The 54,982-nt window shown below is 35.6% G+C and carries 70 protein-coding genes and 1 pseudogene (2 of these 71 only partly in view); 38 read left to right on the forward strand and 33 right to left on the reverse strand.

The genetic code is table 11. From position 1 onward, the window contains the following. The 5 genes in view from ABYK18_RS05205 to ABYK18_RS05225 are tightly spaced (at most 60 nt apart) and all read right to left on the reverse strand, a layout consistent with a single transcriptional unit that may run on beyond the window. A protein-coding gene (locus ABYK18_RS05205) for a TIGR00341 family protein (RefSeq protein WP_373035592.1) crosses the window boundary here: on the reverse strand, positions 1-349 show its beginning. It extends 635 nt beyond the left edge of the window; the window shows 349 of its 984 coding nt (coding positions 1-349); the start codon lies at positions 347-349; its stop codon lies off the left edge, out of view. A 60-nt stretch (positions 350-409) separates the two neighbouring features. Next, positions 410-661 carry a GlsB/YeaQ/YmgE family stress response membrane protein gene (locus ABYK18_RS05210; protein ID WP_373035593.1) on the reverse strand — a complete coding sequence of 84 codons (252 nt, stop codon included), beginning with the start codon at positions 659-661 and terminating at the stop codon, positions 410-412. Between the two features lie 13 nt (positions 662-674). Continuing rightward, complete coding sequence (locus ABYK18_RS05215) at positions 675-878, reverse strand: DUF3185 family protein (protein ID WP_373035594.1); 204 nt, start codon at positions 876-878, stop codon at positions 675-677. Between the two features lie 25 nt (positions 879-903). Further along, entirely contained in the window at positions 904-1,815 is a 912-nt protein-coding gene (locus ABYK18_RS05220; RefSeq protein WP_373035595.1) for a PA2778 family cysteine peptidase, read from the reverse strand. Between the two features lie 59 nt (positions 1,816-1,874). Then, complete coding sequence (locus tag ABYK18_RS05225; protein WP_373035596.1) at positions 1,875-2,264, reverse strand: PA2779 family protein; 390 nt, start codon at positions 2,262-2,264, stop codon at positions 1,875-1,877. 180 nt (positions 2,265-2,444) lie between these two features. Here ABYK18_RS05225 and ABYK18_RS05230 point away from each other — a divergent pair, with 180 nt between their 5' ends. Further along, positions 2,445-2,882 (forward strand): hemerythrin domain-containing protein, encoded by a 438-nt coding sequence (locus ABYK18_RS05230; protein WP_373035597.1) that lies wholly within the window; start codon positions 2,445-2,447, stop codon positions 2,880-2,882. Between the two features lie 4 nt (positions 2,883-2,886). Here ABYK18_RS05230 and ABYK18_RS05235 read toward each other — a convergent pair whose 3' ends face one another. Continuing rightward, the gene (locus tag ABYK18_RS05235; protein ID WP_373035598.1) at positions 2,887-3,036 is read right to left on the reverse strand and encodes a hypothetical protein; all 150 of its coding nucleotides are present in this window, start codon (positions 3,034-3,036) and stop codon (positions 2,887-2,889) included. A gap of 37 nt (positions 3,037-3,073) precedes the next feature. Next, a complete protein-coding gene (locus ABYK18_RS05240; RefSeq protein WP_373035599.1) occupies positions 3,074-4,036 on the reverse strand; it encodes a D-alanine--D-alanine ligase in 963 nt (320 codons plus the stop codon). A gap of 478 nt (positions 4,037-4,514) precedes the next feature. On the opposite strand from ABYK18_RS05240, the gene ABYK18_RS05245 reads away from it, so the two are divergent. Then, positions 4,515-4,931 (forward strand): hypothetical protein, encoded by a 417-nt coding sequence (locus ABYK18_RS05245; protein WP_373035600.1) that lies wholly within the window; start codon positions 4,515-4,517, stop codon positions 4,929-4,931. 3 nt (positions 4,932-4,934) lie between these two features. Here ABYK18_RS05245 and ABYK18_RS05250 read toward each other — a convergent pair whose 3' ends face one another. The 5 genes from ABYK18_RS05250 to ABYK18_RS05270 all read right to left on the reverse strand — a co-directional run bounded on the left by ABYK18_RS05250 (position 4,935) and on the right by ABYK18_RS05270 (position 8,252). Then, complete coding sequence (locus ABYK18_RS05250; RefSeq protein WP_373035601.1) at positions 4,935-5,189, reverse strand: hypothetical protein; 255 nt, start codon at positions 5,187-5,189, stop codon at positions 4,935-4,937. Between the two features lie 114 nt (positions 5,190-5,303). Further along, positions 5,304-5,894 carry a YeeE/YedE thiosulfate transporter family protein gene (locus tag ABYK18_RS05255; protein ID WP_373035602.1) on the reverse strand — a complete coding sequence of 197 codons (591 nt, stop codon included), beginning with the start codon at positions 5,892-5,894 and terminating at the stop codon, positions 5,304-5,306. After that, the gene (locus ABYK18_RS05260) at positions 5,884-6,399 is read right to left on the reverse strand and encodes a YeeE/YedE thiosulfate transporter family protein (RefSeq protein WP_373035603.1); all 516 of its coding nucleotides are present in this window, start codon (positions 6,397-6,399) and stop codon (positions 5,884-5,886) included. The genes ABYK18_RS05255 and ABYK18_RS05260 overlap by 11 nt, the downstream gene beginning before the upstream one ends. A 94-nt stretch (positions 6,400-6,493) precedes the next feature. Further along, on the reverse strand, positions 6,494-7,306 hold the full coding sequence (locus ABYK18_RS05265; protein WP_373035604.1) for a formate/nitrite transporter family protein: 813 nt from the start codon (positions 7,304-7,306) through the stop codon (positions 6,494-6,496). 52 nt (positions 7,307-7,358) lie between these two features. Further along, positions 7,359-8,252 carry a GGDEF domain-containing protein gene (locus tag ABYK18_RS05270; RefSeq protein WP_373035605.1) on the reverse strand — a complete coding sequence of 298 codons (894 nt, stop codon included), beginning with the start codon at positions 8,250-8,252 and terminating at the stop codon, positions 7,359-7,361. Between the two features lie 187 nt (positions 8,253-8,439). On the opposite strand from ABYK18_RS05270, the gene ABYK18_RS05275 reads away from it, so the two are divergent. Both ABYK18_RS05275 and ABYK18_RS05280 read left to right on the forward strand, forming a co-directional pair. Further along, entirely contained in the window at positions 8,440-10,296 is a 1,857-nt protein-coding gene (locus ABYK18_RS05275) for a flagellar assembly protein A (protein WP_373035606.1), read from the forward strand. An 11-nt stretch (positions 10,297-10,307) separates the two neighbouring features. Beyond that, positions 10,308-11,396 carry a GGDEF domain-containing protein gene (locus ABYK18_RS05280; RefSeq protein ID WP_373035607.1) on the forward strand — a complete coding sequence of 363 codons (1,089 nt, stop codon included), beginning with the start codon at positions 10,308-10,310 and terminating at the stop codon, positions 11,394-11,396. A 25-nt stretch (positions 11,397-11,421) separates the two neighbouring features. Here the strand turns inward: ABYK18_RS05280 and ABYK18_RS05285 are convergent, their stop codons facing one another. After that, the gene (locus ABYK18_RS05285) at positions 11,422-11,958 is read right to left on the reverse strand and encodes a YaeQ family protein (RefSeq protein ID WP_373035608.1); all 537 of its coding nucleotides are present in this window, start codon (positions 11,956-11,958) and stop codon (positions 11,422-11,424) included. Between the two features lie 111 nt (positions 11,959-12,069). Between ABYK18_RS05285 and ABYK18_RS05290 the strand changes: the two genes are divergently transcribed. Further along, on the forward strand, positions 12,070-12,264 hold the full coding sequence (locus tag ABYK18_RS05290) for a hypothetical protein (protein WP_373035609.1): 195 nt from the start codon (positions 12,070-12,072) through the stop codon (positions 12,262-12,264). On the opposite strand, the gene ABYK18_RS05295 is transcribed toward ABYK18_RS05290, so the two are convergent. From ABYK18_RS05295 to ABYK18_RS05315, 5 genes are read right to left on the reverse strand one after another with little or no spacing between them, the layout of a single operon-like run. Then, positions 12,261-12,956 (reverse strand): hypothetical protein, encoded by a 696-nt coding sequence (locus tag ABYK18_RS05295; protein ID WP_373035610.1) that lies wholly within the window; start codon positions 12,954-12,956, stop codon positions 12,261-12,263. The two genes, ABYK18_RS05290 and ABYK18_RS05295, sit on opposite strands and share 4 nt — an antisense overlap. After that, entirely contained in the window at positions 12,953-13,246 is a 294-nt protein-coding gene (locus ABYK18_RS05300; RefSeq protein ID WP_373035611.1) for a hypothetical protein, read from the reverse strand. Before ABYK18_RS05300 ends, ABYK18_RS05295 begins: the two co-directional genes overlap by 4 nt. Then, entirely contained in the window at positions 13,243-13,377 is a 135-nt protein-coding gene (locus tag ABYK18_RS05305) for a hypothetical protein (protein WP_373035612.1), read from the reverse strand. Before ABYK18_RS05305 ends, ABYK18_RS05300 begins: the two co-directional genes overlap by 4 nt. Positions 13,378-13,404: 27 nt before the next feature. Further along, a complete protein-coding gene (locus tag ABYK18_RS05310) occupies positions 13,405-13,788 on the reverse strand; it encodes a hypothetical protein (protein WP_373035613.1) in 384 nt (127 codons plus the stop codon). Next, complete coding sequence (locus tag ABYK18_RS05315; RefSeq protein ID WP_373035614.1) at positions 13,788-14,795, reverse strand: Lrp/AsnC family transcriptional regulator; 1,008 nt, start codon at positions 14,793-14,795, stop codon at positions 13,788-13,790. Before ABYK18_RS05315 ends, ABYK18_RS05310 begins: the two co-directional genes overlap by 1 nt. Before the next feature lie 102 nt (positions 14,796-14,897). Here ABYK18_RS05315 and ABYK18_RS05320 point away from each other — a divergent pair, with 102 nt between their 5' ends. Together ABYK18_RS05320 and ABYK18_RS05325 are read left to right on the forward strand one after the other, a co-directional pair. Continuing rightward, positions 14,898-15,494 (forward strand): bifunctional precorrin-2 dehydrogenase/sirohydrochlorin ferrochelatase, encoded by a 597-nt coding sequence (locus ABYK18_RS05320; RefSeq protein ID WP_373035615.1) that lies wholly within the window; start codon positions 14,898-14,900, stop codon positions 15,492-15,494. Then, a complete protein-coding gene (locus ABYK18_RS05325) occupies positions 15,491-15,871 on the forward strand; it encodes a hypothetical protein (RefSeq protein ID WP_373035616.1) in 381 nt (126 codons plus the stop codon). Before ABYK18_RS05320 ends, ABYK18_RS05325 begins: the two co-directional genes overlap by 4 nt. On the opposite strand, the gene ABYK18_RS05330 is transcribed toward ABYK18_RS05325, so the two are convergent. Together ABYK18_RS05330 and ABYK18_RS05335 are read right to left on the reverse strand one after the other, a co-directional pair. Next, the gene (locus tag ABYK18_RS05330) at positions 15,868-17,073 is read right to left on the reverse strand and encodes an MFS transporter (RefSeq protein ID WP_373035617.1); all 1,206 of its coding nucleotides are present in this window, start codon (positions 17,071-17,073) and stop codon (positions 15,868-15,870) included. The genes ABYK18_RS05325 and ABYK18_RS05330 overlap by 4 nt on opposite strands. Next, complete coding sequence (locus ABYK18_RS05335) at positions 17,074-17,988, reverse strand: glycosyl transferase (protein ID WP_373035618.1); 915 nt, start codon at positions 17,986-17,988, stop codon at positions 17,074-17,076. Positions 17,989-18,077: 89 nt separating this feature from the next. Between ABYK18_RS05335 and ABYK18_RS05340 the strand changes: the two genes are divergently transcribed. From ABYK18_RS05340 to ABYK18_RS05365, 6 genes are all read left to right on the forward strand, one after another. Next, on the forward strand, positions 18,078-18,878 hold the full coding sequence (locus ABYK18_RS05340) for an SDR family oxidoreductase (RefSeq protein ID WP_373035795.1): 801 nt from the start codon (positions 18,078-18,080) through the stop codon (positions 18,876-18,878). Then, positions 18,878-19,798: a helix-turn-helix transcriptional regulator gene (locus ABYK18_RS05345; protein ID WP_373035619.1), complete on the forward strand. Its 921-nt coding sequence runs from the start codon at positions 18,878-18,880 to the stop codon at positions 19,796-19,798. Before ABYK18_RS05340 ends, ABYK18_RS05345 begins: the two co-directional genes overlap by 1 nt. 101 nt (positions 19,799-19,899) lie before the next feature. Beyond that, the gene (locus ABYK18_RS05350) at positions 19,900-20,712 is read left to right on the forward strand and encodes an SDR family oxidoreductase (protein WP_373035620.1); all 813 of its coding nucleotides are present in this window, start codon (positions 19,900-19,902) and stop codon (positions 20,710-20,712) included. 147 nt (positions 20,713-20,859) lie between these two features. Continuing rightward, a complete protein-coding gene (locus tag ABYK18_RS05355) occupies positions 20,860-22,071 on the forward strand; it encodes a cytochrome-c peroxidase (RefSeq protein ID WP_373035621.1) in 1,212 nt (403 codons plus the stop codon). Beyond that, the gene (locus ABYK18_RS05360) at positions 22,068-23,897 is read left to right on the forward strand and encodes a multiheme c-type cytochrome (protein WP_373035622.1); all 1,830 of its coding nucleotides are present in this window, start codon (positions 22,068-22,070) and stop codon (positions 23,895-23,897) included. The genes ABYK18_RS05355 and ABYK18_RS05360 overlap by 4 nt, the downstream gene beginning before the upstream one ends. Positions 23,898-23,901: 4 nt before the next feature. Beyond that, positions 23,902-24,291, forward strand: a complete 390-nt coding sequence (locus ABYK18_RS05365; protein WP_373035623.1) for a thioredoxin family protein — start codon at positions 23,902-23,904, stop codon at positions 24,289-24,291. On the opposite strand, the gene ABYK18_RS05370 is transcribed toward ABYK18_RS05365, so the two are convergent. Next, positions 24,292-24,660, reverse strand: coding sequence for a hypothetical protein (locus ABYK18_RS05370; RefSeq protein ID WP_373035624.1), 369 nt, complete (start codon positions 24,658-24,660; stop codon positions 24,292-24,294). Positions 24,661-24,797: 137 nt separating this feature from the next. Here ABYK18_RS05370 and ABYK18_RS05375 point away from each other — a divergent pair, with 137 nt between their 5' ends. The 12 genes from ABYK18_RS05375 (at position 24,798) to ABYK18_RS05430 (ending at position 35,173) form a co-directional block, all read left to right on the forward strand. Continuing rightward, positions 24,798-24,989, forward strand: coding sequence for a hypothetical protein (locus ABYK18_RS05375; RefSeq protein WP_373035625.1), 192 nt, complete (start codon positions 24,798-24,800; stop codon positions 24,987-24,989). Positions 24,990-25,163: 174 nt separating this feature from the next. Beyond that, positions 25,164-25,490, forward strand: a complete 327-nt coding sequence (locus tag ABYK18_RS05380; RefSeq protein WP_373035626.1) for a hypothetical protein — start codon at positions 25,164-25,166, stop codon at positions 25,488-25,490. A gap of 41 nt (positions 25,491-25,531) precedes the next feature. Further along, entirely contained in the window at positions 25,532-26,185 is a 654-nt protein-coding gene (locus ABYK18_RS05385; protein WP_373035627.1) for a cytochrome c, read from the forward strand. Continuing rightward, on the forward strand, positions 26,175-27,608 hold the full coding sequence (locus ABYK18_RS05390) for a cbb3-type cytochrome c oxidase subunit I (RefSeq protein WP_373035628.1): 1,434 nt from the start codon (positions 26,175-26,177) through the stop codon (positions 27,606-27,608). The genes ABYK18_RS05385 and ABYK18_RS05390 overlap by 11 nt, the downstream gene beginning before the upstream one ends. A gap of 11 nt (positions 27,609-27,619) precedes the next feature. After that, positions 27,620-27,772 carry a hypothetical protein gene (locus tag ABYK18_RS05395; RefSeq protein WP_373035629.1) on the forward strand — a complete coding sequence of 51 codons (153 nt, stop codon included), beginning with the start codon at positions 27,620-27,622 and terminating at the stop codon, positions 27,770-27,772. A gap of 64 nt (positions 27,773-27,836) precedes the next feature. Continuing rightward, the gene (locus ABYK18_RS05400) at positions 27,837-29,477 is read left to right on the forward strand and encodes a cytochrome D1 domain-containing protein (protein WP_373035630.1); all 1,641 of its coding nucleotides are present in this window, start codon (positions 27,837-27,839) and stop codon (positions 29,475-29,477) included. Between the two features lie 214 nt (positions 29,478-29,691). Beyond that, complete coding sequence (locus ABYK18_RS05405; protein ID WP_373035631.1) at positions 29,692-29,997, forward strand: cytochrome c; 306 nt, start codon at positions 29,692-29,694, stop codon at positions 29,995-29,997. After that, complete coding sequence (locus tag ABYK18_RS05410) at positions 29,997-31,124, forward strand: radical SAM protein (RefSeq protein ID WP_373035632.1); 1,128 nt, start codon at positions 29,997-29,999, stop codon at positions 31,122-31,124. Before ABYK18_RS05405 ends, ABYK18_RS05410 begins: the two co-directional genes overlap by 1 nt. Next, complete coding sequence (locus ABYK18_RS05415) at positions 31,111-32,247, forward strand: cytochrome D1 domain-containing protein (protein WP_373035633.1); 1,137 nt, start codon at positions 31,111-31,113, stop codon at positions 32,245-32,247. The genes ABYK18_RS05410 and ABYK18_RS05415 overlap by 14 nt, the downstream gene beginning before the upstream one ends. Continuing rightward, a complete protein-coding gene (cobA, locus tag ABYK18_RS05420; RefSeq protein WP_373035634.1) occupies positions 32,247-32,987 on the forward strand; it encodes a uroporphyrinogen-III C-methyltransferase in 741 nt (246 codons plus the stop codon). The genes ABYK18_RS05415 and cobA overlap by 1 nt, the downstream gene beginning before the upstream one ends. Next, a complete protein-coding gene (locus ABYK18_RS05425; RefSeq protein WP_373035635.1) occupies positions 32,980-34,491 on the forward strand; it encodes an ATP-binding protein in 1,512 nt (503 codons plus the stop codon). The genes cobA and ABYK18_RS05425 overlap by 8 nt, the downstream gene beginning before the upstream one ends. Beyond that, positions 34,481-35,173, forward strand: a complete 693-nt coding sequence (locus tag ABYK18_RS05430; protein ID WP_373035636.1) for a response regulator transcription factor — start codon at positions 34,481-34,483, stop codon at positions 35,171-35,173. The genes ABYK18_RS05425 and ABYK18_RS05430 overlap by 11 nt, the downstream gene beginning before the upstream one ends. 132 nt (positions 35,174-35,305) lie before the next feature. Here ABYK18_RS05430 and ABYK18_RS05435 read toward each other — a convergent pair whose 3' ends face one another. Continuing rightward, positions 35,306-35,977, reverse strand: coding sequence for a tetratricopeptide repeat protein (locus ABYK18_RS05435; protein ID WP_373035637.1), 672 nt, complete (start codon positions 35,975-35,977; stop codon positions 35,306-35,308). 41 nt (positions 35,978-36,018) lie between these two features. Further along, positions 36,019-36,441: a hypothetical protein gene (locus tag ABYK18_RS05440; RefSeq protein ID WP_373035638.1), complete on the reverse strand. Its 423-nt coding sequence runs from the start codon at positions 36,439-36,441 to the stop codon at positions 36,019-36,021. 78 nt (positions 36,442-36,519) lie between these two features. On the opposite strand from ABYK18_RS05440, the gene ABYK18_RS05445 reads away from it, so the two are divergent. The 5 genes and pseudogenes from ABYK18_RS05445 (at position 36,520) to ABYK18_RS05465 (ending at position 40,765) form a co-directional block, all read left to right on the forward strand. Continuing rightward, positions 36,520-37,383 carry a DMT family transporter gene (locus ABYK18_RS05445; RefSeq protein WP_373035639.1) on the forward strand — a complete coding sequence of 288 codons (864 nt, stop codon included), beginning with the start codon at positions 36,520-36,522 and terminating at the stop codon, positions 37,381-37,383. A gap of 61 nt (positions 37,384-37,444) precedes the next feature. Further along, positions 37,445-38,629 carry an NAD(P)/FAD-dependent oxidoreductase gene (locus tag ABYK18_RS05450; protein WP_373035640.1) on the forward strand — a complete coding sequence of 395 codons (1,185 nt, stop codon included), beginning with the start codon at positions 37,445-37,447 and terminating at the stop codon, positions 38,627-38,629. Positions 38,630-38,764: 135 nt separating this feature from the next. Next, positions 38,765-39,307 carry a PAS domain-containing protein gene (locus tag ABYK18_RS05455; RefSeq protein ID WP_373035641.1) on the forward strand — a complete coding sequence of 181 codons (543 nt, stop codon included), beginning with the start codon at positions 38,765-38,767 and terminating at the stop codon, positions 39,305-39,307. Positions 39,308-39,874: 567 nt separating this feature from the next. Then, positions 39,875-40,273: pseudogene (locus ABYK18_RS05460) on the forward strand (methyl-accepting chemotaxis protein); the annotation flags it as partial. A gap of 39 nt (positions 40,274-40,312) precedes the next feature. Continuing rightward, complete coding sequence (locus tag ABYK18_RS05465; RefSeq protein WP_373035796.1) at positions 40,313-40,765, forward strand: CZB domain-containing protein; 453 nt, start codon at positions 40,313-40,315, stop codon at positions 40,763-40,765. 166 nt (positions 40,766-40,931) lie between these two features. On the opposite strand, the gene ABYK18_RS05470 is transcribed toward ABYK18_RS05465, so the two are convergent. Both ABYK18_RS05470 and mgtE read right to left on the reverse strand, forming a co-directional pair. After that, on the reverse strand, positions 40,932-41,981 hold the full coding sequence (locus ABYK18_RS05470; RefSeq protein WP_373035642.1) for a CNNM domain-containing protein: 1,050 nt from the start codon (positions 41,979-41,981) through the stop codon (positions 40,932-40,934). A 17-nt stretch (positions 41,982-41,998) separates the two neighbouring features. Further along, positions 41,999-43,327 (reverse strand): magnesium transporter, encoded by a 1,329-nt coding sequence (mgtE, locus tag ABYK18_RS05475; protein WP_373035643.1) that lies wholly within the window; start codon positions 43,325-43,327, stop codon positions 41,999-42,001. 134 nt (positions 43,328-43,461) lie between these two features. Between mgtE and ABYK18_RS05480 the strand changes: the two genes are divergently transcribed. The 3 genes from ABYK18_RS05480 (at position 43,462) to ABYK18_RS05490 (ending at position 46,465) form a co-directional block, all read left to right on the forward strand. After that, the gene (locus ABYK18_RS05480; protein WP_373035644.1) at positions 43,462-44,046 is read left to right on the forward strand and encodes a hypothetical protein; all 585 of its coding nucleotides are present in this window, start codon (positions 43,462-43,464) and stop codon (positions 44,044-44,046) included. A gap of 70 nt (positions 44,047-44,116) precedes the next feature. After that, complete coding sequence (locus ABYK18_RS05485) at positions 44,117-44,563, forward strand: DUF3015 family protein (RefSeq protein ID WP_373035645.1); 447 nt, start codon at positions 44,117-44,119, stop codon at positions 44,561-44,563. Positions 44,564-44,767: 204 nt separating this feature from the next. Next, positions 44,768-46,465 carry a DUF4105 domain-containing protein gene (locus ABYK18_RS05490; RefSeq protein ID WP_373035646.1) on the forward strand — a complete coding sequence of 566 codons (1,698 nt, stop codon included), beginning with the start codon at positions 44,768-44,770 and terminating at the stop codon, positions 46,463-46,465. Here the strand turns inward: ABYK18_RS05490 and ABYK18_RS05495 are convergent. The 5 genes from ABYK18_RS05495 to recA are packed head-to-tail and all read right to left on the reverse strand — an operon-like array spanning position 46,462 to position 49,922. Then, on the reverse strand, positions 46,462-46,605 hold the full coding sequence (locus ABYK18_RS05495; protein WP_373035647.1) for a hypothetical protein: 144 nt from the start codon (positions 46,603-46,605) through the stop codon (positions 46,462-46,464). The genes ABYK18_RS05490 and ABYK18_RS05495 overlap by 4 nt on opposite strands. 9 nt (positions 46,606-46,614) lie before the next feature. Continuing rightward, positions 46,615-47,259 carry an AMIN domain-containing protein gene (locus ABYK18_RS05500; RefSeq protein WP_373035648.1) on the reverse strand — a complete coding sequence of 215 codons (645 nt, stop codon included), beginning with the start codon at positions 47,257-47,259 and terminating at the stop codon, positions 46,615-46,617. Positions 47,260-47,298: 39 nt separating this feature from the next. Continuing rightward, entirely contained in the window at positions 47,299-47,595 is a 297-nt protein-coding gene (locus ABYK18_RS05505; RefSeq protein ID WP_373035649.1) for a hypothetical protein, read from the reverse strand. 9 nt (positions 47,596-47,604) lie between these two features. Then, complete coding sequence (eno, locus tag ABYK18_RS05510) at positions 47,605-48,870, reverse strand: phosphopyruvate hydratase (protein ID WP_373035650.1); 1,266 nt, start codon at positions 48,868-48,870, stop codon at positions 47,605-47,607. A gap of 14 nt (positions 48,871-48,884) precedes the next feature. Then, positions 48,885-49,922 carry a recombinase RecA gene (gene recA, locus ABYK18_RS05515; RefSeq protein WP_373035651.1) on the reverse strand — a complete coding sequence of 346 codons (1,038 nt, stop codon included), beginning with the start codon at positions 49,920-49,922 and terminating at the stop codon, positions 48,885-48,887. A gap of 159 nt (positions 49,923-50,081) precedes the next feature. Between recA and ABYK18_RS05520 the strand changes: the two genes are divergently transcribed. The 5 genes from ABYK18_RS05520 to ABYK18_RS05540 are packed head-to-tail and all read left to right on the forward strand — an operon-like array spanning position 50,082 to position 53,241. After that, positions 50,082-50,945 (forward strand): menaquinone biosynthesis family protein, encoded by an 864-nt coding sequence (locus ABYK18_RS05520; protein ID WP_373035652.1) that lies wholly within the window; start codon positions 50,082-50,084, stop codon positions 50,943-50,945. 4 nt (positions 50,946-50,949) lie between these two features. Continuing rightward, on the forward strand, positions 50,950-51,216 hold the full coding sequence (gene fliQ / locus ABYK18_RS05525; RefSeq protein WP_373035653.1) for a flagellar biosynthesis protein FliQ: 267 nt from the start codon (positions 50,950-50,952) through the stop codon (positions 51,214-51,216). Beyond that, positions 51,216-52,043, forward strand: a complete 828-nt coding sequence (locus ABYK18_RS05530; protein ID WP_373035654.1) for a UDP-N-acetylmuramate dehydrogenase — start codon at positions 51,216-51,218, stop codon at positions 52,041-52,043. The genes fliQ and ABYK18_RS05530 overlap by 1 nt, the downstream gene beginning before the upstream one ends. A 57-nt stretch (positions 52,044-52,100) precedes the next feature. After that, positions 52,101-52,433, forward strand: coding sequence for a hypothetical protein (locus tag ABYK18_RS05535; RefSeq protein ID WP_373035655.1), 333 nt, complete (start codon positions 52,101-52,103; stop codon positions 52,431-52,433). Between the two features lies 1 nt (position 52,434). Continuing rightward, positions 52,435-53,241 (forward strand): DUF4405 domain-containing protein, encoded by an 807-nt coding sequence (locus ABYK18_RS05540; protein ID WP_373035656.1) that lies wholly within the window; start codon positions 52,435-52,437, stop codon positions 53,239-53,241. Positions 53,242-53,285: 44 nt separating this feature from the next. Here ABYK18_RS05540 and ABYK18_RS05545 read toward each other — a convergent pair whose 3' ends face one another. The 3 genes from ABYK18_RS05545 to tsaD form a co-directional block, all read right to left on the reverse strand. Then, positions 53,286-54,044, reverse strand: a complete 759-nt coding sequence (locus tag ABYK18_RS05545) for a TIGR04219 family outer membrane beta-barrel protein (protein ID WP_373035657.1) — start codon at positions 54,042-54,044, stop codon at positions 53,286-53,288. A 221-nt stretch (positions 54,045-54,265) separates the two neighbouring features. Beyond that, complete coding sequence (tpx, locus tag ABYK18_RS05550; protein ID WP_373035658.1) at positions 54,266-54,769, reverse strand: thiol peroxidase; 504 nt, start codon at positions 54,767-54,769, stop codon at positions 54,266-54,268. A gap of 171 nt (positions 54,770-54,940) precedes the next feature. Beyond that, a protein-coding gene (tsaD, locus tag ABYK18_RS05555) for a tRNA (adenosine(37)-N6)-threonylcarbamoyltransferase complex transferase subunit TsaD (protein WP_373035659.1) crosses the window boundary here: on the reverse strand, positions 54,941-54,982 show its 3' end. Its footprint extends 936 nt past the window's final position; 42 of the gene's 978 nt are visible here — the last part of the coding sequence; its start codon lies beyond the right edge, outside the window; its stop codon occupies positions 54,941-54,943.

Below are 54,982 nucleotides of genomic sequence, written 5' to 3' on the forward strand. Positions count from 1 at the left end.
CAAGCACGACAAAATTTAAATCAAGCCGTACCCCTTTTTCAACTTCTTCGTAAAGTGCTTCTCTGGCTTCGGTCGCAGCATCTTCTTGCTTGCGTTCTTCTTCTTCTGGTTTAGGCAACGACACATCCACTGGAAGTACTACGATGCGAGTACTTGGTTGTTTGGTCAAGAGATTTTGCAAGGCATCTAGTACCAACTGGAGTTTGTCATCACTTACCAGCATTCGCATCTTCTGCATGCCGTCTTCTTCTACTACGCTAAGGCGAATATCCTGTACTCCTTCCTTTTTAGCTATTGCCAAAACGGTATCTGAACTACCTGAGTCAGCGATTATTTCTACATACTTCATTATGATTATTTCCTAATACTAATGGCACTCTTATTGACTTGAGAGTTTGATAACAAATATTTATGCTTTCTTTACTATACTAATTATATATAACAAAAGAACAGCACCAATAGTAGCCATAACTATAGAGCCTAATAAACCGCCTGTTATGATGCCAAGCAAACTGAATACAAAACCGCCCAATATAGCGCCAACAATTCCCACAATGATATTGCCTACAAGTCCGAAGCCTCTTCCTTTCATTATATTACCTGCGAGCCAACCAGCCAAAGCACCAACTGCCAAAAATATTAATAAGCTAATAATATCCATGATTTCTCCAATTTTAATTTTTTCTAAAAAGATATATACCGACAAAAAAACTGACGGCACCGGCAATGTAAAAAGTCATGACCTTATCCGTATCTGAGCCTGTAACAGCTTGTGTGATTTGCGAACCGACAGAACCGGATAATTGATATCCCCAGATTGCAAGTCCAATTCCTAAAATTGCTAACACAATACCGATGATTTTCGAGCTTATTGCCATGTTAACCTCCTGTGGTTGAAGTAGATTATTCTTTTGTGAAAGTAGTACAGCCGTTGTTGATTTCTTTGCGTGTATTATTTATGAGAGCTTGCATTTCAACATCATCTGTAACAACTCGATCAAGTAATTTTAACGCCTCATCTGACCTGTTAGTATGACATAAAATATCCGCCAGATTGTTTAAAGCAAAGGGATACTTATAATCAATCAATAATATATATCTATAAATCTCCTCAGCTTTGTCTATCTGATGCAATTTATAATAAGCGTTTCCCAGCGCAAAAAGGGTGGGTATATCATCCTTCCAGCGAGTAAGAGCACTTTTATAAGCAATAATCGCTTCGTTAATCATTCCTATTTTTTCAAGATCATATGCTGATTGTAAAAACTTTTTTGCAGTGGCAGATGCAGGCAGTTGCCCTGGAGGTAAAAGTACAACTCCCCAATTACCACTTCTTTCCCATAATGCTCCAAATGTTCCTATTGGCACTGCTTCATTTGGTGTATTGCCAAAGTGCATTAAAATGGTTTGCTCTCTTGCATCATACCCCGTTATCGGAGCATAATGCCAAAGCGGATACCAAGAATAACTTCTATTTACCAGCACAATGACCGGGTGATGCTCTGAGAGTTCAGAAAAAAGTGCATCAAACGTCGGTTCAAGCGGATAGACAAGCATTCCATCAGCCCTTGCTGCAGCAATAAGTTCTATCTGCAGCGTACCGCCTTTTGCAGGAATCAATGTTCGCTTATCCAACTCAGTTAGTGACAAACGAGGATCATAAAGAGTACGTGATTGCCAATAAGCTGAGACCATCTCTATGGATGTTGAGGCACAAAGTTTTGAGCGAGGAGATACAAAAGGAACGTCTATCTTATATGAAGAGTAGTTGTTATCTGAAGGCAGAGGATTTTTAGGTGCGCAACCACTTGACATAATCAAAGTGGCTACTGCGAACAATAGATATAGAAGCTTAGCTGTTTTCAATTTACTAGTTAGTTTATAGGTTTTGTAAAGTTAAAAACTTTTGTCACTCCAAGAATATCTGTGATGAGTAAAACTATAAAAATTAAAACAATAGCACCGAGTATTGACGCGCCGGCATCTGCACCAGCTGGCAATGTATCAATCTGATGTGCAATTGTTGAAGCTTCTTCATCCGTCATAGAAGCAACTCTTGCCTCAATAGCTTTCGAATCTACGCCCAACTCTTGAAATCTTTTTGCTACATCCTCACGGGATATAATCTGAACCAGTTTTTCTTTAGACGACACCATAGTAGATTGCCCAAGAACTGCACCTGTGGAAGCTATCTGTGCCGATAGAACTTGAGTGAACAAAGTAACACTCAATACAAATGATAAAATAAGTTTCGAAACTTTCATGGCATTTCCTTTAGATAATTTTAGCAAAAACAAGAAACTATAATTTTCAAGTTGCATCCCATATAGTAGCTACATTAAGCTTTACTTAAACTTGGCAATCTCCTTTAATATATTGACAATCATCAATAAGCTTTTTTTACAAAGAAGTTATCATTTCATTAAAATATATCAGGATATGAAATGTCAAGCATTAAAGAGTTTATGACTCAAGACCACAGAGATTGTGATGAGATTTTTGCACAGATGGAAGATGCGGTTGCTTCCAAGAGCGCTGAGGCATTATCAAAATTTGAAGCATTTCAAGATGCTTTGACAAACCACTTTAAGATGGAAGAGACGGTTCTTTTTCCTATGTTTGAGCAAAAAACAGGGATGACTCAAGGTCCAACACAGGTTATGGTTATGGAACATGAACAGATGAGAGAACTTCTCTCTAAGATGCAAGATGCCATTGAGTCAAACGACAACGATAAATTTTTCGGCCTCTCTGAGACGCTTATGATTTTAATGCAACAACACAATATGAAAGAGGAGCAGATGCTATATACAATGGCTCAGCAACATTTAGGTGAGGATGCAGACCATATCATTTCACGTATGAGGACCATTGCCCAATAAGAAGCTAATTTTTAGGCGCATCTGAAGACACAGATTTATCTTCTTGTGTTGCGTCATCGTTTTGCGGTTGCTTTTTCTTACGCTTTTGTTCTTTTTTCTTCTGTTTTTCAATCTCACGTGCACGTTTTTCATAACTGTAATTTGTTTTAGCCATTAATAATCCTCTTTTTTTAATTTAATAAGTCACGGTTCTACAGAACCCTGCTTATACCCTCATCGACGATGAGACCAATTACTTCTTCGTAACTAAGACCGAGTTCCATCTCGAATGCTTTTGTAAAATAACTTGAACCGTTTGTCATTCCCGGGACCAGGTTTGCTTCCATAAAAAAGCACTGTCCACTTGCATTGCTCTTAATATCGATTCTTGCATAATCTCTTATTCCCAAATCCATATAAACATCAATAGCAAGTTTTTTTACTCTTTGCACCACAATATCATCTTCAATTATTTTGAGTCTTTCCGGTTTGCTCTCGACTACCTTCTGCCCTAAAATCCTAATCCCATTTTTTGCTTTAGGTGGAATAACTTCAACAGATGAGACTAACAAGTCTCCATTTTTTGTTTTTATCATGGCTACCGTGAACTCTTGTCCCTCCAAATACTCTTCGACCAAAACAGGAATCCCGTACAACTTATGCAGTGACGATACTTTACTCTCAAATTCTGCAAAATTGTTCACAAATGAAAACTCGTCAACTCCGTTTCCATTTGCTGCATCTGATGGTTTTAAAAACAGAGGATAGTTAATAGGTATGTCATAGTCTCGTGTATATTGCCCCGGAATTGCGGTGAAATACCTTGCAGTAGAGATACTCTTCTCTTTTAAGTACGATTTTGCAAGAACTTTATCAGAATCAAACATTAAAGTCTCTTTTAGAGACCCGGAAAAATTAATCCCCTCCTTCTCAAAAAATTCTGAGAGCCAAATAGTCTCTTCATTTGGAGTAACAATATATTTTACTGCCAATATGACTAAATCAGGTTTTCTTTTTACGACATCATTTAATTGTTCTCTTGTTTGACATACATTGAGTATAGTACCGTGACCCATTAAATTTATTGAGTCTAACACGCTGTTACACGCTTTAATCGCTCCAAATCCTGTCTCTTTTAAAGCTTCGTTCTTTGTTGTTATAATTTCTATTTTCATAGTTTCACTTTTATCAGTAGGTAAAGATGCCCTTAGTATGGAAATAATCCAATTATAAGTCATCATAAATATATATGAGATTTCCCGCTATCGGGAAAAGTAACATGTGGAGCTCGTTTTGAGTGTTTGCGCAACCTATGAAATATGGCTAAGCGCATAAAACAGAAGGACTCATTTCTTTAAAAAGAAACAACTTTAAGTAAAAATGATAAGTACGCCACATTTTAAGAATGGGTCTTACTTGCCTAAGAGAGTAAAATAACTTATAATCGCATTGTACTATATATTTGCTTACAAAGATGTTTAGGGGTATTTGTTCAGTAAAGTCAGAGTGAAAAAAAACTATATCCCTACTTCATTGTTTTCAACTCCTTATTTTGGTTATAAATTATTAATATATAGAACATAGTGTATCTAATTTATATTATATAGTGTAAAATACATTTGTTAGATTATGTATTACATCTTTGGAGCAGAAATGACGGATAATATTTTCAATAGAATAAAAGTACAAATCAAAAGGACATATTACGTTTACGAAAGGTACGATACGCTCGCAACTTTTGCACTTATCTATCATGAAAAAAAGTTGTCACCGGAGCAATTGGCTGGATTTCTCAGGGTATCAGACCAATTTATTATGCTAGATGATAATCACTATTTTATAAACTTTACTTACACTTCACAAAAAGATGCTTTTAAAGCTTCACAGAATCTTTTATTATATCTTGACCATTTTTTTAATGATTCAAAAACATACATTGCCTTGGACTCTTTTAATACCAATTACTCTCCTCAAGTCGTTTTAAGCAGGTTAAGACAGATTCTTGCAGAGACAAAGAAAAACTCATATTCTAGAATAGAAGATGAAAGTATTTTATCTGGTGTTTTTTAAAACCTACTCCATTTCTAAATCATCATCACCATCTGAATAGTCAACATTAATATCAGGTATAGCTTTTATGGCATCTGCATTAACTTCAAAGCTTTTCAAATCATAATCTTTTGCTTGATAAAAAGTTTGCTCTTTTGCATACTTTTTTTCTCTCTCCATCTGTTTATGGATTTCTTTTTCCATTTTTGTCTTTTGTTTTGCATCTACAGCGAATAAAAAAGAGTTAATTATAAGTATTAGCATAAAAATATTTTTCATTGTACATGCCCTTTAAATAATTTAGTTTAATAATTATAATATAATACTCTTATATATTTGCTGACTAAGCTCAAGATATATGTTTAATTGCTCTCTTGAAAATAATTATCTTATTTATCTATCATCAGCAGGATCTTTATAATCTATTGTTGGAAGTAGATATGCCGTAGTTAAAAGAGTTGCACTTAAAGCGAGTGTGATTACCAAACCGTAACCATCAAAATAATCCGTGATTCTTATCTTTCCCAGATCTTCTCCAAGGAGCTCTTTTATCCAAGGATACCCCAGTGTGAAGAATAGCCCACCAAACATTCCTCCAATCACTCCGACGAATGCATCTACACGTCCCTCAGATACTGAAACAAAAAAGGCCGATGGACACTTTCCAAGTATAACAAGACCTATACCGAAGAGGATAGCTCCAAGTATAAGTCCTCCTAAGATAGTTGGCTTCACATCAAACGTCGCATAGCCTGACTCTACTAAAAAATAAAAACCGACACTGGATAAAGCAACTGTTGTCATAGCCATTCTTGGCACCAATGTGTCTTCAAAAATCATGAACCCAGCCATTTTTTCAAACTTATCAAGGCGAGAGTATAGAATAATAGCACCAAAGACAAAGCCTATAAATAGAACAAGCCAAACAGAACCGTGTCCTGATTTAGCTACTGTATCAAACATATTTGTGATTCTATCTAGCATCTCTTACTCTCCTTTTGTAAAAAAATCTACCCGTAATCATTCCGGTTCCAAGTGCTACAACGGCAAATATCATTCCGCTAACGGCAAGCTGACTTCCACCGGAGAGAATATGCCCGGCATTGCATCCACCAGCTAAACGAGCACCAAACACTAGAAGAAATCCAGCTATAAAACTCCATATCATACGGGACTTAACAGATTTATTTTTTCTCTCTTTCCACAGAGTAGGTATGTAGCTGATATGAAATGTTTTTGTAACAAACACCGACATAAACAGACCACCGAAAAATGCGCCGACTAGCATTACGCCTTCCCATGCACCTGATTGCTCAACTATTGCTGCATATTCGTAGTTTTGTGGATCAAGACCAAAAATCATGTTAGCTATGTGGGACATCCCGGTAGATGCACCAATGGGACGGTCCGCACCCCAGACAGAAAATGTGAAGTAAAAAAGCAAGCTCATAGAGATTCCACCGAGCCACCAAGGTATTGAACGAGGCATATTTATCCTTTAATTTCAAAACGTTAACCTCTACTTAACGTTTTGAAATTATATGCTATGTTTCTTAAGCAAAGATAAATAAGAAGTTAACAATTTATTTTAGATTTCTTTTTGGTCCGGTTTTGACGTGTGTCGAATAGAGAGTCAATCCGGTAAAGGTAAGTCCACCTATTAAGTTTCCAAGTACCGTTGGAATTTCATTCCAAATCAAATAATCCATGATGGTAAAATCACCGCCAAGAATCATAGAAAAAGGAAATAAGAACATATTTACAATAGAGTGTTCAAAACCCATGTAAAAGAAAAGCATTATCGGCATCCACATAGCTATAGCTTTTCCACTCACAGAAGTAGAGACCATAGCGCCTACTACGCCCATAGAAACCATCCAATTACATAACATACCGCGAATAAAGATCGTCATCCATCCCGATATGCCATGCTCCTTATAACCTAGAGTTCTGGCTTCCCCTATAGATGCTATTTTATCTCCGACAATACCTGGTTCTATAGAGTAGCCGTAAGTAAGGACAAAGGAGATCATAAATGCAACAATAAGTGCACCAGCAAAGTTACCTACAAAGACAAGACCCCAGTTTCTAAGGACTTGATTCAGAGTAACTCCAGGTCTCTTATCCAGAAGTGCTAAAGGAACTAGGACAAAGACTCCAGTAAGCAGGTCAAAACCCATAAGGTAGAGCATGATAAACCCGACGGGGAACAACATAGCACCAGCTAGCGGTGATCCTGTTTGTATAGAGACTGTAATAGCGAAGGCGGCGGCAAGTCCAAGTATGGCACCTGCCATAAAAGCACGTATGACAGTATCTTTGGTTGACATGTATACTTTGGACTCACCAGAGTCAACCATTTTAGTAACAAACTCACTGGGTTGTAAATAAGACATATAATATTCCAATATTTAAAATAATTGCTTATTATATGTAAAAATGGCTGATTTAGACAACCACCATCTGATTTCTTCCCTGCTTTTTCGCTTCATATAGTGCTTTATCCGCTAAAGATACCAATTCATAGATAGAAAGTTCATTTCTATCTTGTGCTATACCAAAAGAACATTTCAGCTCTATTTTATGGTTATTAATATTTACTACTTCTTCTCTAAGGAGTTTTTCAATTCTTTTAAAAATTGTAACCGTCTCTCTTGCATCTGAGTATATAAAAAAGACAAACTCTTCTCCTCCGTATCTGGCAACTATGTCATACGCTCTGATATGCTCTACAAAAAGCTTACTGATTTCTATGAGAACTTTGTCTCCTACTTGATGACCGTATTTATCATTTATAAGTTTGAAGTAGTCAATGTCTGCCATAACTATTGTAAAATCTGTTCGTGTGCGTCTGGCTTTTGAAAAATCGTATTCAACTTTTTCAAAAAAATACTTTCTGTTAAAGATATTTGTCAAACCATCAAAGTTCTTTTCATAGTTCTCGCTCTCAATGACTAAAGCAGTTAATTTTTGTATAAACTGAAACTCGACTACAGAAAAATCCTCATACGTATTTTCATTTACAGTTTCATTATTTTTATATTCTATTATTACTTTCTCTTGTAAATTATGCAAACGTTTGTGCAATTCCTCAAACTCTATAATCTTATCTTTTTTATCATCTATACTTTTTACTCTTGATTCTAAGATCGCATTTAGCATATGCGTTATTTCACAGTTCTCATATGAATGATAATGAATCATTTTCTCTAAATCATCAATTTTATGATCACACACAATAAGCTTGAAAAGTGCAATTATTTTTTTAAGATGTACATCTAGGTTAGATTTTAAACTCCCAGAGAGATCCTTATGAATATCTATTCTTTCATCACTAGTCATAAAATGCCTTTTAAATTATGATTTCTTATGATTGTATATTAACTAAAAAATTTGAAGTACTTCTTGAAATGTCCTTATTTTATCCTAGTTTTGCTTTTAAATATGATTATATAAATCTTGCTTTTTGTCGATACTATGAGTATAATAAAGCAAAATTTGTCATTTCAAAAGATAAGAGAGGTAGAGCATGATGAAACCCGTAGATATAGTTACAAGTAATGTTGCAAAAGAACTACGGCGTCTAGCGGCTCAAAACTCCATACCTTTTTCAAAACTCTACATCAAAATCAAAAACGTTGAAACTTTCTACAAAGATGCAAGCAAAAACCTTGTTGAAATACCTGCTCATGAACTAAACAAATACGCACAAGAAGAGTATCTAAGAGATGCCGGTATCGAATTTGAACAACAATATGAAATAGTAATAGATTCCTACTATCGAGGACATCCTTTTGATGGAATGATTTGCAATGTAGAATTTGATGAAAACGATACGCTCGCTTACTTCGTAATCAAAAAAGGCTCCAAGCTTAGCTATTATGATGATTTATATGATGATTTTTTAGATTATATAGATGAGTACAAACTAAGATCAAATATCTTGCTTTACCTCTTTGACGTAAAATTTGAAGATACTATAAAACAGTTTGTTGATGTAATAAAGCAAATCAAAACTATAACATTTAAAGAAGATAAAAAAATTCTTGTCGCACAAGGACTAAACGCTATAGAGTCCATAAACGCCGACATCTTTATGACTATTGAAGAAAACAACGAGATAGGTGCAGAAGATAGTGAAGGAAGAGTTAATTATGCAAACAGAGGCTTTTTACTAAGCTGTGTAGAAGGTGAGCAACTATTTGAATTTATAAAACCTCAACAAGGCAGTAATGGTAGAACCTGCAAAGGAACTATTATTGAAGTTGAAACCGTAAACATAGATGCTAAACCAACATTTACGGTTGAAGACAGCATAGAAGTTCAAGATAGTTTTGAGAACATAAAATTTTTGTCTACCAAGAGTGGTTATCTGGTCAAAACAGGAAACCAATATGATGTCTCAAATACCATTGATGTTGAAGAGATATCTTTTAAGACGACAGGGACGATAAACTCGGACCTTGATTCTGAGATATCTATAAACGTTATAAAAAATGATCCGCTAGAAGATGCTATCGAAGAAGGTATGCACGTGAAGGTACAAACACTTACGATAAAAGGAAGTGTCGGTCCAAACACCAAGATAGAAGCACGTGACATATCAATAGATGGACAGACTCATGGTGAATCATCCATAAAATGTGTCAATGCGAAAATCAGTCTTCATAAAGGTAAAATAGTTGCCAGAAAAGTTGAAGTAGAGACGCTGGAAGGCGGCGAAATAACAGCGGACATAGCCATTGTTAAAAATGCTATGAGCGGGAAAATAAAAGCTAAGACTATTGAAATCGAGGTGCTAGGCTCACATGTCGTAATGGAAGCATCCGGATATATTCAAATAGAAAGAATCAGAGGCGAAGAAAACAGATTTATTCTTGACCCATCTGTAGATAGCGGTTTCAATACAATCAAAGATGATGACCAGGCTTACTTCAAAAAAATAGAAGATGAGCTCAAAACGTTAATAAACACATATAAAGAAATTACCCTTAAAGTTAAAAACTCTTTAGAACCGTGTGAAAAAATAAAAGCTGCAATAATAAACAGTAAAAATAAAGGAGAAGAGATTTCTTCAGGACTTATTCAAAAGTTTAAACAGTGCAAAGTTTTAAAAGTTCATTACAAAAAACAAAAAGAAAAAGTTGAATACAAAAAAGAACAATACGCTAAGCTAAAAGATAAACTTGCAAAAAGCGGTCCTAATATATTCGATGCAAAAATCATGCTAAGCGAGTCACTAAAAGGGTTTAACCATATTACCTATAGACTGACTAAACCTCAAAGAGAGATAGAGCTAAATACAAATGACACCATGTACAAAAAAATCTTTAAACTTGAAGAAGATGAAGACGGTGTTTTAAAAATCGTGAATACTAACGATTAAAGAACTATTGCATGTATAGCAACTACAATATCTTTGCTTTTAAAAATACTCAAATGCAAAAACGCTTCAATGACTGGAGAAGACCATCAAGGTTAAAACAAATATCTGCTATTAGTGTCTTGACGGCATCTCTATATTTTATTTTTTCATATGTAAACAAATTTTTTATTCCACCTGACATTTTACCGCTTACTTCACTAATGCATCTTTACCTTGTGCCATCCATACTAATAATAATAGCTCTATTGGCATATTTTAAAATACAATATTATTTAATGACTTTTTTGCTGATTGTCGCTCCCATTGTAGCCTCAATAGGAAATATTATAATTGTTTCGAAGTTTGATGGATACACGACTTACCAAACTGAACTTTACCTGATTATCTTTTGGGTTTTTACTGTATCTGGACTAAAATTCATTCATGCACTTATTAGTGGTATTATAATATTTATCAGTGCCGTATTTAGCACTTATGCAATATATCCTATGGAAACAGAAGCTTTTGTTATGCATTGTTTTTGGATGATGGCTTCACTCTCTTTTGGTATTTTAAACGGATATCTTCTCGAATCATCTCAAAAAACTACTTTTTTAAAAAAAGAAGAACTTGAAAATCTCGCTATTACAGACAGACTGACGGGACTCTATAACCGTGTCATGTTTGACAAAATAATCTCAAAAGAGCTGGAAGAATATAAAAGATACAAACGAACTTTTGGGCTTATGCTGATAGATATAGACTTTTTTAAAGAAGTTAATGATACTTATGGTCATTTAATCGGAGATGAATTTTTACTAGAACTTACAAGTATTTTAAAAAAATACACTCGTTCATCTGATACCATTATCAGATGGGGTGGGGAAGAGTTTATTATTATATCTTTGGAAGTAGACAAAAATGCTTCTATGACTTTGGCTGAGAATCTTCGAAAAAGAGTAGAGGAACACAACTTTAAAACCGTAGGTAATAAAACTATAAGCATCGGTATTACTCTCAATAAGGAGAACGATACTATAAATTCTATCCTCCAAAGAGCCGATCAGGCTCTTTATAAATCAAAAAATGATGGAAGAAACAAAATAAATATTTTGATATAAAGATTGTTTTCGAAGACGATGGAGATTAAATCTCTTTCCATCTATCCTCGGTTATAGTCACACTGTTTTCATCATCAAGAAGTGTCAACTCACCGTCACTTATGTTACACTGCAACATCATTGCGCGTTTTGCCATCTCTTCTATATTTCCATCTATATTCAGGTTTACCACAGAGAGATTTTTAAAACGTTTGATAACTTTTTCGGTCTGCTTCCACCATGCAGATGCACTTCCTTCCTGGTAAGTGTAGATAATGACTTTTTGAGAACGTCCGCATGCTTTTTTGATGCGTTTTTCATCAGGTTGCCCTAAATCTATCCAAAGTTTTATATCACCGTCAAGAGCTTTTTGCCATAAATCCGGTTCATCATCTTGTGCGATGCCTTTACAAAACACCAAATCCTCATTTGCATTCAACACAAAAGCGACTAAGCGAATCATCAAACGATAGTCATTTTCCGATGGATGTTTTGCCAAAGTAAAGTTATGTTCAGCATAATAATGACGATCCATATCAGCAATATTTAAAGATGCTTTGTAAATAGTTGCATTTGCAGCCATAATCTTCCTTATATTTATTACATTGTTTTATTGATGAGAGTATATCTGATAAATAGTGCTGTTATACATAAATTTGATATAATTTTAATATTATATTTTAAGAGGTTTATTATGGGTTGGACATGTCAGCATGATTATAAAGGTCAATGCAAACTTGTTAAAAAGCCTTGTGTACCGGGCATGAAAGGATGCACACTTAAAAGCAGTGAGTATATCTTTAGCAGTGGCAGTTATGAAAATGATAAAAAAGCCCAAGAGGAAAATACACAGCAGATAGATTTTGCCGCTCTAGCTAAAAGTAATTAGTTCCAAAACTCCAAAGGATCTGGATGCAAAAAAGTATAACCAAGCTTTTTGACAACTGCATCTGATAGAACTACACGGTTTGTCCTGCCCTCAAAACTTCCGAGTTCAAAGCCAAATTTTTCACTATTTTTTTTGTGTACTTTAGAACGAAGCGGATGCTGTGGTGCTACGAGGTTAAAAACACCGTTAACGACTTCATCTTCTATGATTTTTTTTGTAATATTTATAACGTCATCGCGATGTATATAGTTTACTTCTCCATCACTGAAGGTAGATACTTTTTTCCATTTTCCTGAGATTCTGTCATCATCCATCAAGCCGCCAAGACGTAATATGACTACATTATCTCTTAGACTAAGTATTAACTCTTCCGCTTCTTTTTGAAGTCCTGTTTTTGTTATAGTTACACTCTCATCTATCTCCGTATCGAATTCTCTATATACTGATATGGAACTCATCAGTATGATATTAGATCTCTCGGAAGCCAGTCTTGCTATTTTTTGAAGTGTTTGAAGATAGTTGTCTTTGGTGTTGATGGCAATGATGATTGTATCACTTTGCCAAAATAAAGAGTCCTCTGCAGTTTTTTCTCTGCTGAAACATTCCACTTTGAAGTTCTTGGCTAAAATTTTGGCAAGTGGCTTACCTAACCATCCGCAGCCGATTATGCCAACGCTTTTAAGATTTATCATTTTTTAGGATTATTTGTAACGTAACTTTTTTTAATTCCTAGCATCTCATAAACAGACACTTCATCACCAGCTTCTTCTATAAGCTTATCCGTGTCACTAAACTGACCCTTCATTTTCTTTATCTCTTCATAACCATGTGGTTTTATTTCGCTCATCGCAACATTTATGGAAGCGGCCCACATCAATACAATCACCAGCCAAACTATTTTTTTAGCACCTGCAAATACACCTATGAAATGAAAAGCTATACTTAATATAACTCCAACTACTAATATTACAGTTAAACTCATTTAGTCAAGTCCTCCCCTCTTGGCTTCATTTCTCCACCTATATCATGTACAATTTTATTGCCAAAACTCATAACACCTAGTGTGCCAACAAGCATCAGTGCAACAACAATAAATAAAAAGATAAGTGCCATTGAATATCGCTTTAAAATATTTAACATCTATTTAGGTACTATTCCATCAAACTCTATACATCTTGAACTGTGAAAATCTCTTTCATAATCGTCATTTTTAAATTTGTCGCCTTCAAGTCTCCAGCCTAGCTCTTTAGAGAGCAAAACCGATCTTGAAATCGTTCTACGCATTTTATTTTCACAAATAATAGTTTCACCGTTATTAAAAATCTCTTTAACACCTGCCATTCTTGTTGTTGTCATGTAAAAATGAAAGGAAATCATTCCAATAAGAAATACTCCAACTCCTAGCATACCTCTTTTAAAAGCCACTTTTGGCATAAAATCTCTAGTAGTAACAAAAGCCGTAACGCTCAATATAAAAATGCCAATTACAATATAAACAATCTCTAACTCTAAAAATAATTCCATTATGCTTCCTGTCTATTATATTGTGATTCCCATGCTTCTATTGCAGGTGTAAAATATTCAATACGGATTTTTTTAAACTCTCTCGAGCTATAAAGCGGCATGTGTGATTTTGCTTCAATTTCATTAGCCATCTCTGCAATTATACTATTTGTCTCTTCTTTAGTCTTTCCATGAACCATAGTAAAAAGGTTGTATGGCCAGTTTTCGTATTTAGGGCGAAGATAACAGTGACTTACAGCACTAAATGCAGCTGCCGTGGCACCTATCTCTTCACCGTTTGTCTCATCAACATCCCATACTACCATTGCATTAGCATTAAACCCTGCTTTTCTGTGGTTGAGTATAGATGCAAACCTTCTCATAATGCCAGCTTCTTGAAGCTCTTGAAGTATAGAGAAGAATGTATCATAATCAATATCAAGCTCATCAATAATCTTTTTAAAAGGTTCGCTTACCATATCTATGTCATACTGAGCTGTTCTAACAACTGCATGATGAAGAGGAGTCATCTCAATCTCGCTATGCACAACTTTTTTCACTTCTTCTTTTTTCTCATCTTTTCCGGTTGTGTTTAGCTTAACATTAATTTTAAAAAGTTTTAGAGTCGGTAGCATAATATAGTCATCTGCTTCTGTAAGTTCTGCAAGTATCTCAACAGTTCTATCAAGTCCTAATTTAGAGTCAGGTGCAACACCAAGTGTAAACCAGATGTTAAAGTCATGATTTCTCTCATAGTTGTGTGAGATGCCGGGATGCGAGTTGATGATTTTTACTGCTGCACTAATCTTGTCTGATGGAACTTTAAATGCCACTAAAGAAGACTTATAACCTAATCTCTTTGTATCAAATATAGCTGATGTTTGACGAATAATATTACTATTTTTCTGCTCTTGTAAGATGCTAAGAACTTCTTCTTCGCTCATGCCTAATTCATCTGCAATCACTTTGAATGGTCTAGCCACTAAAGGGAACTTTTTCTGTATTCTAGATAATATTTCGTCTTTCATATTTGTATTCTTTATAAGTTATTTTGATTGAAGATTGTAATCTATTTTAAATTAATATCAGTTGATGTACATCAAGTTTGTAATTTTGCAGATTATGCTATTATGTCACAAACACACGAAAAGAGATGCATGAGTTACTTTCCGGCTTTTTTAAAACTTGACAACAAAAAAATACTAATCGTTGGCGGTGGATACATAGCACACGAGAAGCTAGAACACCTTCTAGATTTCACTTCTGATATCTCCGTAATAGCCCTTGAACTTTCAGATGATATGGCTAAAGATATAAAAGACAATAACCTTACTTACGAACAAAGAGCCTACAAAACCGGAGATATAAAAGATTTTGCGATTGTCATCGTGGCAGTTGATGATATTCCTCTTCAAGCAGAGATTTTTGCCGAGTCGAAGCAGTATAATTGTCTATGCAACTCTGTGGACTCTGTAGATTACTGTGACTTTATCTTTCCGTCTTACGTAAAAAAAGATGATTTAACGGTTGCAATCTCTACATCAGGAGCTTCACCTGCTATGGCAAAGCATCTTAGGATGTATCTGCAAAACCTTATTCCAGACGGAATAAGCGACTTCTTAAAAGAGATGAAAGAGTTAAGAAAGACTCTTCCAAAAGGAAAAGAAAGAATGAAGATGCTAGATAAAAAAGCACAAGATTATATAAAAGATTGGGGTAACAAATGAGTTTAGTGAAAAAAGTTTTTATATTTACACTGCTGGCGGGTTTTTTAATAATGGGGATTCTTTCTATGAAAAGAGCTATGCCTGAAGAAAAAGAAGAGAGAATATATAAAGCATTTAAAGCTTACAGCCCTTATCAACTAGAAAAAAGAATGGGTGGTTTAACTATTATAGACACAAGAAACCCGGAAAATAAAGAAAAACCGAGTGCGGCTGAAGTTCTTCATCGTATGGATGAACTTGATAAGAAGTGGGCAAAAGAGCATCTTCGTATTGAAGGAAATGAAATTATAATCACAAAAGATGATGAAACAGTTGTTAAAATTTTAATTAAAACACCTAAAGAAAGAGCCTTTATTAAAAGCTTTTTTGGCATTTAGTCTTTTAGTTTAAACGAAAAATAGAGCGATAAAAACAGCATTGCAGCCGCAGTGCTGTAAAGCACCTCATAAGTGAAAAAGTGTAAAATAACTCCTCCTATTATAGAAAAAAACAATCCAAATGAGATGACATTAATCTGAATAGCCACATAAACCGGTCTTTTATCCGGCGGGGCTATAGAGAGCATAAGGTTCCCCGAAGCGATGCGGTTTCCATCAAGTGCAGCACCAACCATAAAAAAGACTGCCATGTATTCATAAAGAGAAGATGCATTAAAAGCAACAAAAATAGCGATTATCTGCAAAGATATAGAGATATTTGCCGTCAGCTTGTTTAGCCCTCGTCCGCTGAGTCTTCCCCACAAAAAATTACTTAGCATCGCACCTACCATCTGTGTGGTTATCAAACTACCGATAGCAACACCGTCAAGCTCTATCTTTGTCTGTGCATCCAGAATAATAAACGGAAGAGCTATCAAGTATCCGTATGCTAAAAGAAAAGTCTTTAACTGTATCTGCAAGTCTTTGTCAGCTTTTAAAGTCTCCCAAGAGTTGTGAAGAAACTTTTTAAAAGAGTTCTCTCTCTTAGCTACTTCCTCTTTAACAGGCTCATCGATAGTCCCAAAAGAGAGATAGCCAAACCCCATAATAAACGAGCTGATGATAAAAAGATAACCGTAACTATATGGTGCTTCAAAAGTATGAATAATCCAACCCGCCAAAGCTCCGCTGACAAGCCCTCCTGCACCGCTGAAAAACTGGCGATATGCCATGGTCTTTCCACGGAATTTATGAGAAAATATCTTGGCAATAATATCTTTAAAGTAAATCGCTCCAAAACCTGCACTGAACGAGAAGATAAAAAGACCAATACCGATGGAAAAAAGCGTCAAATTTGGAGAGTTCTCTCCAAAAACTATAATAGCCACACCTATAAAAAACCATGCCAAAAACCTAGCTATAAAAACACGTCTGATGTAAGGCATCATCAGTTTGTAACTCTGTGCCTGAAACGCTGCAAAGAGCTGAACTACAATAGCCCCTCCGCGAAGCAAAGCCGCAAAAAAACCAACGAGCATCGAAGAGCCGCCAAAGTAGTTTACTATAAGAGGAAGTATTGTAGAAGGCTCAGCTATCGTAGTCCCGATAGTGAGAAAAAAGCCATGGAGTATATTTCTAATATGGTTAGAAGTTTTGTCCATTTAGTTAAGCTTTTCCCAAGCCTCATCAATAGTAGCAGCATTTTCAGTCACAAAAAGATAAACGGCAGCGTTTAGTTTTGCGAGTTTCATGTACTCATCAGACGGGTTGTTTAACTGATTTAAAGACTCTTCTAACGTAATGGCTTCCCATGATTTTGTATAGTTGATGCCAAAGTGTTCAGGATCTACTATTATCTCATCAACAGCATCGCCTTTTGAAATCCATAAACGACCTTTTGAAAATAATTCAGGTGTTCCTTCATTTCCTTGGATAAGTGCAAATCTTTTATATCTGTCTGAGAAAATCTCCACATATTTTTTTACATATGGTTTGTGAAAAACACCAGTAATTGCATATTCACTGTTTGCTACGCGAGGCAGTTTTTCTATAGTGTTAAAACCTGAACGAAGACCCAGCTTCATACGAATATCTGTTATGTCACTCATCTCTTTAAAAAAGTCCGCACGGTCAAAGTAGTGTGCATTTGGGTTCAACTCTATCTTAGTGCAGATATCTTTTATGGTTATACCGCCCTTTGCAGGAGTCAGTTCATCTCCGATGACGACTATGTTAAGTCCCGACTCTTCAAGAACCTTTGCTACGAGTGGGAAGATATAAGGGTTTTTAGCTTTTCCGTCAAAAGGATAACCGAGTTCTATCGAGTTTGCAACAGTTGTTGTTTTTATAAATGCATCGCAGGCTTCTACCGCTCCTCGAAACTCTGTAGTCGTCTCAGGTTTGAGTCTCCAGCCAAGAAGAAATGCTGCCGTTTGTTCACTTGGAATACTCTGGTTTAAGATTTGTTGCATCATATCTTTTGACTCTTCAAAAGTTAAATCTCTATTGCCTTTGACTCCCGTTCCGACTGCATGTATATACTTGAAAAAATCCATCTCTTTTCCTATTCTTTTCATTGATATAAATCTATTTTTTTTATTGACTGATATGATATACTCTTATACTTAAGTTTGAATTAGGAGAAAGCATCAAAAAGATAGTCCTTATTACAGGTGCAAGTTCTGGAATGGGTAGAGCTACAGCAGATTACTTGTCTAAAAAAGATTTCATAGTATATGCCGGAACCCGCAGTGTTAAAAACCTGAAAGATTTAAACCACAAAAATATTATTCCGATTCATTTAGATATTACAGACCAAGATAGTATAGACAAGGTGACTGGACTTATCCACAAAGAGCATAAACAGATAGATGTTCTTATAAACAATGCCGGATATGGCCTTGTCTCTACAGTTGAAGATGTTACTGAAGAAGAGATGCTCGCACAATTCAATATAAACGTGTTTGGCGTACTTAGAGTTTGCAAAGCAGTTATTCCGATTATGAGAGAAGAAGAAAATGGAATCATAATAAATATCTCTTCATTCTTAGGAAAGATTGGTCTTCCTCTTCTTACCATGTACAACTCCAGTAAGTATGCGGTTGAAGGTATTACAGACTCTCTGCGTTATGAATTAAAAGATTTTAACATCAGAGTTCACTCTATCATGCCTGGCTTTTTTGACACTAACTTCGCAAGAGAAAACCTTGTCACAAATGTAAAAACTTTTACCGAAGATTCTCCGTACGCTTCACTTGTATCTAACCTTGCACCCGTTATAGTCGAGCAGATAAACAGCGGTAACTCTGCATCAGAGATCGGTGAGATGATTTTAGAAATAATAAACAATGATAAGTTTCCGGCTCGTGCTACAATAGGCGATAAAGCTAAAAAGTTTATCCCGATGAGAAAAGAGCTTAGCGATGAAGATTTTGAGAGACGTGTAAGGGAGCATTACAATCTATAATGGACAGTTTTTTCTTCAACATAACAAACACCAGCTATAAAATAACCAAACTGCTTGATACAAAAAAAGAGCATGTCACTAGAGTAGATATCTCAAACGGTATAGTCTTTTTTGATATACATCTGAACTCTTCTCAGGACCAAGTCTATCATGTAAAAAACCTTGACCGGATGATAGCTATACCCGTTACCAAAAAAGGTTCTTTCGCTATAGACGACCATATCCAAAAGAAGTGCTTTGAAGTCAAAGAAAACAGCATAGATATTTTCATATCATCAAGACAGGATCTATCTCTTAGAATAAAAAAAGAGACAGAAACAGAGATATTTGTGCTTTTTGTAGCTGACTTTATTTTAAAGAGATATTTGAGTTCAGATGCAAATGAGGTCATAAACTATCTCTATGACAACCTTCAAGATGAAGTCTCATGTGAGCTAATGGACTCTCATCCCATAGATGCTATGAGTCTGCACATAATAGACAAAATACTAAATACAAAAGCAGAAGCATACATGAACAGCATAAGATGTGAGCATAATATCTTGGAGTTTATGATTCACAGGTTTGGGCTTTTAGACATGCTTGATGATGAACTAAGCGATGACGAAATCTGTATCTCAAAAACTTCTAAAAACATCTTACTGCGCAGTTTTTCTACCCCGCCCAGCATCCAGATACTAGCCCACCTATGTGCGACAAACGAGACAAGCCTGAAAAAGATTTTTAAAAAAGTTTATAAGACCACCATCTACGGATATATACAAAAACTTCGTCTTGAAAAAGCCAACCTGCTTTTAAAAGAGAAGTCTCTAAACATCGGTGAGATTGCCAAAGAAGTCGGTTACAAACATCAGGGACACTTCTCAAAACTCTTTTTTGAACACTACGGCATCTATCCAAAAGACCTGCTAAAAAAATAATTCCTCCAGTGCTAAAATAAAATTCTTCCAGTGCTAAAAAATCATTGAAGGTAACTTCTGATTGATATATACTCTAGGAAAATAAACCTTAGGAGTTCAAAATGTCAAAAGTAGTTTTAATAACAGGTGCAAGCTCAGGAATGGGAAAACTAACAGCAGAGTTTTTATCTGACAACGGTTATACGGTATATGCGGGAACTAGAGATGCAGATGCAATAAACTATGATTCTTCACTTAAAAGTATCTATATAGACGTAACAAAAACAGATACTATAAACAGTGCTGTAGATACTATCATCAAAAACGAAGGTAAGATCGACGTTCTTGTTAACAATGCAGGTTACGGTCTTTTGGCAACAGTCGAAGATGGGACTGATGAAGAGATGTTTAACCAGTTTGATGTAAATGTATTTGGACTTCTAAAAGTCACCCGTGCAGTTCTTCCGTATATGAGAGAAGCACAAGATGGTGTGATTATTAATATATCTTCTTTCTTGGGCAAGATTGGTCTTCCACTTTTAGCACACTATAATGCTTCAAAATATGCTGTAGAAGGGATAGTTGACTCTTTAAGATTTGAGACACTTCCATACAATGTAAGAGTTCACTCTATTCAGTCTGGACTTTTTGGTACAAACTTTGTTAAAAACGGACTTGTTGCAAATGCTAAAACAACTGCTGAGGACTCTCCATATAAAGATTTAGTATCTCATTTTGTTCCAATCGTTGCAAAAGCTATCAATGAAGGTCCAAATCCGCAACCGATTGCAGATGCCGTAAAAAATATCATCGAAGATGAAAATTCTAAGATATTTGTACCTGTCGGTGGTGAAGCTGAGACTTTTGTTCCTTTGAGAAAAGAGTTAAGCGATGAAGCGTTTGAGACAAAAGTAAAAGAAACTTTTGGCATCTAACTTACAGAGATACTTAGTTCAAAAGGTTTATTATATAGATAATAATTCCTTTTGTGCTAAAACAAAATCCTTCTATTGCTAAAAAGTCATTGCTATCTTTTTTCATTTATCATATACTATACAAGAACAAAATAATAGGAAATTATTATGAAATTTTTTGTATATGTATTTATATTTATTGTGTCTCTTTTATTTACAGTATCTTTTCTTTTACCGACAAAAGAAAAACCTCTTTATAGCGATGAAGCTCTTCGAGAAGCCGCTTTATCAAGGAATATGTCAAGCACTCCCGCTACATATGAAGAACTTTTAAAACTCGTAGATACTCCGCAAAACAGACTCACTAAAGAGAAGATAGAACTTGGTAAGGGTTTATACTACGACAAGATACTATCTAAAAATAAAGATATCAGTTGTGCGACTTGTCATGTAATCAGCCAAGACCAAAAAGATAAAGATATATTTGTAAAAGCTCTTACTTCCAAAACAAACGATAAGACTGACTGTGTCGTATGTCACCTCTCAGACCAAAGCGGAACGGACAGATTTGAGACTGCAGTTGGACATGGCGGAGCACAAAACCCGCACCACCTAAATACACTAACGATTTTAAATACGTCACTTGCAAAATATCTGACATGGGATGGGGATGTAGAAACTGTGGAAGATCAAGTTGGACTTTCCATACAAGATGCAACTCAGATGAACCTCTCAAAAGAAGAAGTGCAAAAGAGACTCTCAGCAGATGCCGAGTATGTTAAAAAGTTTGAACTTGCCTTTGGCAAGGTTAGTTTTGAAAATACTCAAAAAGCCATCGGTGCTTACATACGCACACTAGTAACCCGAAGTGGTTATGACAGGTTTTTAGACGGTGACAATGATGCTATAAATGCAAAAGCTAAAAAGGGTCTGGCGCACTTTTTAAACTTTGGATGCAAGGGATGTCATACGGGCGTAACGGTCGGCGGACAAAGTATACAAAAGTTTCCTCTAAGAGATTACAACAGTATAGTTGATGTCACAAACTCTTTCAACGAAGAAGAAAAAGGGCGGGAAGTCAGTGACTTTGACTTTAATGCGAAGATGTATCACCCATTTCCGTTTGAGAACAAGGGTGGATTTATGGGTAAAGAGGGTGAAAGACTCTTTAGAGTCCCAATGCTTAGAAATGTCACGAAAACTTCACCCTATTTTCATAACGGTGCGGTTGCTAAAATAAGAGAAGCTGTCTTTCTCATGGGTAAACACCAACTCGGTATGCATCTGACGAATGAACAGATTGATGAGATTGTAGAGTTTTTAAAATCACTTGAAGGTGATGTCGTGGATTATAAAATTGTAAACAAGGATGCAGTATGAAAAATATACATATGAAAATACTTATAATTTTGATGTTTTTAAGTGGAATCTTTCAATTTAGCATCTTCAACTTAAGTTGGGAATACTTCAGAATAGTTCAGGCAGTACATATTTTAAGTTCCGCATTTATAGCTATATTTCTTCTCATACCTTATGTAAACATGCATACTTATGAATATATGATAGTAAGAGGAGCAAGAAGTGCAAGCGGTATAACACTTGGAGTGTTTCTGTTTTTCATAGTTGCCAGCGGATTTTACTTATTTTTCGTAGGTAACACTGGAGGAGATACTATCGGGCTTATTTCATATTATATACATCTCTACGGCTCATTTATCCTGTTGTATTTTCTGTTTTTGCATGCAAGAAAGAAGATCGATTTTAATGCAAAACCTATTGTTGCTTTTGTTCTAATGGTTGGCATCTCTTATCCTAGCATCTCATACAGCAGTGAAAAACTAACAAATATAACACTTGAAGAAGGCGTTGAGAGATACCACAATGAAGATTGGACGAACTCGGCAAAATGCAAATCATGCCATGAAGATATCTTCAATCAATGGGCAGACTCAAATCACAGACATATGACTGGTTCAAATCCATACTATATGGTAATGGAAAACTTAGCAGGTGCTGATATGGGTGATGAGTTTAGACAGTGGTGTATGGGGTGTCATAATCCAAGTGCAGTTACTACTAAACAAAAAAGAACTACACATAGAATGGATGTAAACAATATGCCGAGCGTTCTTTTTGAGAAAGGCTCACAAAGTCTGATTGATGAGTTTAAAACACATGGAAATTCCAGACTGGAACAAGGTGTCTCTTGCGTGACTTGTCACAGGATTACAAAAACCGACTCTAAGGGAAACAGCTCTTATACGCTGGATTTGAAAAATAGAAAAAAATACGTTTTTGAAGAGAACAACTCTAAAGTAGAGAAATGGCTCAGTGAAAAGTTTATAAACTCTAACCCGATTGTTCATAAAGAAAGCTATTCAAAAGAGATATATAAAGATAGTGCTTACTGTGCATCTTGTCATGATGAGTTTTTACCCGATGACTCAAAAAGAGCCGTTGTATCTACATTTAAAGAGTGGGAAAAATCACCCTTTAACAATCCAAAAGATCCGAGTAAACATAAAACTTGTATTGATTGTCACATGACATATCTTGAAAATGGCAAGCTTGCTCCTTTAAAAGGAGAATCGACTACAGGCGGCACTCTGAAAAAAGACATCAAAGTTCACTACTTTTCAGGCTCAAACCACTTCTTATCGGGTCTAAAAAGTAAGAAACACGAAGAGCAGGCCTTACAGCTTCTTCGTACTTCTGCAGAGATTGATGTAGATATAAAAGACGGGAAAATTTTAGCCGGTGTTAAAAATGTCGGAGCAGGACATCATCTGCCGACCGGAGTATCTGATTTTAGAGAACTTTGGCTTGATATTACCGTAACGGACAGAGATTCTAAAGTTATTTTCAGCAGCGGTAAATTAAAAGATGACGGTAACCTATATGAAGATGCAAGACCGTTTATGAAAGTCTTTGGCGATGAGAACTCAAAACCAGTCGGCCTACTTTTTTGGAGATACAAAAAACTGCTGAGCGATACAAGGATTCCAGCAGGAGAGAGAAGAGTAGAATCCTATGATATCTCAGATGCGAAAAATCTAAAATACCCTTTAAAAGCAGTTGTAAAACTTAACTTTAGAATCTACCCTCAGTGGGTTACAGATGCAGTACAAAGGGCATTTCCTCAACTACCGAATCCACCTGTTGTGATGCTCAAAGAGATACAAAGAGAATTTCAAATACAGAGGTAAACAGATGCGTTTTATTTTATTTATTACACTATTTTTATCGATGCTCCATGCCAACCACGTAAGTTGGTACGGAGACTTTGACAAAGCCCATCAGCAGGCGTTAAAAGAAAATAAAAAACTTATGGTTCTACTTATAAAAAAAGATTGTGTCCCTTGCAAAGAAGCGATCAAAGATGCATTTATTAATAAACCATATATAGACAAGATAAATGACGAATTTATATCGGTCATAATTACAAAAGATCAAAAGAGCAGTTACCCTATAGAGATGCTATATACATTGGAATATCCGTCACTCTTTTTTTTGGACAATAGAGAACTTTTTGTGTGTGAACCGATTAGAGGGGATGTGACTCCAGATAAACTAGAAAGTTATCTGGAAGAGTGTAAATGATTAGTGGGCTGCAGCCGTTTTATTAAGCTCGTCTTCGATTGCATCACGAAGGTCGGAAGTTGCAGAAGCATTCTCGAACTCAATATGTCCATCGGAAAACATAATACTTGAAGAGATAGTATTCTTACCATCCAATTTTTCAGCTATAACTTCATTACTTTTAAATTCAGTGATTATCCAACCGGTTTTTTCACCTGCTTTTTTTATTGCTTTTGCAATTTTTTCGTTATCATGAGTATTTACATACAGTGCTTCGGCAGAAACTTTCGGGTCATGTGTTTCAGATGCATTGACATTTTTTGAACTACAACCGGTAGATAGAACAAGAGCAATGGCAGAAATTAAAGTTATCGATAAGATTTTTTTCATTTTTGAGTCCTTTTTTTAATTTTCTTAATAAAATCTAAATTTTACAAAGAAATTTAATTAATCAATGATATAATAAGAATTATAAAAAATAATTGATGTATATCAAGTTTTAAACAACTAACTTATGAAGGTAATCGATGACGCAAGATATTGTAATCATACTTGTAATGGCTGTTCCGATGCTATTATTCAGTGTTTATCCGGGCCTAAAACTAGGCGATTATGTAGAAAACAAGTACAATGTTGGTGAAAGTGCTAAGAGAAGAATAGTCATACTTACCACCATCTTATTTACACTCACTCTTTCCTCTTTACTATACTATTTGTAATATAGTATATAGTTATACTTTTCAACCCTTTTGTTTCATAAAGTTACACAGATTATAAAACTTTCCTTAAATTTTAAATTAATCTAATAAATTGATATATATCAATTCTTTTTCATCCAAATAGGAATAAACTACTCCTGATTCTGAAGAATTATAACAATAAAAGGAGAGACAATGATTGAAGAAGTGGTTATGAGACAAGATATACCTCTAGATGACTTTTTACCAATATTTGTATCTTCTGCGCTTGTTTTAGTATTTGGAGGATTCTATGTTGGTATATATACCGCTGTAAAAGTTAATCTACTTAAAAAATGGACTATGTCTATTGCATATATATTTTGGATGTTAACAGCCTATTGTTTGTATTTAATGGGAAGTTTAATGCATGTAGGTGAATTTACGGTTAAAGCTTTAGTAGTTGCTGCAATTGGATTATTTTTACTTCCACACGCAGTCTATTATATGCAGCATCAAGTTCACGAAGAGAATGAACATTGATATACTGTATATATGTCAACAGCAATTTATAGGAGGGCACAGTGGCTAAAACATCCGTATGGAGTGACAATCGTTTCTGGCAACGTTCAGCAGCATGGATCACGGGATTTGCAGCAGTATTACTTATTTGGTTAACATTTGACACAGCTGGTCAAATATCAATGGGTACAGATGCAGATTTACAGAATAAGGTGACTAAAAGGGTTCCAGGACCTACGGTTATTAATTATAAAATCACTTACGAAATGAGCACAAAACGTGGTCATGAAGTTCCAGTGATAGGGGAAAAAGAAAAGTTTTTTGGAAGAGATGACTGGTCTGAAGAAGAAGCAGGAGCTTTACTTCATCTTGGTAAACTCGGTTCACAAGCAAAGAACTGTATGAACTGTCACACACTTCTTGGAAATGGAGCATATTATGCACCAGATTTAACTAAAGCTTGGTTAGACCCGGCATGGGGACCAGAAGGTTCAATGCAGGCAATGACTGGTAAAAGTACAAAAGAAGAAGCTATGGCTGAATTCTTACAACATCCGTCAACTTATCCAACTCACGCTCGTATGATGCCAGATCTTGGTATTACAGCTGAAGAGGCTAAAGGTTTGGTTGCTTTCTTGAAACATATGTCATCAATTGATACAAATGGTTTCCCAAGAAACTTTGGAAAAATACAAGGAGCAGTAAATGGCAAGTAATCACTTAACAGGTATTGGAAGTGAATCAAAACAATTAGCTACATGGTATTTTGCTTTTGCTGCTATTATTTTTGGTGCACAATTATTATTTGGTTTAGTTGCAGCAATTCAATACGTAATGCCGGGCTTCTTATTTGAATTATTAGATTTCTCAGTTGCTAGAATGTTACACATCAATGCACTAGTTGTATGGATGGTTTTTGCAATGTTTGGTTCAGTTTATTGGTTATTACCTGATGAAACTGGAATTGAAACAGTTGGAATTAAAATTGGTAAATTATTATACTGGGTATTTGTTGCAGCTATCGTTGTAGTTATATTAGTATATCTATTTATTCAAGTTGGACCTGCAGATGAAACAACTATCTGGTTTATTAATGAAGGTCGTGAGTATATTGAAGCTCCTCGTTGGGCAGACCTTGGTATCGTTGTAGTTGCTCTTGGATTTGTTGCTAACCTTTGGTTAACAGGAATGAAAGGTAAAAACTCTGGTATCGTTACAGTACTAATGGCAGATATGATTGCTTTTGCTGGTCTTTACTTAGCTGGTATGTTCTTTACAGACAATATCACAGTTGATCAGTACTGGTGGTGGTGGGTAATTCACTTATGGGTTGAGGCTACTTGGGAAGTTTTCGTTGGTTCGATTGCTGCTTATGGTCTTATCACTATGATTGGAGCACACCGTAAAGTTGTTGAAATGTGGTTATGGATTGAAGTAGCAATGCTATTTGGTTCAGGTATCTTAGGTATCGGTCACCACTATTTCTGGATTGGTACACCTGAGTATTGGTGGGAAATTGGAGCATTATTTAGTGCACTAGAGCCATTACCACTTGTTGCTATGTTCATCCACGTTATGTATGACTGGGGTAAACAACAAGGTAAACAAGCGGCTACAGGTAATCATGTATCAGTAGTAAACAACCAACCTGCTTTTGTATGGTTTTGGATGAATGCTTTTGGTAACTTCTTAGGCGCTGGTATATGGGGATTTTTCCATACATTACCACAAGTAAACCTTTATACGCACGGTACACAGTTTACATCAGCTCACGGACACTTAGCGTTCTTCGGTGCTTATGCAACTATTCTTATCGGTATGATGTACATTGCTATTCAAGGCACAAACGGTCTTAAAGTTATGAAACATACAAAATCTTCTATTTGGGCACTTAGTCTTATAGTTGGCGGTGTTATGGGTATGACGATTGCACTTACTATTGCTGGTTATGTTCAAGTTCTTGTTTCTCGTGCACAAATGGGTGCTACTTGGGCAGGTTACTTCGATGGTCAAAGCGGTATGTGGTTTGCACAAGCGATGGATTGGAGACTGTTTATGGGTATGATTACATTTACAGGTTTCTTATTCTTAATCAAAGATTTCTTAAGCACTGGTAAAAACCCAGTACACGAAAGATAAGGAGATATATTATGTTTGAACCATTTACAGATGTTGTACCAAGCTTTTTTGGTTGGTTAAATCAAGGTCCACTAACTCTAACTATCTTTCTTCATACAACAATTGTACTTCCAATGATTTGGATTTACAAGCAAGAGAAAGCTCGTTTAGAGAAAGAAAGTTAAAAAATCGTCTAGTTGTCGGCGGGCCTTCGGGCCGGCTTTATCTAATTTTAGGAGGAAGAATAAAATGAGATTAAATAAATTAGTTATGTCAGTTGCTGCTTTAGCAGTAGTTAGTTCAGGTCTTTTAGCAGATACATCTAAAATGGATGTTGAAAAAGTTTTTGAAAAAGAGTGTCAAGGTTGTCACGGTCCAAATCACGAAGGTGGTGTTGGTTCTGACTTACGTCCAAAAGTAATTGGTAAGAAAAATGCTTACGAATTAGCTGACGTTGTTCTTAATGGTAGAGCAGGTACTGCAATGCCTCCATTTAAAAATAAGTTTTCTAAATCAGATGCTGATGCTATGGTTGATTATCTTCAACATTTCAAAGGTAGAAAAATCAAGCAACTTACACTTGATACTGTAAAAGCTGGTTGGAAACCTTTAAATGACAGAATGGCATTTTTCAAAAAATATCCACATGCTGTAGATGTTAAGAAAAATACTGACATTTGTTTTGTAACTGAAAGAGATGCTGAACGTGTTGCTTTCGTTGATGGTACTTCAGGTAAAATTTTATCTAAACACCCTGCTGGTTTTGCTGTTCACGTAACGGTGACTAACAAACGTCAACCTCGTTATGCTTACTCAATCTCTCGTTCAGGTTTAGTAACAATGTTCGACTTAAACACTCCGGGTCAGCAAAAAATTGCTGAATGTCAAGTTGGTTCTGAGTCTCGTGGTCTTGCAGTTTCTCCAGACGGTAAATACCTAATGGCTGGTAACTACACTCCAGGCGGTGCTGTACTTATGAATGCTATGACTCTTGAGCCATTAAAAGTTTATCCAACTTCATCTGTAATTAAACCAGATGGTAGCATTGATTCATCTCGTGTTGCAGGTATCTTTGATACTCCATACGGTCCATATATTGCATTTGCACTTAAAGATGGTGGTCACGTTTATATCGTAGATTATTCTAAACCAGACTTCCCAATTGTTGGTGATATTCCAAATATTGGTAATATTCTTCACGATGGTTTCTTAAATGAAGGTAAAGAGATTGGTAGATACTTATTTATCGCGTCTCAAGGTTCTGATGTTGTTGGTGTTGTGGATTTCAAAACTAAATCTTTAGTTACTAAAATCTATACAGGTCCTTCAGCTAAGCCACACCCGGGTCAAGGTTCTTCTTGGTATAACGAAACACTTGGTCAACAACTTGGTGCTACTGTTAACATGAACTTAGGTCAAGTAACTATTTGGGATGATAACTTCGATGTAATTCGTCAAATCCCTATCGGTGGTGGTGGACTATTCATCGGTACATCTGAGCATACTCCATTCTTATGGGCAGATAATGTACTTGGTGGAGCAGCTAACTGGAATAAAGTTCACTTAATTAACAAGCAAACTTTAGAGTTAGACAGAATCATTACTGTTGGTACAACACAAGGTACTGTTACAGATCCTGTAACTCACAAAACTCTTTACAAATGGAAAGTTCCAACTGTTAAAGATAAAAACGGTAAAGCTGTTACACCTAGAATCTTACACGCTGAGCCAGCTAATCACGGTCACTGGACTATGATTTCTGAGTGGAACTGTGGAAGAATCGGTATCTATGAAGCTAAAACAGGTAAATTTGTTAAATACATCAATGGTTTAACAACTCCTACGTTTACGTACTCAATCGAGCACAGACAAACTATTCCAGGAGCGTAAGCTTCTACTTTCTCTCCTTCGGGAGAGAACCCCTATTTAAACATAAAACTTCTTCAAACTTTTATATATATTGTCAAAATTGACTAATATCAACGACAAATCAATAATATATTGCTATTCTTTAGATAGATAAAAAAATGACAAATTCTGTGTTTTATAAGCTGTAATTCAAGCTTGTTTTCGATAGAATAATGCACAAAATGAAAGAATAAACATGAAAAAACATATACTTTTTACACTTATCTTATCTTCTGTTTTATATGCTCAAGACTCATATGGAAAAAAGGTCTTTGAAACCTACTGTTGGGGATGCCACCACCAAACAGCAGTAGCATTTGGTCCCCCGTTTACAGAGATCGCTTCTAAACGATCTATTGATGAAATAGAAGCTTATATTATAGACCCAAAATCAATGTACAAAGCTTTTGGTTATAAAAGAACAGTAATGACCAAATTAAAATTAAATGACAAAGAGAGAAAAGCTGTAGCTCAATATATACTCTCGTATAAAGGCAAATAATGTTTAGACTATCAAATCTTATATCTTCAGTAGTTGAAGGAAAAAAAGAAAGAATATTAGACGGCTCTATAGCCATATGGAACTTTACAAACCGTTGTAATTTATCATGTATGCACTGTTATTCAAAATCAACTCTTGATGAAGTAGATACCTTAACTACAGAGCAGATTAAAAAAACTATTTTAGAGATGAAGGAAAACGGTGTTAAATTTATCATTTTTTCAGGTGGTGAACCACTTACGAGAAAAGACCTCTTTGAAATAGCTGACTTTTGTAGAGATAATGGCATTATCACTTATCTTTCAAGCAATGGCTTGTATTTCACTAAAAACAATGTCCAACGCATTGTAGACACCTTTAACTATGTCGGTGTCAGTATTGACGGAGATGAACCGACACATGATCATTTTCGCGGTCTTAAGGGCGCATTCAGGGAAACTCTTAAAGCTGTCCAACTAGCCAACTCTACAGGAGCTAAAGTCGGAATACGATTTACTATTACAAAAGAGACTATAGACTCTTTAGAATATATTTTTGAGTTAGCAGAAAAAGAGAATATTCCAAAAATATATATTTCGCATCTTGTATATTCCGGACGTGGTTTAGACAACCTGAAAATGGATCTTACAAAAGAACAAAGAAGAAAATCTGTAGAATTTATCCTTAAAAAAGCTTTTGAGTATTACGACACGGGCAGAGACATAGAGGTAGTAACAGGGAACATGGAGATGGATGCCATTCTTTTTCTAAATGAATTTGCTTCAAGGTATCCTGAGTTAAAAGAGACTATGAGAAAAAGACTTGTTACCTGGGGCGGAAATTCAGCCGGAAGAAAACTATTAAACATCAACAGTGAAGGCGATGTCAGACCTGATCCGTTTTTCCCTCTGATAGTAGGAAATATAATCAATCAAGACTTTGGAGACATCTGGCAAAAAGGTGATTTACTGGACAAACTAAGAGTTCATCCGAGAGAGATAAGCGGCATCTGTGCAGAGTGTGAGCAAATAGATATCTGCAACGGCGGTTCACGCGCTCGTGCATATGCGATTACAGGTGATTTATGGAGTGAAGATCCATCATGTTATTTAAGCCAAGAGGAGAGAAAAAACGATGATACTAAATAAACTTTTAATAGGGACAACACTTCTTGCATCTCTATTTATAAATGCAAACGCAAAAGGGGTAAACCCGTTATTTGCCATGCTAGATACAAATGAAAAAGTTTTTGTTGTTGAGAGAGAAAGCAACTCTTTAGCCGTAATAGAAAAAGGCATGACAAAAGGTCATATCTCTGGTATGCACAACATGAACCACGGTGTTGTTAAGTTTGACGGCAAAGATGGCTACGTTATCTCTCGTGACGGTTTCGTAGTAAAATTTGATCCTGAAAAAGAACGTATTGTTAAAGAGCAAAAAACTAGCGACAGCGCAATCGGTTTTACAATAAGTAAAAACTTTCTTGCAGTTGCAAACTATGCTAAAAAAAGTGTAGATATCTTAGACAGGGATCTAAACCCTATACAATCATTTGAGACTGGCTCTAAAAATGTCGGTATTAAAATCTATAAAGATTACTTAATCTTTTCACAGATGGATAATGACAAAATCACTGTTTTAAAAGACAAAAACGGCGGTAAAGGCCTTCCGAACTTTGAGATATATAAAGAGTTTGAAGATGTTGGCGTTATGCCTTTTGATGCAATGATCAAAGACAACAACTTTATAACAGGATTTTTTCAAAGTGATCACTTTGGTGTCGTAAATCTAGACACAATGAAATACTCAAAAATTAAAATCCTGCTTGAAGACAGAAAACCTGTACTCAAAGTTCCACACTTTGGCTTTTGGTCTATCGGCGGAGGATATGTTTTTATACCGGCAGTCGGAAACAATAAGGTAATGGTATATACACCTGATTTTAAACATGTAAAAAACATAGAGACTGAAGGTCTGCCTGTATTTACCGCTCTTTCTCCAGATAAAAAATATCTTGCGGTCACATTCAGCGGAAAGAAGTTTCCTGTGATTCAGATAATCGACACTAAAACTTTAAAAGTAATCAAGCGATTTGAATTTGACGGAAAAGTCTTGCATGTAAGATGGTCAAACATAAGACCAAATCTTTATGTATCAGTCAATGATACAAACAAGGTTGCTGTTTTAAACACAAAAGACTGGTATTTAAGTAGAGAAATATTTCAAATCAAAAAACCGTCAGGTATATTTATTTATGAGGAAAAAGAATAATGGGCAAAGTTTATTTAACAGGTGCTGGACCTGGGGACATTGAATTACTGACTGTAAAAGCACTTAGAGTTATAAAAGAGGCTGATGTAATCATTTACGATCGTCTTGCTAATCCGGACATTTTAGAAGAAGCAAAAAACGGCTGTGAATTCGTCTATGTAGGTAAAGAAGACGGTCGTCATATTATGCCTCAGGATGATATCAATGAAGTTATTTATCAAAACGCTTTAAAACATGCAAATGTAGTTCGTCTTAAAGGCGGGGACCCTTTTGTATTTGGCCGTGGCGGAGAAGAAGCTCTTTATCTGCTTGATAGAGATGTTAAGTTTGAAGTAATTCCAGGTATCACATCTGCTATATCTGCACCTGCTTACGCAGGTATACCTGTTACTCATCGCGGTGTAGCTGTGAGTTTTAGAGTTGTAACAGGACATGAATCACCAAATAAAAAAGTATCTCAAATCCCATGGGACAACTTTAAAACAGATGATACAATTGTGTTTTTAATGGGTCTGCATAATCTTCCTAAAATCAGTAAAAAACTTATAGAAGTAGGTAAAGCAAGTGACTACCCTGTAGCCGTGATTTCTAAAGGGACAACGAAAGATCAAAGTGTTGTTGTCGGAACTTTGGAAAACATAGTTGAAAAGGCAAAAGATGTACCTACTCCTGCACTCATTGTAGTAGGTAAGGTAGTTGAATTAAGAGAACAATTAAAGTGGTTTGAGGGTAATGCCTAAACCTATGCATAACTTCAAAGATGCTATTGAAATTGCAGATAGCATCTACTGGGTCGGTATGTATCTTGAAAACGACCCTTTCCAGTGTCATCCTTACTTTATTAAAAACGGCAATGAGTCTATTTTAATTGATCCTGGCTCAATGATTGAATTCAATGAGACGGTAAGAAAAGTTAAAAGTATTGCCGACTTAAAGTCAATCAAATACATTATTCTTCACCATCAAGACCCGGATTTAGCAGCCGCGGTACCTGAGATAGAAAAACTCATAGACAGAGATGACCTTCTAATTGTGACTCATTCTAGAATGTCGCTTTTAATCAAACACTATCTTGTATCATCAGATTATTATGAAATTGATAAAAACAACAATGAGTTGATAACTTCAAACGGATTCAAACTCGATTTTCACACAACCCCTTACTGTCACTCTCCTGGTGCATTTGTAAGTTATGAGCCAAAAACAAAAACTCTGTTATCCGGGGATATTTTTGGAGGAATAGAGGAGTCTTGGGAATTTTATGCTGATGAGACATACTTTGAAAAAGCCAAACAATTTCACCAGGAGTATATGCCAAGTAAAGATATTTTCAATTATGCCCTAAGTAAAATAGAAAAACTCGATATTAATCTTATAGCACCTCAACACGGTTCTATAATACAAAAGCCTTACATATCCAATCTTATTGAAGACATGAAAAATCTTGATTGTGGACTCTATATTGAAAAAAAGTACAACCGCGAACTACTTGATACAATCAATGAACTTCAAGAGAAAGAAAGAACTATTCAAGAGAGAGACAGACTCCTTTTTGAACAATCAAAAAGAGCTGAAATGGGTGAAATGATAGGAAACATTGCGCATCAATGGCGTCAACCGTTAGCGATTGTAAATACTATTTTAGCGATTTTAAAAGAAAAAAACAGCGCAGGAATATTAGACAAAGAAGAGATTTCTACCAGAATAGATAAGATGGAAAAAAGAGTTGTATATATGTCCGATACTATTGAGGATTTTATGGACTACTATAAACCAAATAAAGAAAAATCAACTTTTAGTGTTTACACGGCTCTCAAAAAAGCACTAGAGATTACAAACTACACAAAAGAGAGTGAAAAGATTGAGATAAAAGTTACAGCAGATGAACAACTTTGCATCTACGGACTCATGAATGAGTTTATTCAAGTAATCGTATCCATACTGTCTAATATATATGACATCAAAGAGATAAGAAATATTGCTGAGATAAAGATTGATATTGTTTTGCAAAAAGAAGATGATGATGTTGTTTTATCTATAAGCGATAATGCCGGTGGTATAGATGATGATATTTTGCCAAAAATTTTCAATCCGTACTTTACGACAAAGCATCAATCAATCGGAACAGGCTTAGGTCTGCATATAGCTAAAATGATTATCGAGGATAATATGAATGGATTATTAAGTGCCAAAAACAATAAAGACGGTGCAACATTTACAATAAGGATGAAGAATGAACAATAGTGAATTAATTGAAGATATTTCAATTCTAGTTGTTGAAGATGAGTCAGAATTAAGAGAATATCTTCAAGAATATTTACAAATATTTTTTAAAAAAGTATTTGTCTCTAAGTGCGGTCATGAGGGGTATTTGCAGTATCTTGAGAAAAGACCGGATATAATTATTACAGATATCAACATGCCAAACCTAGATGGTTTGACAATGATTAAACGAATCAGAGAGCGTGACACTGAGACGGACATATTGATAATGAGTGCTCATTCTGAACAAGAAAAATTACTTCAGGCGATTGAACTTGGCCTTGTTACATACCTAATTAAACCTATCAACTCACAGAAACTAAAAGAAGTTCTATTTAAAGTTGTAGATAAACTAAGAAGTTCTAAAAAAAGAATCTATCTAAGTAACGACATCTTCTGGGATAAAACTTCTTCGACTCTATGGAACGAGGAGAAACAGATATCTTTAAAAGAGAAAGAACTTATGCTTTTTCAACTGCTTTGTTCAAAAGCTAATCATGCTTTTACGGCTGAAAATATATTTTACCATCTCTATGGCGACCAAAGCGGTAAGGAGTTTTCAGAGTACGCTATAACATCTTTTATAAAGCGTCTTCGCGCAAAGTTACCTGAAAACCTTATTCAAAATGAGTATGGGCTTGGTTATAAAATAGTTATAAAATAGTTATAAAATAAACTGACTAAGTATGACCAAATCCTAGAGTATAATTACGTTCGAGACTTTCTAATATCTCCTTGATTCACAAGCATATTGTATAAAATCAGAATTTTAAATTCTGATTTTACTTTCTTTACATCAATACTTTCCTAAATTATACTTAGACCATAAAATTTCAGCGTCTTTATTTCCAATCTCTTTTGATTTTTGTGCCCACTTTTTTGCTTTTTTAAACTGCTCTGTTGTACAATAAACTTCTGCAAGAAGATAGTATGAACTTTCATTACCTTCTACGGCATTTTTTTCCAACCACTCGGCAGCTTTGTCAAAATCTAAAATCTGCATATAGACTAGCCCTATGTTTTGGATAGCTTGTTTGTTCCCTTGTAATGCCGAGGATTCTAAAAGCTGGGCTGCTTTTTTAACATCCGGTTTTACTGACTCACCCTTGTAATACATTAATGCCAGATTATACTGAGCATTAGGATTGTTTAATTCTGAAGCTTTTGTAAGCCATGTAAATGCTTTGGCAGAATCTTTGGCAACATTTTGACCTGTGAGATACATCATCCCTAAATCATTCTGCGCTCTTGCATCTGAAGCAGAAGCAGCTTTTTCTAACCACTCAATGCCTTTTTTTGCATCTTTTTCAACACCGATACCGTTAAAATAAAGATAACTTAATGCATTTTGAGCGGTACTATCACCTGCTTTAGCACTCTCTTTGTATAATTTAAATGCTAAATCATAATTCTTTTTCTTAAAAGCTTCAAGAGCTTCTTTCGTATCTCCAAATAGTACTACTGACATTAACAATATAGACAGAACAACCTTTAACATTACAATCCTTTTTACTTACTTTTACAATTTTTCATCATCTCTGTCCAAACCAGAGAGAAGTTTTTCAAAATATACGACTTATGATGTGGAACACTACACGATGAACAATCTTGATGTATAACACCGTTTCCTGCAAATTCCTCACCATTGTTTATATCACACTTACTTAGTATTTTAAATTCGTTGTAGATTCCCAAACCGTTATCATCAAATCTAAAGTTTGGACAAGCACACATATAACAGTTTAACTTGTCCATATCATGGCATTTTTTATTATCTTTATAAAGAGGACAAAAATCCGGTTCCTCTTTTACCATGTTGTCAAAATCAAAATAGTCGATAATCTCCTCTTCCGTATAATCTAACTCTTCTAATTTATCTATAATCACCTTATGCTTTTTAGCATGGGCGTCAAACCATTTAGTATAACTCATAAGATATATTACCTAAAAAAGTAAAACTATTTAAGCTATAATGGCAAAAAACAGCAAATATTTGCAAAAGACTAAACATTGAAAAACTCACACTTCACCTACTTACTTATTTTAGCAATGTTTTTATGGGGCGGAGGATGGAGTGCTCTTAAAATTTTAACTTATGAGCTTCCGATTGATATCATAATATTTTGGCGTTTTTTCCTTATGAGCATCTCATTTATTCCAATTTTGTACCTTATAAAAGAACCTATGACTTTAAATCGTTCCGGCGCAAAATTTGTAGCATCAAGCTCTGTTTTAAATATATCATTTATGGTTTTTTCTTTTTTAGGAGTAAAGTACGGCTTTGCAGGAAACGGTGGAGTAATTATTACTACACTGACACCGCTAATGACTTTTTTACTTGTTGCAATTCTCTTTAAAACTAAACTCTCTGCATCTCAATATTTTGGACTAATCCTCGGTATTATCGGCGGTATAATAATACTTCAGCTAAATGATTTAAACCTGTTTTTCAACAGCTCAAATATCTATTTTGCTCTATGTGCAGTTGTTTGGGCAGGAGTGACTCTTCTTTCTCAACACTCTCACAAGCATATTCATCCCATACACTACAGTTTTTATATCTCTGTAGTAGCTACGATTGCTTCATTCATCTACGCTTATGAGAGTGATTTAACGGTCGTATTTGACCAAGGTAGCAAGTTTTGGACAGCTCTTGTCTATCTGGCAGTTTTAGGCCAAAGCGTAGCCACTACTATATTTTTTATCGCCTCAGCAAAATTAGGAAGCCAAAAAACAAGTTCATTTATGTTTTTAGTACCTTTGTTCTCTCTTATAATAGCCTGGGCGGTATTGGGAGAGCCTATACAGGCACACATCTTAATCGGTGGTTCCTTAAGCCTTATTGCTGTTTATTTCATAAACAAAAAAAATTAATAGAAATTTAACATCACTTGTAGTAATATTATTCATTAATAAGTTTTATACAAGGGCTCTTATGAAAACTGTTTTAATTATCGGAGGTGGTTTCGCCGGTCTTGAAGCTGCTATCTTTTTAAGAAAATCAAATTACGACGTTACTTTGGTAAGTGATAGAGACTACTTTTTTATCTACCCCACTTCAATATGGATTCCTACAAGAGAACAAGAGTTTGATGATGTCTGTATAGATCTTAACACCTTAGAAGAAGTGCATGGCTTTAAGCTGATAGTTGATGCACTAAAAGATATAAATGCAAAAGAGAACTCCTATACATTAAACAGCGGAACTGTTTTAAAAGATTATGACCATGTGGTTCTTGCAATGGGTGCTTCAAAGATGCAGCATAAAGGAGTTGAAAATACTCTCTCGATTTGTGCTGCACCAAAACAATCACTTGAAATCCGCGACTCATTAGAAGCACTTATTGAAAAAGGCGGCGGTAAGATCTGTTTCGGCTTTGGAGGAAACCCAAAAGACACTTCTGCCGTTCGCGGGGGACCTGCTTTTGAGTTAATGTTTAATGTTCATAATCTTTTGAAGAAAAAAGGCATCAGAGATAATTTTGAGCTGACATTCTTTGCACCTATGCCTGAGCCTGGAAAAAGAATGGGTCAAAAAGCACTTAAAATGATGGCTGTTTTCTTTAAAAAACTCGGCATAAAACAGCACTTTGGTAAAAAAATAAAAGCTTTTGAGAGTAATGCAATTATATTTGAAGATGATTCAAAAATAGAATCTGACTTTACTATGTTTATAGCTGCCGGAAACGGTCACGATGTTGTTAGAGAATCTGACCTGCCAACCAATGAAGCCGGATTTGTAAAAATAAATGATTTTTGTAATGTTGTATTTGACAATCCTGCGATGCCGTCTAACATTTACGCAATCGGTGATGTAGCAGCTCTCCAGGGAGCTGACTGGAGAGCAAAACAAGGTCATGTAGCAGAAGTCATGGCAAGAAACGTTGCACATAACATTTTACAAAAAGATGCAAACAGCACTGACTTTAAAGGTTACCAGGAACATATAAATATTCTTTGTGTCATGGATAGCGGCAGCGGGGCTTCTTTCATTTACAGAGATGACAAACGAGCTTTTATAATTCCGCTTCCCATCATTGGTCACTGGCTAAAAAAAGGATGGGGCATTTACTGTAAATTGTCTAAATTAAATAAGATACCTAGGATTCCCGGTATATAATATTGGCTTGCGTTACAAAGAGTAACATACAAAACAACTAAAAATGATTTGGTCACTTGGTGACAAAATTACCAACAAATATAGATATACTTAACGTTAAACAACATAGCATCTTAAATCTTTAAGGACTGTATAATGTCTAGAAAAAGTTTATCTAAAGCCGACTCCCCAAGAAATATAACAAACAACGAAAAACTACTTGATGAAAATGACTTTATAGTATCTAAAACAGATACTAAAGGCAACATCATATACTGTAATGAAATATTTACTGAGATGTCCGGGTATAGAGCTTCTGAACTTATTGGCGCTAACCACAACCTCATAAGACATCCGGACATGCCTCGCATAGCCTTCAAGACTGCTTGGGACTTGATAAAAGAAAAAAAAGAGTTTTTTGGTTTTGTTAAAAACCTCAGAGCTGATGGCGGGTTCTACTGGGTATTTACATATATAACTGCCGATCAAGATTCAAATGGCAGGATTGTAAGTTATACATCTGTAAGAAGAAAACCTGCTCCATCGGCCATAGATGCTATTACTCCTGTATATAAACTGTTAGCAGATGCCGAGAATAAAGATGGTTTAAAAGCTTCTGGAGAACTTTTAAATGATTTTTTGAGTAAAAACAATACCACCTATGAAGAACTTGTTATAAACCTTCAAAAAGGGGCGTAATCTATGGTTGCGATTAAAAATATTAATGTAATTGCACTCTTTATTTTAATAACCGTATCTGCTTTGTTTTTAGCTATAAATTCTCAAATAATTTTTGCTATTATCTTAATGTTGCTAAGCATCTCCTCTTTGTTTATCCCTCAAAGTAGTACAACTAAAATAAGTGACGACTCTCTTATGAATAAGATTGCCACGACGCTTGAAGACGTAAAAGACGGCAAACTAGCTACACGAGTTGTTATACATAAAAATGAAACGCCTTTAGAAAGTATAGGCTGGAACATTAACAAGTGTCTAGACCAAGTCGAAATAACTTTAAGAGAAAGCCGTAATACGATAGATGCCGTAAGTAGAGGTGAGATGTATCGAAGTATGTTTCCATCGGGACTTCAAGGCGAATTTAAAGAAACAGCGAACATAATCCAAAAAGCTGTAGCATCTATGAAAGCGAATGAGAGATATAAACTTATGGGCTTACTCACTACCGCCTTTAGCGGATTTAACGGAGGGATGAAGGGCAACTTGGATATTATTACAACCGATATCAATAAAACTGAAGACTCTTTTATGGAAGTTACTGCCAATACTTCCAACGCTTCACTTTCTGCACATAATACTTTAACAGCTGTTGAAGTCACCACAGAACAAATATCAAATCTCAGCGAGTTAGTTACAAATACGGCAGATGCAATAACTGAGATGGATACCAATGTTAACGATATAACAATGATTGTCAATCTAATTAAAGATATTGCCGATCAAACAAACTTGCTTGCACTTAATGCCGCTATAGAGGCGGCAAGAGCCGGGGAACATGGGCGTGGTTTTGCTGTTGTTGCGGACGAGGTACGTAAACTTGCTGAGAGAACACAAAAAGCGACAGGGGAAATAAGCATCACTATTCAAAATCTTCAACAGCAATCAAGTAGCATCTACGAGAATTCAGCTGCAATGAGCAGTATAGCAAACAATACTAATGATACTATGAATAATTTTTCAGATACTATGAATAGTTTTACAAAAGACCTAACCTACACATCTCAACTCTCTAACAAAAGTAGTTTTGCACTGTTTTTATCAAACTATAAAATTCACCACATCTTATTTAAATCAAATGCTTACTCTGCGGTTGTAAACTCAACAGTCACGGAGGAACTTAAAAAAGATCATAAACATTGTGGATTTGGTGCATGGTATTATGGTACAGGGACTAGACTATTTGCTGAGAATTCTACTTTTAAACAGATGGAATCCCATCATGTAAAATTTCACATTCTAATAAATGAAAATATTGAATGCGCATTAAACGGCGGCTGTATGTCCGAAAGTAAATCAAAAGATGAGATTATGAAAAAATTTCAAGATGCCGAAGAGCATTCAAATAAACTTTTTGATTTAATGAATAATCTCTCAGACGAAGTCGGTGCAGATATAGAGATGAGTGAAGTTTTAAAGTAAGATTTATATTTCACACTTTATTTACACTATTTAACTTTATACTGACAACCGAGAAAGAAAAATATAGGACTTCAGGTCCACATGAAGTATAGGTTTCTTTCGTGAACTTCCCTTAAATTCAAAGCAATGCCTCACTACTTTCCCACTGTGGGTGTGGCGTTACTTTTTAGATCTCGTTATTGATTTTTTCACGTCTTTTTTGTTTCATCTTAATTTTAGCAAGCTCGCGCATATCTGCAGTAGAGTCACTCTCATCGACTATCTCAACACCTAAAATAGTCTCAACACAATCTTCTAAGGTAATGATTCCTTCTGTTTGATCGTAGTTATCCATAACTAAGAACATGTGATCTTTTTTAGTGATAAAAAGGTCCAAGGCTTTTGAAACGGGAATGTTTTCATTTATGGAAAATATATCTTTTTTAATTGATCCAACATTTACACTATCATCTTCAAGTGCCTGTTTAAAGATTTTCTTTGTCATAACTATTCCAACAACTTCTTCTATTGTTTCATGATATACTGGAATACGGGAAAACTTAAATATTTCATCTTTAGTATCAATAATCTCTTTAATACTCATACTCTCATCAAGAGCAAAGACAACACTTCTCGGTGTCGAGACATCCCCTACTTTTATTTTATTAAGGTTTAAGATATTTTCTATAAAGTCCGACTCTTTCTCATCGATAATACCATCATCTTCACTAAGAAGCATGCTGTGTAACAACTCTTCCTTAGTCAGCGTGTTCGCATCTTCTTTGCCTTTTGAGATTCTGTTTGTAACAAAAAGCGTAGATAAGATTATCGGATATGTTATAAATATAAAGACTCTGATTATTTGAGTTGAGAATGGAGCCAACTGTTTCCAATAGATTGCACCTATTGTTTTTGGAATAATCTCTGATAAAAACAATATAGCAAATGTTAAAACGATTGATACATAAACAACCGCTTCATTTCCAAAAAGTATAGATGCCTGAGCACCAACAGCTGCTGCACCCAATGTATTGGCAATAGTGTTTAAAATTAAAATAGATGCAATCGATTTATTTATATTTTGTTTATGTTGTCTTAAATATGCTCCAATTCTTGGTTTATCTTTTTCTAATACCGAGATATAAGACATATTAACTGATAAGAGTACCGATTCTAAAATTGAACATAAAAATGAAACACTAACTGACAAGACAAAAAATAGAATTAATAAATCCATTTATTTTTAAATATCCTTTATAATAATATATATGTTGCAAGGCCTAAAAAACTAAAAAAGCCTACAACATCTGTTACAGTTGTTAAAATCACTGTACTGCCTATGGCCGGGTCAATATCCATTCTCTTTAAGAAAAGTGGTATCGTCGCACCAAAAAAACCTGCTGCCAAAAGATTTATGACCATACTAAGAGCTATAACCACCCCTATCATCCCCATATCAAACCATATAGCAGCTACAATACCCATTATTATAGCAAAGAAGATTCCATTGCCAAGCGAAAGAGCCACCTCTTTTTTTATGATCCTCATGGCATCTCCTTGAGAGATGTCCCTAAGAGCCAACTGCCTTACAACAACCGTAAGACTTTGAGTTCCGGCATTTCCGCCCATGGAAGCGACAATCGGCATAAGAACAGCCAAAGCAACCATACTCTCAAGAGTATCGGCAAACAGAGCAATCACTAACGAAGCGGCAATTGCCGTAAAGAGATTAAGAGAGAGCCAAGTCGCACGCTTTTTACCTGCCTTCATTATCTCATCATCTTCTTCCGCGTCATCATCAACCCCGGCAAGATTATACATCTGCTCTGTAGCATGTTCATTGATAATATCATATATATCATCTGAAGTGATGCGTCCTACCAAGATGCCATAAGCATTTACAATGGGCATTACAGAAAGGTCATACTCTTCAAACGCATGTACTACATCTCTTATATCGTCTGTATCAACTGCTTTTTTAGGCTCAAAACTGTCTTTGCTCAGCTCAATATTATCGTTTAAAGTTTTTGAGAAGTCAAAGATAAGAAGGTCATCTAGACCTACCGTAAAATACAACTTATTATCACTGCCTGTTATGAAAAGATTTTGAACATTCTCCAGTTTATTGGCCTGTCGAAGTTCGGCAAATCGTCTAATAACATCTTGAACTATCTCATTTTTATAGGCGGTAAAGACTTCGAGCTGCATATATGCACCGGCTTCATCATCATCATATGTCTGAAGCTTTGTTATTTCTTGCTTATCTTCTTCATCTAGCGTTTCAAAAACCTGAGATGCTACACTCTCATCCACCTCACCAAGCTCTTGCATAAACTCTAGTTGGTCATCTGATTCGAGTTCGGTTACGGCGTGAGAGAGTTCATCTACACTCAGAGACTCAACAACGTCATCAAAATATCTATCAGGAAGGGCAAGAGCAACATCCCCAACCAGACTACTCGGTACAAGTTTTATGGCATCAGCAAACTCGCTATCATCTAGCTGCTTTAAAATTTTGGCAATATCTGAAGGATGAATCTCACTGATATCGTGAGAATTTAAATACTCTTTTAACTTGTTCATAATATCGGAATTATACCCTATCTTCTTATTAGATATATTACAAATAAATTTATACTTATTTTTTTATATACTTATTTGTATCAAAACAATTTTTACTGTATTATTAATAATTAGATTCACAAAAAGGATAAGTCATGAAAATTTTAAAGCTACTACTGGCTTTAGCTGTTGCAGTATTTATGTTGTCTGGATTTTGGTCGGGGAAAAGTGATAAAGAAAAACAGGCAGAGAATAATGAAGCAAGAAAAGAGAGACAAAGAACAAATACTGAAACTCTAAAGAAGCTATACAAGTATGCTCCTGAAGCAAAAAAGATGATTGCCAACGCTTATGGTTATGCAACTTTTACCAATGTTGGAGTAAACCTTATTATCTTATCTGCTGAAGGTGGAAAAGGTATGGCTCACAACAATAGGACCGGAAAAAATATTTATATGAATATGGGTTCGGGCGGTGTTGGATTTGGACTAGGAGTAAAAGATTTTAGAGCAATATTCATATTTGAGAACAAAAAAGTTTTTGACAGCTTTGTAAACTCCGGTTGGGAGGCAAATGCTCAAGCAGATGCAGCTGCTAAAGCAGGCGAAGACGGAGGTGCTTTAAATGCCGCAATAACAGTTGCACCTGGTATAAGGCTCTATAAACTGACTCAAAACGGACTTGCGATTCAGGCGACTATTCAGGGAACAAAGTATTGGAAAGATGGGGATTTGAATTAATTAAATATTTAATCTTCGTTGAAGTATTTATTGTTTAAAATTGTTCTATCTTAAAAAATAAAGGTATCACATGAAAAGAATTTTAATAAGTGCTGTAGCTGTTTTAGCTCTCTCAATATCGGCTATGGCAGGTGTTAACTCTCAGACTGGTTGTGGTCTTGGTTCAATGATCATTAAAGATGATTCATCAGCAGTATTGCTTGCTTTACAAGCTACAACAAACGGTACTTCTGGTAACCAAACTTTTGGTATTACTTCTGGAACTTCCGGTTGTAGCAAGACTAAGTTTGTTATGAATGAAAGAGCACAAGAATTTGTTGCTTCCAATATGGATGTTCTTGCAAAAGAGATTGCAGTTGGTCATGGTGAGTCAATAGACACTTTGGCTGAGCTTTTAAATGTTGAAGATACAGCTACATTCTCAGCTTCACTACAAGCAAACTACAACAGCATCTACACTTCTAAAAGTGTTGAAATGGCTGATGTACTTGATAATATCTCTACTACTTCTCTGTAAGTATTACAAAAGATTAAGCGAGTCTATCTCGTTTAATCTTCACTATTTATTTTCAAATTAATTCAGGAAATCCCTATCTTTAATAAAATATTTTTTACACTCGTTTTTTGCATCAGTTTTTCTCAAGCTTCAGCAGAGTTCTACCAAAAAAAAGCAGATGCTTTAAACTTATCAAAACAGCACTATTGGCACTTACTGCTTCACATGAACAATGAAGTTAGTGAAATAGACGATAACCGCTTTTTTTTAGCAAAAGATGGAAAAACTAATGCAAAAAATGAGCTGAATGCTACATTACAAGCACTTTTCAATGAATCAAGATTTGATGACAATTCGACAGCTTGTAGATTTCCTGCCAGAAAATCATGGCTTGAAGAACAGCTGAGTATAGATGATTTTCCAAATATAGAGTGTAATGATTATAACAAAATCCTAAAAAGGTTAAATCCTAAATCCGCGACCTTAGTCTTTCCATCAGCACACATAAATTCACCTGCATCTATGTTTGGACATACTTTCTTACGTATCAACTCCGCATATAAATCTAAACTTCTCTCATACGCTATCAACTATGCTGCAGATGCAAACCCTGATACTGAGAATGGCGTCATATTTGCGATTAAAGGTCTTTTTGGCGGTTATTATGGCAAATATTCACTTCTTCCATATTATGACAAACTAAAAGAGTATCGTGATACCGAACAAAGAGACATTTGGGAGTATGACCTGAATTTAAACGAAGAAGAAGTTCTAAAAATGGTAAAACATATTTGGGAGCTTAACGGTACACATTCGAACTACTTCTTTTTTACTGAAAACTGTTCATACAATATGCTTTGGTTGATTGAAACAGCAAGACCTTCGATAAATTTACGCAAAAATTTCACCTATCAAGTCATCCCTCTTGAAACGGTGCATGTTACATCGAATGAAAGTCTTATTAAGGAAGATAACTATAGAGCTTCAAAAAGAACAATATTACTAAAATATGAAACTCTTTTAAAACCTCAAAACCTTTCTCTGCCTAAAAAACTTGTAAATTCAGAAATAGACATCAAAGACATTATTAATAATAATTCTATATCAAATCAACAAAAAATGTATATATTAGAAGCATCTACAGAGTTTTTAGAATATTCATTTAGTAGAAATGACATGGATAAACAACAATATTTGGAACTCTTTCATAACCTAACAAAAGCTAGGGCTGCTATGGGTAAAGGAGATAACTTAAACATTATCCCTCCCGCCAATCCTCTCGATAGTCATAGAGCTGTAAGGGCGATAACAGGGCTTGGTTCAAGAGAGAATGAAGCTATTGGCTTTCTTGGTGTAAGAGCGGCATATCATAGTTTAGAAGATAGCAATTACGGATTTTTAAGAGGTACAGAGATAGAGTTTATGGATATATTACTATCATACAGTGATAGCAAAACACAATTGGAAAATGCTACTATCGTATCAATTGCATCTATTGCTCAAAGAAGTGAATTTTTTGACAGTTTTTCTTGGAGAACAAAGTTTGGCTGGGATAGAGACTATCTCAATGACAAAAGCAATTTTATGGCAACTTTGGGAGCAGGATTTAGTTGGGGAAATGATATAGCATACACTTACCTGATGCTAGACCCGCTGTTTTATTATGAAAAAACTTTTGTTTCAGGTATCGGTGGAAGTTTTGGAGTGGTGATTGACAAGTACAAATACATGAGCACAAACATAGAAGTTACAAAAAGATACTACGATAGTGGAGACGAACAAAACTTAATAAAAGCTACACAAAGTTTTAGACTCTCTCAAAACATTCAGTTAAAACTTAAGTATGATTATAAACAGAGATATAAACTAAATAAAAAAGAAGATGAACAGACTTACCAAGCTGTTCTATCTTACTATTTTTAATCAGCGACCTTATCCTTACCCTCTTCAAAAACATTTGAAATATCATTAGTCACACTCTCAACACCTTCATTAAACTCTTTTACAGAGCATCCATTAAAAATAAATATTGTAAAAACGCTTAAAACTATAGCTTTTATCACTTAAATTTCCTACCTTAAATTAAATATATACCCATTAGGTACTTTTTGCATCGTATATCTATAGAATCCGTCAAGCTCAACAACAGCCCGGTAATACCCCGCGTGATTCCCAACTCTTACATTACAAAAAATACCGCCTTTGTTCTCTTTAGCATAACTCTTTATATTTGTATCTCTCTTAAAATCAAGCACTATTCTATGCGGTTTTACGAGTAAAAAATTTCTTATTATTTTATCCTCTGTTACGACTTTAAGAGTTTTTTGTGAAGATAAAAATTTGGCATGCTTTACAGAAGCTATTTCTTTGTATTTTATAGTCTCGTTTTTCTTTGGCTTTTTTTCTCTTTGCGTCTTAGTCTCAGACTGAGTATAGTTTTGAGATATAAAGATAGGCAGATGCCAGTCTATAGAGTTATCAAGGTCAATACTCTTTTTTTCAATCGTCGCATCTAGATTTTCATACTCTATCGTTACTTTTTTTATTATTCTTGCGGATGATGGAAGAGTTATAGATGAACGTTTCAGAGGCTCGGCTGATTTCACTTGATTTGAAGTGTATGGAATATCTTTTTCACCTTTTGCAGGAAAAAATGGATTTTCACGAGCTTCTAAGGTGATGAATAAAAAAAATAATACAAATAAGACTTTAATCAAAACTACCCCTGGATTAATTTAATAAGTATTATATCAAGTTTATTTTGATTTGGGACTTACTGGTGCAGAAATCTCTTTTAGTTCAAAATACTCTCTTTGAAGTTCTGCATTTTCATGTTTCAGTCTATAAACTTCAGTCTGAAGATAGTTTTCATAATCCTGAAGCCCAAAAAGAACTTCTAAGGAGTTTGTTCCATATAAAAGAACACCTATATATATTCCAAGTGCCAATACAATCAATAAAAGACTTAAGAACTTCGCTAAAGATAGCCCCAAGTATCTTTGGGTGATACTTTGGGAATTGTCTATATCTTCATAAAGTTCTTCTTTATTCATAAAAATATCTTAGTTAAAAAGTGCCGAACCTAAATATTCACCGTATACAACTTCGTTTTCTATCTCTAAAAGGCGATTATATTTAGCAGTTCTCTCACCGCGGGCAGTCGAACCTGTTTTGATTTGACCACAGTTTAAAGCCACTGCAAAGTCTGCGATGAAAGCATCTTCACTTTCACCTGAACGGTGACTCATGACACAAGTATATCCGTTTCTCTGAGCAAGACGAACAGTAAGCATAGTCTCAGAAACCGAACCTATCTGATTTGGTTTAATAAGAATAGAGTTAGCGATACCTTTAACGATACCTTCATTTAAAATATTTACGTTTGTAACAAAAAGATCGTCACCGACTAGTTGTACTTTATCAGCTAATTTTTCAGTTAAAATTTTCCAACCATCCCAATCATCTTCACTGAGACCGTCTTCAATAGAAACAATAGGGTATTTAGCACATAAATCTACATAATAGTTGGCTAACTCTTCTGAAGTAACTGTACGGTTTTCAGACTCAAGTCTGTAACCGCCATCAACAACTAACTCAGATGCTGCAACATCTAAAGCGATTGCTATTTCGGTTCCAGCTTTATATCCAGCTTTTTCGATAGCTTCCATAATCACCTGGATAGGTTCTTCATTTGAAGATAAATCAGGTGCAAATCCACCCTCATCACCAAGTGCTGTGTTATGTTTTTTAGCTTTTAAAATAGCTTTTAAGTTGTGGTAAACTTCAGCAGAAGCTCTTAAACCATCCGCAAAATCCTCAAACCCTACAGGCATAATCATATATTCTTGAAAATCAACCGAGTTATCAGCGTGTGAGCCGCCGTTGATAATGTTTAACATCGGAGTAGGTACAACCATAGCATTTGCACCGCCAAGGTAACGATAAAGCGGCATACCCAGACTCTTAGCAGCAGCGCGAGCAACAGCCATAGAAACACCAAGGACTGCATTTGCGCCCAAGTTTCCATAGTTATCTGTTCCATCAAGTTCTTTCATCGTAGCATCGATTACAGCTTGGTTAAAAGGTGATTGACCAATCAGTGCATCAGAGATTTGAGAGTTTACGTTCTCAACTGCTTGTAAAACACCCTTACCCATATAGCGGTCACCACCGTCACGAAGCTCTAAAGCCTCACGTTTACCGGTACTGGCACCAGAAGGGACAATCGCACTTTCAACTGTTCCATCACTTAACTCTACTGTCGCTTTAACCGTCGGGTTTCCACGAGAATCCATTACTTCAATTGCACTTACGCTGTCTATAAACATTCATTTTCCTTGTATTATGTGTCTGTGTCTTCTATATCGGAAGTATCCATGATCATAACATTACTTACGCCCATGGCTACTTTTATTTTTTCTTCTATTTCTCTAGCCAATTCAGGCTCTTCTTTGAACTTGGCTTTAACGTTTTCACGCCCTTGACCAAGTTTTGTCTCCTCGTAAGAGAACCAAGCTCCGCTTTTATCTATGATGTCTAGTTTAACACCGTAGTCAACAAGCTCGCCCTCTTTTGAGATTCCCTCTCCAAACATTATATCAAACTCTGCTTGACGGAACGGCGGCGCTACTTTGTTTTTAATAACTTTTGCTTTAACGCGGTTACCTATCTGGCTCTCACCTTGTTTAAGCGAAGCTATACGTCTTACATCTATACGAACAGATGCATAAAACTTCAGTGCATTACCGCCTGTTGTCGTCTCAGGAGAACCGTAACCCATCATCCCGATTTTCATACGAATCTGATTGATAAAAATCACGGTACAGTTCATCTTAGAAATAACACCCGTTAGTTTACGAAGTGCTTTTGACATAAGACGAGCTTGGACACCTACATTCTGGTCAGACATCTCACCTTCAATCTCAGATTTCGGTGTTAAGGCTGCAACAGAGTCAACAACAATCAGATCGATAGCACCGCTTCTTGCTATAGTCTCAACTATATCTAAAGCCTGCTCACCGTAATCCGGCTGAGAAACAAGTAGGTTTTCAACATCTACTCCCAAGTTTTTAGCATAAACCACATCAAGAGCATGCTCTGCATCTATAAAAGCACAAACACCGCCGTTTTTCTGACATTCGGCTGTTATCTGAAGCGCTAAAGTTGTTTTACCGGAACTCTCGGGTCCGTAAATCTCAACAACTCTTCCCTGAGGAACACCGCCTATACCAAGTGCCAAGTCAAGCCCGAGAGAACCTGTACTTATTGATTGGATAGGCTCAATATCTTTATCACCTAATCTCATTAAAGCACCCTTGCCGAATGCTTTATCAATCTGTTTCATTGCTAAGTCTAATGATTTTTGTTTATTTGCGTCCATCTTGGGCTCACTTATATTAAATTTAGACTTATTGTATGACAAATTAAAATCTTCTTCTAAAAATATTGCAAATTGTCATATTTTTTACTGAATTTCTTTTATATAGAATTTCTATATAAATTAGTGGAATTTTATCCTTATTTGGTTAAAATCTAGTTTATGAAAAGAACTTTAATTGCACACTCCCCAGATGCTGATGATATCTTCATGTATTATGCTATCAAATTCGGCTGGGTAGATATGAAAAACACCCTATTTGATAATATTGCCAAAGATATCCAAACACTAAACGAAGACGCGCTAAACGGCGTTTATGACATAGTCGCTATCAGTTTTGCACTATATCCGCACATCAAAGAAGAATACGCGCCACTTAGAACTGCAGTTAGTTTTGGAGAAGGTTACGGTCCCAAGCTTATTAAGAAAAAAGGTGTGAAACTAAAGAAAAACTTTAAAGTCGCACTCAGCGGAAAACACACTACAAACGCGATGCTCTTTCGCATAGCTTATCCGGATGCAAGAATCACTTATATGAACTTCTTAGAAATTGAGCAAGCCGTTCTTGACGGTGTCGTAGATGCAGGCGTACTAATTCACGAAAGTATTTTGACTTATGCAGACGAACTTGAAGTTGAACGTGAAATGTGGGATATCTGGCAGGAGTTGGCAGGAGATGAACTTCCCCTGCCCCTTGGAGGAATGGCGATTCGACGCTCAATCCCGCTAAACAAAGCTATAGATTATGAAGCAACTCTTACAAAAGCCGTGCAAATTGCGCGTGATCATAAAGATAGACTCTCAAAAATGCTTATAGAGAGAAACTTGGTTCGCATAGATGCTCCTACTCTTGATAAATACTTGGAACTTTACGCAAATGATGAGTCAATCACGCTAAGCGATATTCAGTATAAAGCGATTGACAAACTGTTTGAACTCGGCTTCAAACACGGTTTTTATGATTCTGAGATTAAAGTGAAAGACTTTATGATTCCGACCGAGTACCAAGAGCTCAGGAACTCCTAATATTATGGAAGCAAAACTAATAGCCCTTGGAATAGAGACATTTAAAATCGCTCTGCTGTTAGCTTTACCGGGTCTCTTAACAGGTATGCTTCTAGGTCTGGCCGTTAGTATATTTCAAGCTACTACACAGATCAATGAGATGACTCTGAGTTTTATTCCTAAAATTATCGGCGTAGTTATCGTTATCATCCTGACTATGCCGTGGATGCTAAATTCTATGACAGATTTTGCGACCCATATATTTAATATGATGCCGGAATTTATCGAGTAATGAAAACAAAAAGTATTGACTTTTCTAAATTTTCTTCTATAAGAATAGGAGAAACTATTAAAGTCGATATTCTGGAGAATCCTGATGATTTTACTAAAGAACACTGTCTCATAGGTTCTTGCAATAATATCCTTATGGGCACACAGCCCCCAAAACTTATGAAACTCTCCAAGATATATGATTACATAAAGATAGAGGACAACACTCTTAAAATAGGCGGAGCCACCCCATCAGGAAAAATAGCCTCATTCTGTAAAAAACATAATATCGCAGACTTTGAGTTTGTCTCGCATCTGCCCGGCACTCTTGGCGGTTTAGTCTATATGAACGCCGGACTTAAAGAGTATGAGATATTTAATAACCTCATTATCATCTCTACTACAAAAGGTATTTCAAACAAAGAAGCCATAGACTTTGGATATAGATTTACGAACATAAAAGAACCGATTTTAGATGCCACTTTCATATTAAACTATGGTTTTGATGATAATAAAGTAGAGATGTTTAAAAAGATGCGTTCAAACCAGCCAAGCACGCCAAGTGCCGGCAGCTGTTTTAAAAACCCCCAAGGCGACTATGCCGGAAGACTTATAGAAGCGGTTGGCTTAAAAGGAAAACCTATTGGCGGTATGGAGTTTAGCTCTGAACATGCAAACTTTCTCGTAAACAACACAAACGGAACTTTTGAAGATGCGATTTTTCTTATACAAGAGGCTCAAAAGAGAGTTTTTGATGAGTTTGGCATCTGGCTGGAGTGCGAAATAAAGATTTTAGACAAAAGATATATGGGTAAAGATTCACCACTTTTAAAACATACTGCACATTAAGATTACGTTAATGCAATAGTCGTATAATTTAATATAAACAAACAAAAGGAGTTTACTATGAAAACTTTACTGATTGTAGCATTAATTGTTACTGGTGCTCTGGCTGTAGGTCAAGGAAACACGATGCCCTCGTATGCGGATTTTGACGCAAACGGCGATGGTAGAGTAACCCAAGAAGAGTTTAGAAACACTCAACAAAAACGGATGGAAGAAAGAGCAGAAACGGGACGTATGATGCGAAACGCAGATAAAGCTCCTAAATTTGAAGACATAGATGCAAACAAAGACGGAAGCATAGACAAACAAGAATTTAAAACCCATCGAATGAATAATCGCAGAGGTATGGGCAGAGGACAAGGAATGGGTAGCGGACAAGGCAGAAATCGCTAACATGATTGTAGTAAAAAGAATTATTTCTTTAACACTCGCTCTATCTTTTTTAGTGATGAGTGTTACGGGGTTGATGCTCTTTATAGTACCTAAGGGAAAAGTTGCCTATTGGGCAAACTGGCAGATGTTTGGCCTGACTAAGACTCAATACGGTGATATTCACATCACGTCTATGTTTCTTTTTCTGACGGTTACTGTATGGCATATCTATTACAATTGGAAACCGCTTTTAAACTACCTCAGAGACAATGCAAAAAGAATTACCTTTTTTAAAAAAGAACTGCTTATTGCATTGTCTCTAAACGCCACTTTTGTTGCAGGTACTTTAGTCGGGGTACAACCGTTTCAAAGTGTACTTGATATAAACGCGGATATAAAAGCTTATTGGGAAAGAGAGTATGGATCACCTCCGTACGGCCATGCCGAAGAGTCGTCTTTAGCTTCTTTTTCCAGACGAATCGGTGTTGATATTGAAACAGCGATAAGACTACTCAAAGAAAAAAATATTGCAGTAGATTCAAAAGAGCAGACACTGTTAGATATATCAAAACAAAATAATATTACTCCAAAAATAATCTTTGATATCATAAGAGCAAAACAAACTTCAGACAATGATGATAAGATTGATTTTTTAGGACGAAGAACACTGGGTGAACTAGCCGGTATGAATAAAATAAATCTCAAAAAGTCCATAGACTTTTTAGAGAAAAAAGGTGTTAAAGCAGCATCTGACACCAGAATGAAAAAAGCAGCCACTGCACTGGATATCACTCCATATCAACTCTACGAAAAACTAAAAACACTATAAAAATCAAGAGGCATTATATCGGCCTCTTAAATTACCGTATCTCTTTAAAAACGAAGCATTAAACCTGCATAAAGGCCTGCAAACTCTACATCAGCACTTGCACTTCCAGCACTATCATCTTCTAGTTTGATTTTTTGTACTCTATATCCGACTTCGATTGCCGGCTGAATCACAGGAATAAAATCTAAAGTATAATCCACCTTTGCACGAGCATCATAAACTACATTTGCATTATAAGATACATATTTCACATCTGCTTCAAGACCAATATTTGTCGCAGGAATCTCAACGCGTCCTCTTACATAAACAAGTGGTATAACCGCTGTTACTGAATCAGTATACTCCGTCCCTACAGGGATACCTGTTACACCGGCAGCTTTGTAATCAATCTTCGTAACTTTAAAATCAAGTCCCACATCCAAAGTTATCCAAGCAGTGTTATCTAGTAAATTATAGTAAGGTATTACATCAAACTGTGTCATTTCTAAAGTAGTTTTACCACCAGAAGCTGTAAACTCTTTAAATGTACCGGTTGCCGTACCTGTATTTTTCAAGCTTACATATTCCAATCTCAGGTTTGGAACAACTGGAACAGGATGTTTTAAAAGTGCCCACACATAAACCTGTGTTTCTTTAGACTCATCTGATTTATCCGAACCATTTGCACCACTTTCTGTGTAACTAATCTCACCGCTGGTTTTTTGAGCCCAAGCACCTACACCCATTTCAACTCTTGCCATATCTGCACTAGCTGTTGCTGCCAATAAACCTGCACAAGTCAGAGCCGTTAAAATCTTTTTCATGAAAATCTCCAATGTTGTTTTTATTATTATATCAGAGTGTTTTAGGAGTAAACTTAAAATGTAAATATTAGGGCCGAAGCCCTAAAAAAAGGAGGAAGAATGAAATGAGTTATCGGCTCACTTCGTTTTTTGGCACCAAAGGCGCCAGAAGCTGCTCAAGGGGAAGAAAAGCAGCTTTTGAAAATTATCTAGTTATCTCAGGAGTTTTTGGTTTGTTTAGCTTAACTTACTGCAGCGATTGCAGCGTCGTAGTTAGGCTCTTCAGTTATCTCAGGAACGATCTCTTTGTAAGTTACAATACCTTCTTCGTTTACTGCAAAGATTGCTCTACACGTAACACCTGCAAGAACAGAACCACCTAGTAGTACACCGTAAGCATTAGCAAAATCTTTATTTCTGAAGTCAGAAGTAACAGTTAAATCGTTAATTCCTTCAGCTTGACAGAATCTACCAGCAGCAAATGGCAAGTCAAGAGAAACGATAGTTGCCTGAACACCACTTAAACTTGCAGCTTTAGCATTAAAGTTACGAGTCTCAGTCGCACATACACCAGTATCTAAAGATGGAACAACGATGATAAGTTGTTTTTTACCTTGAGCTCCACCAACAATAACGTCGCCTAAACCATCAGAGTTTACAACTGTAACTTCCGGTGCTTTGTCACCTACATTTACTTCATTTCCTAATAACTGTACTTCTGTACCTTTAAACTTTGTAGTTGCCATTTTGGCTCCTTAACTTTTAATTTATATACGCTTTGCAATCTCAGTGTTTCTGGATAACAAAGTTAATCACTTTTTGGTGATTTATTAATTGGACAAAAGAATTATAGGTCAAATCGGATAAAATTACTCTTATTTAGATTGATAGTGTTTTTAACTAAGTTTTACTTAAGATTATAATTTGCTCTTGGGAGATATAGCCAACTCATCCAATGA

Source organism: Sulfurimonas sp., from assembly GCF_041563495.1.
Lineage (GTDB): Bacteria > Campylobacterota > Campylobacteria > Campylobacterales > Sulfurimonadaceae > Sulfurimonas.

Bases quoted from the DNA above. Each gene is read 5' to 3' on its own strand.
- ABYK18_RS05210 (WP_373035593.1), bottom strand. From the start codon at position 661: ATGGATATTATTAGCTTATTAATATTTTTGGCAGTTGGTGCTTTGGCT.
- ABYK18_RS05215 (WP_373035594.1), bottom strand. From the start codon at position 878: ATGGCAATAAGCTCGAAAATCATCGGTATTGTGTTAGCAATTTTAGGA.
- ABYK18_RS05220 (WP_373035595.1), bottom strand. From the start codon at position 1,815: ATGTCAAGTGGTTGCGCACCTAAAAATCCTCTGCCTTCAGATAACAAC.
- ABYK18_RS05225 (WP_373035596.1), bottom strand. From the start codon at position 2,264: ATGAAAGTTTCGAAACTTATTTTATCATTTGTATTGAGTGTTACTTTG.
- ABYK18_RS05230 (WP_373035597.1), top strand. From the start codon at position 2,445: ATGTCAAGCATTAAAGAGTTTATGACTCAAGACCACAGAGATTGTGAT.
- ABYK18_RS05235 (WP_373035598.1), bottom strand. From the start codon at position 3,036: ATGGCTAAAACAAATTACAGTTATGAAAAACGTGCACGTGAGATTGAA.
- ABYK18_RS05240 (WP_373035599.1), bottom strand. From the start codon at position 4,036: ATGAAAATAGAAATTATAACAACAAAGAACGAAGCTTTAAAAGAGACA.
- ABYK18_RS05245 (WP_373035600.1), top strand. From the start codon at position 4,515: ATGACGGATAATATTTTCAATAGAATAAAAGTACAAATCAAAAGGACA.
- ABYK18_RS05250 (WP_373035601.1), bottom strand. From the start codon at position 5,189: ATGAAAAATATTTTTATGCTAATACTTATAATTAACTCTTTTTTATTC.
- ABYK18_RS05255 (WP_373035602.1), bottom strand. From the start codon at position 5,894: ATGCTAGATAGAATCACAAATATGTTTGATACAGTAGCTAAATCAGGA.
- ABYK18_RS05260 (WP_373035603.1), bottom strand. From the start codon at position 6,399: ATGCCTCGTTCAATACCTTGGTGGCTCGGTGGAATCTCTATGAGCTTG.
- ABYK18_RS05265 (WP_373035604.1), bottom strand. From the start codon at position 7,306: ATGTCTTATTTACAACCCAGTGAGTTTGTTACTAAAATGGTTGACTCT.
- ABYK18_RS05270 (WP_373035605.1), bottom strand. From the start codon at position 8,252: ATGACTAGTGATGAAAGAATAGATATTCATAAGGATCTCTCTGGGAGT.
- ABYK18_RS05275 (WP_373035606.1), top strand. From the start codon at position 8,440: ATGATGAAACCCGTAGATATAGTTACAAGTAATGTTGCAAAAGAACTA.
- ABYK18_RS05280 (WP_373035607.1), top strand. From the start codon at position 10,308: ATGTATAGCAACTACAATATCTTTGCTTTTAAAAATACTCAAATGCAA.
- ABYK18_RS05285 (WP_373035608.1), bottom strand. From the start codon at position 11,958: ATGGCTGCAAATGCAACTATTTACAAAGCATCTTTAAATATTGCTGAT.
- ABYK18_RS05290 (WP_373035609.1), top strand. From the start codon at position 12,070: ATGGGTTGGACATGTCAGCATGATTATAAAGGTCAATGCAAACTTGTT.
- ABYK18_RS05295 (WP_373035610.1), bottom strand. From the start codon at position 12,956: ATGATAAATCTTAAAAGCGTTGGCATAATCGGCTGCGGATGGTTAGGT.
- ABYK18_RS05300 (WP_373035611.1), bottom strand. From the start codon at position 13,246: ATGAGTTTAACTGTAATATTAGTAGTTGGAGTTATATTAAGTATAGCT.
- ABYK18_RS05305 (WP_373035612.1), bottom strand. From the start codon at position 13,377: ATGGCACTTATCTTTTTATTTATTGTTGTTGCACTGATGCTTGTTGGC.
- ABYK18_RS05310 (WP_373035613.1), bottom strand. From the start codon at position 13,788: ATGGAATTATTTTTAGAGTTAGAGATTGTTTATATTGTAATTGGCATT.
- ABYK18_RS05315 (WP_373035614.1), bottom strand. From the start codon at position 14,795: ATGAAAGACGAAATATTATCTAGAATACAGAAAAAGTTCCCTTTAGTG.
- ABYK18_RS05320 (WP_373035615.1), top strand. From the start codon at position 14,898: ATGTCACAAACACACGAAAAGAGATGCATGAGTTACTTTCCGGCTTTT.
- ABYK18_RS05325 (WP_373035616.1), top strand. From the start codon at position 15,491: ATGAGTTTAGTGAAAAAAGTTTTTATATTTACACTGCTGGCGGGTTTT.
- ABYK18_RS05330 (WP_373035617.1), bottom strand. From the start codon at position 17,073: ATGGACAAAACTTCTAACCATATTAGAAATATACTCCATGGCTTTTTT.
- ABYK18_RS05335 (WP_373035618.1), bottom strand. From the start codon at position 17,988: ATGAAAAGAATAGGAAAAGAGATGGATTTTTTCAAGTATATACATGCA.
- ABYK18_RS05345 (WP_373035619.1), top strand. From the start codon at position 18,878: ATGGACAGTTTTTTCTTCAACATAACAAACACCAGCTATAAAATAACC.
- ABYK18_RS05350 (WP_373035620.1), top strand. From the start codon at position 19,900: ATGTCAAAAGTAGTTTTAATAACAGGTGCAAGCTCAGGAATGGGAAAA.
- ABYK18_RS05355 (WP_373035621.1), top strand. From the start codon at position 20,860: ATGAAATTTTTTGTATATGTATTTATATTTATTGTGTCTCTTTTATTT.
- ABYK18_RS05360 (WP_373035622.1), top strand. From the start codon at position 22,068: ATGAAAAATATACATATGAAAATACTTATAATTTTGATGTTTTTAAGT.
- ABYK18_RS05365 (WP_373035623.1), top strand. From the start codon at position 23,902: ATGCGTTTTATTTTATTTATTACACTATTTTTATCGATGCTCCATGCC.
- ABYK18_RS05370 (WP_373035624.1), bottom strand. From the start codon at position 24,660: ATGAAAAAAATCTTATCGATAACTTTAATTTCTGCCATTGCTCTTGTT.
- ABYK18_RS05375 (WP_373035625.1), top strand. From the start codon at position 24,798: ATGACGCAAGATATTGTAATCATACTTGTAATGGCTGTTCCGATGCTA.
- ABYK18_RS05380 (WP_373035626.1), top strand. From the start codon at position 25,164: ATGATTGAAGAAGTGGTTATGAGACAAGATATACCTCTAGATGACTTT.
- ABYK18_RS05390 (WP_373035628.1), top strand. From the start codon at position 26,175: ATGGCAAGTAATCACTTAACAGGTATTGGAAGTGAATCAAAACAATTA.
- ABYK18_RS05395 (WP_373035629.1), top strand. From the start codon at position 27,620: ATGTTTGAACCATTTACAGATGTTGTACCAAGCTTTTTTGGTTGGTTA.
- ABYK18_RS05400 (WP_373035630.1), top strand. From the start codon at position 27,837: ATGAGATTAAATAAATTAGTTATGTCAGTTGCTGCTTTAGCAGTAGTT.
- ABYK18_RS05405 (WP_373035631.1), top strand. From the start codon at position 29,692: ATGAAAAAACATATACTTTTTACACTTATCTTATCTTCTGTTTTATAT.
- ABYK18_RS05410 (WP_373035632.1), top strand. From the start codon at position 29,997: ATGTTTAGACTATCAAATCTTATATCTTCAGTAGTTGAAGGAAAAAAA.
- ABYK18_RS05415 (WP_373035633.1), top strand. From the start codon at position 31,111: ATGATACTAAATAAACTTTTAATAGGGACAACACTTCTTGCATCTCTA.
- cobA (WP_373035634.1), top strand. From the start codon at position 32,247: ATGGGCAAAGTTTATTTAACAGGTGCTGGACCTGGGGACATTGAATTA.
- ABYK18_RS05425 (WP_373035635.1), top strand. From the start codon at position 32,980: ATGCCTAAACCTATGCATAACTTCAAAGATGCTATTGAAATTGCAGAT.
- ABYK18_RS05430 (WP_373035636.1), top strand. From the start codon at position 34,481: ATGAACAATAGTGAATTAATTGAAGATATTTCAATTCTAGTTGTTGAA.
- ABYK18_RS05435 (WP_373035637.1), bottom strand. From the start codon at position 35,977: ATGTCAGTAGTACTATTTGGAGATACGAAAGAAGCTCTTGAAGCTTTT.
- ABYK18_RS05440 (WP_373035638.1), bottom strand. From the start codon at position 36,441: ATGAGTTATACTAAATGGTTTGACGCCCATGCTAAAAAGCATAAGGTG.
- ABYK18_RS05450 (WP_373035640.1), top strand. From the start codon at position 37,445: ATGAAAACTGTTTTAATTATCGGAGGTGGTTTCGCCGGTCTTGAAGCT.
- ABYK18_RS05455 (WP_373035641.1), top strand. From the start codon at position 38,765: ATGTCTAGAAAAAGTTTATCTAAAGCCGACTCCCCAAGAAATATAACA.
- ABYK18_RS05465 (WP_373035796.1), top strand. From the start codon at position 40,313: ATGAATAGTTTTACAAAAGACCTAACCTACACATCTCAACTCTCTAAC.
- ABYK18_RS05470 (WP_373035642.1), bottom strand. From the start codon at position 41,981: ATGGATTTATTAATTCTATTTTTTGTCTTGTCAGTTAGTGTTTCATTT.
- mgtE (WP_373035643.1), bottom strand. From the start codon at position 43,327: ATGAACAAGTTAAAAGAGTATTTAAATTCTCACGATATCAGTGAGATT.
- ABYK18_RS05480 (WP_373035644.1), top strand. From the start codon at position 43,462: ATGAAAATTTTAAAGCTACTACTGGCTTTAGCTGTTGCAGTATTTATG.
- ABYK18_RS05485 (WP_373035645.1), top strand. From the start codon at position 44,117: ATGAAAAGAATTTTAATAAGTGCTGTAGCTGTTTTAGCTCTCTCAATA.
- ABYK18_RS05490 (WP_373035646.1), top strand. From the start codon at position 44,768: ATGAACAATGAAGTTAGTGAAATAGACGATAACCGCTTTTTTTTAGCA.
- ABYK18_RS05505 (WP_373035649.1), bottom strand. From the start codon at position 47,595: ATGAATAAAGAAGAACTTTATGAAGATATAGACAATTCCCAAAGTATC.
- eno (WP_373035650.1), bottom strand. From the start codon at position 48,870: ATGTTTATAGACAGCGTAAGTGCAATTGAAGTAATGGATTCTCGTGGA.
- recA (WP_373035651.1), bottom strand. From the start codon at position 49,922: ATGGACGCAAATAAACAAAAATCATTAGACTTAGCAATGAAACAGATT.
- ABYK18_RS05520 (WP_373035652.1), top strand. From the start codon at position 50,082: ATGAAAAGAACTTTAATTGCACACTCCCCAGATGCTGATGATATCTTC.
- fliQ (WP_373035653.1), top strand. From the start codon at position 50,950: ATGGAAGCAAAACTAATAGCCCTTGGAATAGAGACATTTAAAATCGCT.
- ABYK18_RS05530 (WP_373035654.1), top strand. From the start codon at position 51,216: ATGAAAACAAAAAGTATTGACTTTTCTAAATTTTCTTCTATAAGAATA.
- ABYK18_RS05535 (WP_373035655.1), top strand. From the start codon at position 52,101: ATGAAAACTTTACTGATTGTAGCATTAATTGTTACTGGTGCTCTGGCT.
- ABYK18_RS05540 (WP_373035656.1), top strand. From the start codon at position 52,435: ATGATTGTAGTAAAAAGAATTATTTCTTTAACACTCGCTCTATCTTTT.
- ABYK18_RS05545 (WP_373035657.1), bottom strand. From the start codon at position 54,044: ATGAAAAAGATTTTAACGGCTCTGACTTGTGCAGGTTTATTGGCAGCA.
- tpx (WP_373035658.1), bottom strand. From the start codon at position 54,769: ATGGCAACTACAAAGTTTAAAGGTACAGAAGTACAGTTATTAGGAAAT.